This window comes from Mucilaginibacter sp. UYCu711 (assembly GCF_050433825.1).
GTDB lineage: Bacteria > Bacteroidota > Bacteroidia > Sphingobacteriales > Sphingobacteriaceae > Mucilaginibacter.
The window spans coordinates 519042-576712 of record NZ_JBNPWM010000002.1; the positions used below are offsets into that span (position 1 = coordinate 519042).

The 57671-nt window shown below is 42.8% G+C and carries 52 protein-coding genes and 2 tRNA genes (2 of these 54 cut by a window edge); 28 read left to right on the forward strand and 26 right to left on the reverse strand.

Annotated elements, in window-relative coordinates:
• Positions 1 to 379, forward strand: the 3' portion of a protein-coding gene (locus tag ABIB50_RS06330) for a shikimate kinase (RefSeq protein ID WP_429378206.1). It extends 137 nt beyond the left edge of the window; 379 of the gene's 516 nt are visible here — the last part of the coding sequence; the start codon falls outside the window, past its left edge; it ends in the stop codon at positions 377 to 379.
• 15 nt (positions 380 to 394) lie between these two features.
• Here the strand turns inward: ABIB50_RS06330 and ABIB50_RS06335 are convergent, their stop codons facing one another.
• On the reverse strand, positions 395 to 763 hold the full coding sequence (locus ABIB50_RS06335) for a response regulator (protein ID WP_429378208.1): 369 nt from the start codon (positions 761 to 763) through the stop codon (positions 395 to 397).
• Between the two features lie 240 nt (positions 764 to 1003).
• Positions 1004 to 2626 (reverse strand): hypothetical protein, encoded by a 1623-nt coding sequence (locus ABIB50_RS06340; protein WP_429378210.1) that lies wholly within the window; start codon positions 2624 to 2626, stop codon positions 1004 to 1006.
• A 210-nt stretch (positions 2627 to 2836) separates the two neighbouring features.
• Between ABIB50_RS06340 and ABIB50_RS06345 the strand changes: the two genes are divergently transcribed.
• From ABIB50_RS06345 to ABIB50_RS06370, 6 genes are all read left to right on the forward strand, one after another.
• A complete protein-coding gene (locus ABIB50_RS06345) occupies positions 2837 to 3421 on the forward strand; it encodes a hypothetical protein (protein WP_429378211.1) in 585 nt (194 codons plus the stop codon).
• Between the two features lie 62 nt (positions 3422 to 3483).
• On the forward strand, positions 3484 to 6297 hold the full coding sequence (locus tag ABIB50_RS06350) for a family 43 glycosylhydrolase (RefSeq protein WP_429378213.1): 2814 nt from the start codon (positions 3484 to 3486) through the stop codon (positions 6295 to 6297).
• A gap of 255 nt (positions 6298 to 6552) precedes the next feature.
• Complete coding sequence (locus tag ABIB50_RS06355) at positions 6553 to 7245, forward strand: Crp/Fnr family transcriptional regulator (RefSeq protein WP_429378215.1); 693 nt, start codon at positions 6553 to 6555, stop codon at positions 7243 to 7245.
• A 115-nt stretch (positions 7246 to 7360) separates the two neighbouring features.
• Positions 7361 to 8089 carry a uroporphyrinogen-III C-methyltransferase gene (cobA, locus tag ABIB50_RS06360; protein ID WP_429378216.1) on the forward strand — a complete coding sequence of 243 codons (729 nt, stop codon included), beginning with the start codon at positions 7361 to 7363 and terminating at the stop codon, positions 8087 to 8089.
• A gap of 54 nt (positions 8090 to 8143) precedes the next feature.
• On the forward strand, positions 8144 to 8287 hold the full coding sequence (locus ABIB50_RS06365; protein WP_429378218.1) for a hypothetical protein: 144 nt from the start codon (positions 8144 to 8146) through the stop codon (positions 8285 to 8287).
• Between the two features lie 254 nt (positions 8288 to 8541).
• On the forward strand, positions 8542 to 9267 hold the full coding sequence (locus ABIB50_RS06370) for a hypothetical protein (RefSeq protein ID WP_429378219.1): 726 nt from the start codon (positions 8542 to 8544) through the stop codon (positions 9265 to 9267).
• Positions 9268 to 9269: 2 nt separating this feature from the next.
• Here ABIB50_RS06370 and ABIB50_RS06375 read toward each other — a convergent pair whose 3' ends face one another.
• Positions 9270 to 10445: a cupin domain-containing protein gene (locus ABIB50_RS06375; RefSeq protein ID WP_429378220.1), complete on the reverse strand. Its 1176-nt coding sequence runs from the start codon at positions 10443 to 10445 to the stop codon at positions 9270 to 9272.
• A gap of 95 nt (positions 10446 to 10540) precedes the next feature.
• Between ABIB50_RS06375 and ABIB50_RS06380 the strand changes: the two genes are divergently transcribed.
• From ABIB50_RS06380 to ABIB50_RS06390, 3 genes are all read left to right on the forward strand, one after another.
• Positions 10541 to 10849 (forward strand): PqqD family protein, encoded by a 309-nt coding sequence (locus ABIB50_RS06380; RefSeq protein WP_429378222.1) that lies wholly within the window; start codon positions 10541 to 10543, stop codon positions 10847 to 10849.
• Positions 10850 to 10974: 125 nt separating this feature from the next.
• Positions 10975 to 12363, forward strand: coding sequence for a glycoside hydrolase family 30 protein (locus ABIB50_RS06385; RefSeq protein WP_429378223.1), 1389 nt, complete (start codon positions 10975 to 10977; stop codon positions 12361 to 12363).
• 40 nt (positions 12364 to 12403) lie between these two features.
• Complete coding sequence (locus tag ABIB50_RS06390) at positions 12404 to 13927, forward strand: carboxylesterase/lipase family protein (RefSeq protein ID WP_429378224.1); 1524 nt, start codon at positions 12404 to 12406, stop codon at positions 13925 to 13927.
• Positions 13928 to 14041: 114 nt separating this feature from the next.
• On the opposite strand, the gene ABIB50_RS06395 is transcribed toward ABIB50_RS06390, so the two are convergent.
• Positions 14042 to 15478 carry an alpha-L-fucosidase gene (locus ABIB50_RS06395; protein ID WP_429378225.1) on the reverse strand — a complete coding sequence of 479 codons (1437 nt, stop codon included), beginning with the start codon at positions 15476 to 15478 and terminating at the stop codon, positions 14042 to 14044.
• Positions 15479 to 16218: 740 nt separating this feature from the next.
• On the opposite strand from ABIB50_RS06395, the gene ABIB50_RS06400 reads away from it, so the two are divergent.
• Positions 16219 to 16290: transfer RNA gene (locus ABIB50_RS06400), tRNA-Cys, on the forward strand.
• Positions 16291 to 16636: 346 nt separating this feature from the next.
• On the opposite strand, the gene ABIB50_RS06405 is transcribed toward ABIB50_RS06400, so the two are convergent.
• The 4 genes from ABIB50_RS06405 to ABIB50_RS06420 form a co-directional block, all read right to left on the reverse strand.
• Positions 16637 to 17692, reverse strand: coding sequence for a glycoside hydrolase family 43 protein (locus tag ABIB50_RS06405; RefSeq protein WP_429378227.1), 1056 nt, complete (start codon positions 17690 to 17692; stop codon positions 16637 to 16639).
• Between the two features lie 10 nt (positions 17693 to 17702).
• Positions 17703 to 19817 carry an alpha-galactosidase gene (locus ABIB50_RS06410; RefSeq protein ID WP_429378229.1) on the reverse strand — a complete coding sequence of 705 codons (2115 nt, stop codon included), beginning with the start codon at positions 19815 to 19817 and terminating at the stop codon, positions 17703 to 17705.
• On the reverse strand, positions 19817 to 20827 hold the full coding sequence (locus tag ABIB50_RS06415; protein ID WP_429378231.1) for a glycoside hydrolase family 43 protein: 1011 nt from the start codon (positions 20825 to 20827) through the stop codon (positions 19817 to 19819). Before ABIB50_RS06415 ends, ABIB50_RS06410 begins: the two co-directional genes overlap by 1 nt.
• An 86-nt stretch (positions 20828 to 20913) precedes the next feature.
• Positions 20914 to 21741, reverse strand: coding sequence for an SGNH/GDSL hydrolase family protein (locus ABIB50_RS06420; RefSeq protein WP_429378233.1), 828 nt, complete (start codon positions 21739 to 21741; stop codon positions 20914 to 20916).
• A gap of 67 nt (positions 21742 to 21808) precedes the next feature.
• Between ABIB50_RS06420 and ABIB50_RS06425 the strand changes: the two genes are divergently transcribed.
• The 4 genes from ABIB50_RS06425 (at position 21809) to ABIB50_RS06440 (ending at position 25760) form a co-directional block, all read left to right on the forward strand.
• Positions 21809 to 22567, forward strand: coding sequence for a polysaccharide deacetylase family protein (locus tag ABIB50_RS06425; protein WP_429378235.1), 759 nt, complete (start codon positions 21809 to 21811; stop codon positions 22565 to 22567).
• A gap of 255 nt (positions 22568 to 22822) precedes the next feature.
• Complete coding sequence (locus ABIB50_RS06430; protein ID WP_429378236.1) at positions 22823 to 23539, forward strand: class I SAM-dependent methyltransferase; 717 nt, start codon at positions 22823 to 22825, stop codon at positions 23537 to 23539.
• Positions 23540 to 23560: 21 nt separating this feature from the next.
• Positions 23561 to 24337 carry a zinc-dependent peptidase gene (locus ABIB50_RS06435; RefSeq protein ID WP_429378237.1) on the forward strand — a complete coding sequence of 259 codons (777 nt, stop codon included), beginning with the start codon at positions 23561 to 23563 and terminating at the stop codon, positions 24335 to 24337.
• Positions 24338 to 24401: 64 nt separating this feature from the next.
• Positions 24402 to 25760: a sulfatase-like hydrolase/transferase gene (locus tag ABIB50_RS06440; protein WP_429378239.1), complete on the forward strand. Its 1359-nt coding sequence runs from the start codon at positions 24402 to 24404 to the stop codon at positions 25758 to 25760.
• A 97-nt stretch (positions 25761 to 25857) separates the two neighbouring features.
• Here ABIB50_RS06440 and ABIB50_RS06445 read toward each other — a convergent pair whose 3' ends face one another.
• Together ABIB50_RS06445 and ABIB50_RS06450 are read right to left on the reverse strand one after the other, a co-directional pair.
• Positions 25858 to 26949, reverse strand: coding sequence for a serine hydrolase domain-containing protein (locus ABIB50_RS06445; RefSeq protein WP_429378241.1), 1092 nt, complete (start codon positions 26947 to 26949; stop codon positions 25858 to 25860).
• A 96-nt stretch (positions 26950 to 27045) separates the two neighbouring features.
• Positions 27046 to 27819, reverse strand: a complete 774-nt coding sequence (locus ABIB50_RS06450) for a DUF3050 domain-containing protein (RefSeq protein ID WP_429378242.1) — start codon at positions 27817 to 27819, stop codon at positions 27046 to 27048.
• 221 nt (positions 27820 to 28040) lie between these two features.
• Between ABIB50_RS06450 and ABIB50_RS06455 the strand changes: the two genes are divergently transcribed.
• The 4 genes from ABIB50_RS06455 to ABIB50_RS06470 all read left to right on the forward strand — a co-directional run bounded on the left by ABIB50_RS06455 (position 28041) and on the right by ABIB50_RS06470 (position 33777).
• Entirely contained in the window at positions 28041 to 30269 is a 2229-nt protein-coding gene (locus tag ABIB50_RS06455; protein ID WP_429378244.1) for a putative Ig domain-containing protein, read from the forward strand.
• 127 nt (positions 30270 to 30396) lie between these two features.
• Positions 30397 to 31752, forward strand: a complete 1356-nt coding sequence (locus ABIB50_RS06460; RefSeq protein ID WP_429378246.1) for a Gfo/Idh/MocA family protein — start codon at positions 30397 to 30399, stop codon at positions 31750 to 31752.
• 230 nt (positions 31753 to 31982) lie between these two features.
• Positions 31983 to 33023 carry a PmoA family protein gene (locus ABIB50_RS06465; protein WP_429378247.1) on the forward strand — a complete coding sequence of 347 codons (1041 nt, stop codon included), beginning with the start codon at positions 31983 to 31985 and terminating at the stop codon, positions 33021 to 33023.
• 1 nt (position 33024) lies between these two features.
• Entirely contained in the window at positions 33025 to 33777 is a 753-nt protein-coding gene (locus ABIB50_RS06470; RefSeq protein ID WP_429378249.1) for a DUF2334 domain-containing protein, read from the forward strand.
• Between the two features lie 3 nt (positions 33778 to 33780).
• Here ABIB50_RS06470 and ABIB50_RS06475 read toward each other — a convergent pair whose 3' ends face one another.
• The 3 genes from ABIB50_RS06475 to ABIB50_RS06485 form a co-directional block, all read right to left on the reverse strand.
• On the reverse strand, positions 33781 to 34443 hold the full coding sequence (locus ABIB50_RS06475) for an NAD-dependent epimerase/dehydratase family protein (RefSeq protein ID WP_429378251.1): 663 nt from the start codon (positions 34441 to 34443) through the stop codon (positions 33781 to 33783).
• Positions 34444 to 34522: 79 nt separating this feature from the next.
• Positions 34523 to 34975 (reverse strand): DUF1569 domain-containing protein, encoded by a 453-nt coding sequence (locus ABIB50_RS06480; RefSeq protein ID WP_429378252.1) that lies wholly within the window; start codon positions 34973 to 34975, stop codon positions 34523 to 34525.
• 124 nt (positions 34976 to 35099) lie between these two features.
• A complete protein-coding gene (locus tag ABIB50_RS06485; protein ID WP_429378253.1) occupies positions 35100 to 35288 on the reverse strand; it encodes a hypothetical protein in 189 nt (62 codons plus the stop codon).
• Between the two features lie 152 nt (positions 35289 to 35440).
• On the opposite strand from ABIB50_RS06485, the gene ABIB50_RS06490 reads away from it, so the two are divergent.
• From ABIB50_RS06490 to ABIB50_RS06510, 5 genes are all read left to right on the forward strand, one after another.
• Positions 35441 to 36664 (forward strand): glycosyl hydrolase family 8, encoded by a 1224-nt coding sequence (locus ABIB50_RS06490; protein WP_429378254.1) that lies wholly within the window; start codon positions 35441 to 35443, stop codon positions 36662 to 36664.
• 65 nt (positions 36665 to 36729) lie between these two features.
• A complete protein-coding gene (locus ABIB50_RS06495; RefSeq protein WP_429378255.1) occupies positions 36730 to 37605 on the forward strand; it encodes a PfkB family carbohydrate kinase in 876 nt (291 codons plus the stop codon).
• A gap of 395 nt (positions 37606 to 38000) precedes the next feature.
• Positions 38001 to 39449 carry a circularly permuted type 2 ATP-grasp protein gene (locus ABIB50_RS06500; protein WP_429378256.1) on the forward strand — a complete coding sequence of 483 codons (1449 nt, stop codon included), beginning with the start codon at positions 38001 to 38003 and terminating at the stop codon, positions 39447 to 39449.
• A gap of 108 nt (positions 39450 to 39557) precedes the next feature.
• Entirely contained in the window at positions 39558 to 40493 is a 936-nt protein-coding gene (locus ABIB50_RS06505) for an alpha-E domain-containing protein (RefSeq protein ID WP_429378257.1), read from the forward strand.
• Between the two features lie 85 nt (positions 40494 to 40578).
• Complete coding sequence (locus tag ABIB50_RS06510) at positions 40579 to 41550, forward strand: transglutaminase family protein (RefSeq protein ID WP_429378258.1); 972 nt, start codon at positions 40579 to 40581, stop codon at positions 41548 to 41550.
• An 87-nt stretch (positions 41551 to 41637) separates the two neighbouring features.
• Here the strand turns inward: ABIB50_RS06510 and ABIB50_RS06515 are convergent, their stop codons facing one another.
• From ABIB50_RS06515 to ABIB50_RS06525, 3 genes are all read right to left on the reverse strand, one after another.
• Positions 41638 to 42147, reverse strand: coding sequence for a TlpA family protein disulfide reductase (locus ABIB50_RS06515; protein WP_429378259.1), 510 nt, complete (start codon positions 42145 to 42147; stop codon positions 41638 to 41640).
• An 11-nt stretch (positions 42148 to 42158) separates the two neighbouring features.
• On the reverse strand, positions 42159 to 43175 hold the full coding sequence (locus ABIB50_RS06520) for a Gfo/Idh/MocA family oxidoreductase (protein WP_429378260.1): 1017 nt from the start codon (positions 43173 to 43175) through the stop codon (positions 42159 to 42161).
• A 65-nt stretch (positions 43176 to 43240) separates the two neighbouring features.
• A complete protein-coding gene (locus tag ABIB50_RS06525; RefSeq protein ID WP_429378261.1) occupies positions 43241 to 43831 on the reverse strand; it encodes a DUF4142 domain-containing protein in 591 nt (196 codons plus the stop codon).
• 141 nt (positions 43832 to 43972) lie between these two features.
• On the opposite strand from ABIB50_RS06525, the gene gcvH reads away from it, so the two are divergent.
• The 3 genes from gcvH to ABIB50_RS06540 all read left to right on the forward strand — a co-directional run bounded on the left by gcvH (position 43973) and on the right by ABIB50_RS06540 (position 45047).
• Positions 43973 to 44353 carry a glycine cleavage system protein GcvH gene (gene gcvH / locus ABIB50_RS06530; protein ID WP_429378263.1) on the forward strand — a complete coding sequence of 127 codons (381 nt, stop codon included), beginning with the start codon at positions 43973 to 43975 and terminating at the stop codon, positions 44351 to 44353.
• Between the two features lie 6 nt (positions 44354 to 44359).
• Positions 44360 to 44755 carry a VanZ family protein gene (locus ABIB50_RS06535; protein WP_429378265.1) on the forward strand — a complete coding sequence of 132 codons (396 nt, stop codon included), beginning with the start codon at positions 44360 to 44362 and terminating at the stop codon, positions 44753 to 44755.
• Between the two features lie 154 nt (positions 44756 to 44909).
• Positions 44910 to 45047 (forward strand): hypothetical protein, encoded by a 138-nt coding sequence (locus ABIB50_RS06540; RefSeq protein ID WP_429378267.1) that lies wholly within the window; start codon positions 44910 to 44912, stop codon positions 45045 to 45047.
• 192 nt (positions 45048 to 45239) lie between these two features.
• On the opposite strand, the gene ABIB50_RS06545 is transcribed toward ABIB50_RS06540, so the two are convergent.
• From ABIB50_RS06545 to ABIB50_RS06565, 5 genes are read right to left on the reverse strand one after another with little or no spacing between them, the layout of a single operon-like run.
• Positions 45240 to 46229: an L-histidine N(alpha)-methyltransferase gene (locus ABIB50_RS06545; RefSeq protein WP_429378269.1), complete on the reverse strand. Its 990-nt coding sequence runs from the start codon at positions 46227 to 46229 to the stop codon at positions 45240 to 45242.
• 19 nt (positions 46230 to 46248) lie between these two features.
• Positions 46249 to 47397: an ergothioneine biosynthesis protein EgtB gene (gene egtB, locus ABIB50_RS06550; RefSeq protein ID WP_429378271.1), complete on the reverse strand. Its 1149-nt coding sequence runs from the start codon at positions 47395 to 47397 to the stop codon at positions 46249 to 46251.
• Positions 47398 to 47403: 6 nt separating this feature from the next.
• On the reverse strand, positions 47404 to 48975 hold the full coding sequence (locus tag ABIB50_RS06555; protein WP_429378273.1) for an ABC transporter permease/substrate-binding protein: 1572 nt from the start codon (positions 48973 to 48975) through the stop codon (positions 47404 to 47406).
• Positions 48968 to 49933 carry an ABC transporter ATP-binding protein gene (locus ABIB50_RS06560; RefSeq protein ID WP_429378275.1) on the reverse strand — a complete coding sequence of 322 codons (966 nt, stop codon included), beginning with the start codon at positions 49931 to 49933 and terminating at the stop codon, positions 48968 to 48970. Before ABIB50_RS06560 ends, ABIB50_RS06555 begins: the two co-directional genes overlap by 8 nt.
• A gap of 6 nt (positions 49934 to 49939) precedes the next feature.
• Positions 49940 to 51331, reverse strand: a complete 1392-nt coding sequence (locus ABIB50_RS06565; protein ID WP_429378277.1) for a mercuric reductase — start codon at positions 51329 to 51331, stop codon at positions 49940 to 49942.
• Between the two features lie 202 nt (positions 51332 to 51533).
• Here ABIB50_RS06565 and ABIB50_RS06570 point away from each other — a divergent pair.
• A tRNA-Glu gene (locus ABIB50_RS06570) sits at positions 51534 to 51605 on the forward strand.
• On the opposite strand, the gene ABIB50_RS06575 is transcribed toward ABIB50_RS06570, so the two are convergent.
• The 5 genes from ABIB50_RS06575 to ABIB50_RS06595 form a co-directional block, all read right to left on the reverse strand.
• Positions 51568 to 53133 (reverse strand): recombinase family protein, encoded by a 1566-nt coding sequence (locus ABIB50_RS06575; RefSeq protein WP_429378468.1) that lies wholly within the window; start codon positions 53131 to 53133, stop codon positions 51568 to 51570. The genes ABIB50_RS06570 and ABIB50_RS06575 overlap by 38 nt on opposite strands.
• Before the next feature lie 43 nt (positions 53134 to 53176).
• Positions 53177 to 53341, reverse strand: a complete 165-nt coding sequence (locus tag ABIB50_RS06580) for a hypothetical protein (protein WP_429378279.1) — start codon at positions 53339 to 53341, stop codon at positions 53177 to 53179.
• A gap of 128 nt (positions 53342 to 53469) precedes the next feature.
• On the reverse strand, positions 53470 to 56814 hold the full coding sequence (locus tag ABIB50_RS06585; protein WP_429378280.1) for an ATP-binding protein: 3345 nt from the start codon (positions 56812 to 56814) through the stop codon (positions 53470 to 53472).
• A gap of 429 nt (positions 56815 to 57243) precedes the next feature.
• Positions 57244 to 57474: a hypothetical protein gene (locus ABIB50_RS06590; RefSeq protein WP_429378282.1), complete on the reverse strand. Its 231-nt coding sequence runs from the start codon at positions 57472 to 57474 to the stop codon at positions 57244 to 57246.
• A gap of 52 nt (positions 57475 to 57526) precedes the next feature.
• Positions 57527 to 57671, reverse strand: the final stretch of a protein-coding gene (locus ABIB50_RS06595; RefSeq protein ID WP_429378284.1) for a PH domain-containing protein. It continues 311 nt past the right edge of the window; 145 of the gene's 456 nt are visible here — the last part of the coding sequence; its start codon lies off the right edge, out of view — the gene reads right to left on this strand; it ends in the stop codon at positions 57527 to 57529.

The following is a 57671-nucleotide window of genomic DNA, read 5'->3' on the forward strand; positions in this document are numbered from 1 at the left end:
TTTTTTACAGCATGGACAGGACGCGTTCCGGCTATTAGAATCATCTATATTAAAAGATACGGTATATCCCGAAAACGTCGTAGTATCAACAGGTGGTGGGCTGCCCTGTTTTTTCGATAATATGGAATGGATGGGTGCAAATGGGCAAACGTTATATATCAAACTATCGCCTAAAGCATTGGCCGTCCGGTTAGATAAAGGTAAAGCTACCCGCCCCTTAATTGCCGGTTTACACGGTGATGAACTGGTGGCTTTTATTGCCGAAAAGTTAGCCGAGCGCGAAAGGTTTTATGAACAGGCTACCCATATTGTTAATGGCATAGATATGAGCGTTGAAATGTTAACGGCAACTATTAAAGCAGGCCGGGGTATTAAGTAATAAGCAATTTTGGAGTTAAGCGGCCTCTACGCTTAATAAGGCTGTTGATAATTCAACACGGCCAACGGGTTTTACTAAATAAGCAATTGGCTCTGTACGCATTGCGTCGCATACGATGGTAGTATCGGTAATTGATGATTGGTATATAACCGGGATATTTAAGTGCTTTTTAATATAAGCGCCCAGGTCAATGCCGTTCTTTTGCCCACTAAGCATAATATCAGTAATAACCATATCAACATTACTAAGCTCTAACTGAACTATTGCATCTTCATATGATTCAGATACGCCAACCACATTATGGCCAAGCCTAACCACAAGGTGTTTAAGCGCGGCCGCCATTATTGGCGAATCTTCAACGATAAAAATGTTCAGTTTTAACATTAGTTGTATCAGGTTAAGAGTGACGGACTTTAGAAGGACACGAAAGGCTACGGCTAATACCAAAGAGTTACTTTAACTATTATGTAAAACTAACGTATAAAGTAAAGTTTGCACTATTTTAACTGTGGACAAATAATGGACAAATAAATAAATTTATAGAAAGGCTTGGCCGGACAGTGAATAAATTTTTAGTGTATTTGAAGCGGTTTTAGGGTGGACATGGCCGGGTTAAACCCGTTGCTATATAGCAGCAACAATGGTTTCAATACTTTCGTCTTTATTAAGGTCTATTTTTTTACGGAGGCGTTGTTTTGATTTTTTTACCCCTTCAACTGTAATGCCCAGCATATTTGCCATTTCATTATTACTAAGCTGCAGTTTAATTAACGACAGTATCCGTGTATCAGTAGTTGTAATATTTGGGAACTTTTGTTTTATCGCATCAAAAAATCCGGTATGTACTTTTGCAAATAGTTTTTTAAAGCTATCCCAGTTTTCATCAGTCATGATGTGTGCTTTTATCAAATTGTCCAGGTTTTCCCTGTCTGCCGCGCTAATGTGCTGCAGTTGAAGATGTTCTATTTCGGCCTTAAATTCTTCAATTACTTCATTTTTTTGTTTAAGGTTTTCGGTGAAGTAAAGTAATTCAAGCCCTGCATTTTTCAGCTCCTCATCAAGTAACAGCTTTTCTGATATTAAAAGGTCCTTGCGTTTTTTCTCTTTGATATAAAACAACACGGCTATGGTCACCAGTAAAATCAGCATCAAAATAATAGCGTTCCGTTGCAGCGTCTCTATTTCGGCTTTATCATTAAGCAGGCTTATTTCTTTATCCTTTTTTGCGGTTTCATATTTTACCTGCAGCTCGCTTATCTGTTTTACATTATCCAATACTTTAAGCGAGTCGCGCATACTCCGCATCCGGGTGTAGTGGGCTAATGCATCTTTATAGTTATTGGTAGAGATATAACAATCATAAATATGCCCATGGATCTCCATTACGCGATAAGGTTCTTTTAACCGGGTAGCGATCTTCAGCGCCGAATCCAGCAGCGCAATGCCTTGGGCTTGTTTCCCCTCAAAATAATTAGCCTGGCCCAGCCAGGAGTAAGCATATGTTAATGATCGTTGCTGGTTGTATTTGGTAGCCAGTTTAACACCCTTATTGCCATAATAGTAAGCTTTGGCAAAATCGCGCTGGTCTTTATAATACTGGCAAATGTTGTCATAAAAACGGATCCGCAGGCGCTCATACTTTGGGCTTGATTCGGCAATTTTCAATGCCGCCAGGTTTAGATCAATGCTTTTATCCGGGCCCGGCTGCCCTCCACCCAGGCTTACTGCACGGGTAAACATCGCTTTTAAGCCCAGCAGTGCAATGATCTCTGATGAGTCCTTATTAGCAACTGCAGCACTTAAGCCACTTTCGGCGGCCTTAAAAGCCATGGCGTAGTTTGTAGTTTCTTTATGCAGGTTGGCAATGGTGCCATAGATGTGCGAGAGAGCGGGCCTTATATTATATTTTTCAGCATCGGCCAGGCATTTAATAGCCAGGGTCATTGCCTTTTTATGATCGGCACCCTGCCAGTAATATTTGGTTTCAAACAGCTCGGCATAAACCAGGGCCCGTTTATCGCCCGATGCCTTATTTATCTCATAAAGCCTTGCGGCAATTATTTGTGAAGAGTCGTTACTGGCGCTTTCTACGCGCTTGCCGGCAGCTATCAGCTTGTTGATCTCGGCTGTATTGCTGCCGCCTGATTGCTTCTTGATTAATTGATTGCCGGAGTTATTGCATGCCGATAAACTTATTAAGAGCCATACGGCAATAAAAAAACTATTTACAGCGGCTTGTTTAAACATTCAGGGACAGTGAATTAATATGAGTTGCGTAACAAATATACTAATGGTTAACAATGTTTTTTAACTTTCAATAAATAGTGCCTTTATTGTCAGATAGGCCGGTGATGAAAAGTGGTTTTTCTGTTTCAAAAGGGTAATAAAAATGCCTATTATTGAAACTGCAAAACCGCAACAGCTAAAGTAGTACCCAATATGATAAAGCATATTTTAATGAGGATGATAGGAACGTTGGATATTAAGTTCAATTTTAATGTTCTTAAAAAAAGGAAACTTACCATTGGCTCATCAAAAATTAAACTGGGGAAAGAGTGGATCTTATCTGAATATGACGCGTTGGATGCAAGCAAAGCATCAGACTGGCAACGCCTTTTTGGTGATGAACGCTTAACCAATATTTTAGCCGAGCACGTTTGGGAGCATATCCCGGACGAGGAAACCCGCCTGTCAAACCAAAACTGTTATGACTGGCTGGCAAAAGGCGGCCGCCTGCGTATAGCAGTACCCGACGGCAATAACCCCGACAAAGAATATATTGAATGGGTGCGTATTGGCGGTACCGGTATTGGTGCCGACGATCATAAAATATTATACACCTACGACGTGATGAAATCCCGCCTGGAGAAAGCAGGCTTTAGGGTGGAGCTATTGGAATATTGGGATGGGGACGGCAAATTTAATTATACTGACTGGACACTCGACGGAGGCCTGATCCACCGCTCGCGCAGGTATGACCCAAGAAACCAGGGCGGAAAATTAGGCTACACCTCTTTAATAGTTGATGCGGTAAAAGATTAGTACGAGCCAAACCCTACAGGGCTTCAACGCATTTTTTGCCATTTATTTATATAAATTAAAAAATGAAAGCTTTAAAAAACGCGTTTCTAATCACTCTTATTTTATTTTCAGGGCTATTAAATGGCGGCGCGTATGCGCAGAGCAACCCTGTGCTGGAAGGCATTGCCGATGCCGGCGCCATAAATTTTAACGGAAAGTATTACCTGGCCGGCGTAGCTACCAACGGTGGTTTTTATGTGTCAGACGACCTGGTAAAATGGACCGGGCCGGTGCATGTTTTCTCGATGGATAACGACTGGACAAAGGGCAAGCCGTTCGGCGACAACCAGATCCATGCTGCCGATATCCACTATTGGAACGGGAAGTTCCATTTTTATTGGTCGGTAAATTTTTGGGGGGCAAAAAACATGACAGTGCATGTGGGCCACGCCGTTGCCGAAAATATACTCGGCCCGTATGTAGAGCCGGTTAAAAAAACCTGGTTTGATAGCCGGATAGACGCCAATCTGTTTATAAATACTGATAGCACATTTTATTTCTACACCGCGAAATTTACCGACGGCAATACCATATGGGGGCAACCAATGGCTGATCCGTGGACGTTTAAAGGACAACCTAAATATTTGTTTAACTCGTTACCCGAAACCTGGGAACGGTATGACAATAATGTTAACGAAGGCCCCTGGGTGATGAAATACCGGTCGAGGTATTACATGATGTATAATGCTAATCACTCCGCTAATCAATATGGCAACTATGCCTTGGGGGTAGCCGAAGCCGATGATCCGCTTGGTTTTAACAGTGGGGCTAAATACGGGCAGCCCGTTGTGCAGCAAAACTTAACGGATAACCCGGATGAGCTAAGATATTTCTTTACCTCGTCGCTTGAAAATTTTACTAACTGGAAATACACCTTCGATAAACCAGCCGATAAATGGATGGAACCCGGCTTTGCAGATACCGGCTGGCAAAGCGGCGAAAAAGGATTTGCCAACGAGATAACAAAAGGAAGTACCGTCCTTAGAAGACAAACCATTTGGAACAGCGACGATATTTGGGTACGGAAACAATTTACTATGAAGACACCGCCATCAGACTACCTGCAACTGTTGGTTAACCACGGCGGCCCAACCGAAGTATATATTGATGGCCAGCAAGTGTATAGCAACACCGCGACTAACTACGCTACCATTAATTTGACTAAAGAGGTAATACAAAAGTTAAAAGCCGGCAATAATGTAATTGCCCTGCATAGCAAAAGAGGACGGCGATCTGTCAATTTAGATATTGACCTGGTAGATCCGTTGACCAAACCGGGCGATGATATTTTGTTTAATCCCGGTCAGCCTAATATCTTGAAAGGGCCTAACGGTTTTGAGTGGTGGCTGATATATTTCGGAATTAAAAACGGCGGAAGGCGTGGCCAGTTTGTGAACCGGGTTGTTTTTAACGACCATGAATTAACTGTAGATGGCCCGACAGGAAGCAATACACCGGGCTATCACCCAAACCCATCGGCCCCTATATTTGGCGACATTTTTGAATCGGCTGATAAGGCAGATCTTAAAGCTAAATGGGACATCAGGGCCGGTAACTGGCAGATTAAAAACGGCGAGCTAAAACAATCAGATGAGGTAAATAAAACCAGTGCCCTGATAAAAAGCCATAAAACAGGTAATTACTTGTTTAAGATCGGTGTAAAAAACGACTCACATAAAAAAGGCAACTCTGGCATTATAGCCTATTATGCCAGCGCTGCAAACTTTCTGGAAATTGGGTTTAACCCAAAAGAGGGAAACTGGTATTCAAGATTAATGAAGGACGGGAAGGAATCTGTTAAGAAAAACAAGCTGTCTAAAGAGTTTAATTTTGATGTTTATCATAGCCTGTCGGTATATAAAAATGATAAACGGTTTGATGTGGAGATTGATGACAACCCGGCGCCGGGCAACAATAAAATAAACTCAGCTTTCGTGGCGCAAGGTATCCCGGGACTGTTTACTGAAAAAAGCAGTGCTTCATTTGATGGCGCTATTTATACCCCGGGATGGGATGAATACAATTCTATAATCACCGGCTGGAAACCGGGCAATAGTGAGGCCGGCAAGTGGATCGTTTCTGATAAAGGGATCTCTTTGGCTGAAAGTAAAAGTAGCTTTTCAGTCTTTAAGGGTGACTTGTTAAACCAATATGAATTTGGCACCCAGATCTATAAAAGCTTAAATACCTCGCCCGATAAAGGAACGGCAGGCATTTACCCGGTTTTTACAGACAAGGATAATTACTTGCAGGCAGGATTGGATTTTGAGAAGGGCAGCCTTATTGTCTCCGGAAAAATAAACGGTAAAGAGGCTGTAAATACAACGTTCCCGCTTAAACGAAAGATGGTTAAATACCCGGACCCTAAATATGGCGATGGATTAAACAAGTATTATCCGTTAAAGAAAAATACCGTATTGTCGTCATTAGAGGTAGTAAAATCTGTTTATGATAAAAATGAGTTCGCCACTAATACGTTTGATAATTTAAACGTGTTTTACCTGCACAACAGCGAGTGGTTAAAGCTTGATTTCAAAGTAGTGTCGCGCGAAGACGAGGCTGTAAATAAAATTGAATTTGCTAAAATAACTGCGGATGCAATAAGGTTGGTAAGCTCGACAGCCGATAATTCTGTACATGTTTATAAGCTGTATGTTACTGAGGAAAAAACGTCTGACTATAATTTGCGTGTAGTTAAGTTAAACGATAAAGTCATCATGTTTCTTGACGGTAAACAAGTAGCTGAGATAAAAGGGGCATGGCCCGCATCGCAGGTAGGTTTATTTGGTAAGGATACGCCGATTACGTACAATGGCATAACTTTGTTTGAAAAATAAGGCCAGTTATGGAAATAATGATTGGGATAGCTGCTTGCTGACTATTTTATTGATCGAAAAAAGAATAAATGACGAATTTGGGCTATTTTACAGAAATGGAATATTCTTTTTTTACACTAAATGTAATTTTAGTTATAAATTTATTGAATTATTGTAATATTTTTCATTCAAGTTGTAAAAAGTATTAATAATTATGATGCATACCCGGTTTAAATTGCTTACAATTGTATTGTTAACTGATCTTATTAATATAAAATGAAAAAAATAACCCTACCTGATAGCGAAAAAGGTTGTTTTTTGTGTTCGGGGTGCCTTAAAGAGTGGATTCCGGCAATTTTAGCGCACAAAAAAAACTATAAAGTAAAAAAAGGTGAGGTTATTTTTAAAGAGGGTGACCCTGTAAACGGTATTTTCTTTGTAAATACCGGCATTATAAAGGTCCATAAACGTTGGGGGGCCGATAAAGAGCTTATATTAAGGTTTGCCAAAGAGGGCGAAATATTCGGACATAGAGCGTTAGGAGGTAATGGTACCTATGCCATATCGGCAACCGCGGTGCAGGCCGGCATTGTTAGCTATGTTGATATGGAATTTTTTGAGGCGACGTTAAAAGTAAACGCCGAATTCACCTTTAATCTTTTAATGTTTTTTGCCCATGATCTGCGTGTATCTGAACGGAAAATGCGCAACCTGGCCCATATGCCGGTAAAAGGGCGCGTTGCCGAGGCTTTAATTATGTTAAAAGACCAGTTTGGGTTAACCAGGGATGGTTTTATAAATATTGAACTGAGCCGCCAGGACCTGGCATCATACTCCGGCGCCACTTACGAAACTGTTTTCAGGGTAATAAATGAATTGATACACGAAGGACTTTTGGTGCTATCGGGTAAAAGTATTTCTATTGCAAACCTTGGGCGACTTGAAAAACTAACCCAAGATATAGCGTAGGCTATATTTTTTACCCTTGCCTTATAATTTTATTGGACGTATTTGGTTTATTAAGCCTTGATTGTTGTTACTTTGGTCATATAAATCATTGATTTTTTAGTAAGTCGATATAATTATGACAGATATCCTTCAGCAGCCCGAATTATATGTTTTAGGCGCCGGCCCGGGCGACCCGGAACTGATTACGGTTAAGGGATATAAAATTTTGCAGCAGGCCAAAGTTGTATTGTATGATAACCTGGCCAATAGTGAATTGCTGAACCTTACCCCGCCGGATTGCGAGAAGATCTACGTCGGCAAACAACCCTACGGAAAATATACTTCACAAGAAGAGATCCACAGTTTAATTAAGCACTTTGCTTTTAGTAAAGGCAGCGTGGTGCGCCTAAAGGGCGGCGATCCGTTTATATTTGGCCGTGGTTTTGAAGAAATACTATTCGCCCGCGAGCAGGGTATTAAAACGTATTATATCCCGGGTATTACCAGTATGCAGGCATCGGGGTTGGAGGATATCCCACTTACCCATCGCGCAGTGAGCGAAGGTATCTGGGTGGTTACGGGTACAAAAAAAGACGGCACCCTATCTGCCGATCTGCGCCTGGCCATGCAAAGCAACGCTACAGTAGTAATATATATGGGGATGAAACAACTGGCATCAATAGCCGCTACTTATATTGATGCCGGATTTGGCGATATACCTGCTGCTATTATACAACATGCTTCAACAATTAAACAAAAATCTGTAAAAGGACCGGTGAAAGACCTGGTTGCATTAGCCGAAAGTCAGCAATTAACCCATCCGGCTATTATTATAATAGGTGGGGTAACCAACCTGGCTATATAAAATACGCTATCACATAGAATTGATTTAAAAAAATTAACTTTAGGAAATTTTTTTATGGAAAAAGACCAGCCTGAAGTAGAAAAGAAGATATGGGTAGACCCCGTGCTTACTTTAATGCCAATGAAAAAAATTGAATCTCATAATGCGATAGGGCCTCATGAACTTGCCGGAGATGATGATATAGCTTCAGGCTCTTAGTTGTTTTGAATAAATTATGCTGCACAATCCCTTTTCAAATATCACCATACGGTGAAGTATACTGGCTAAAAGCTAAATCTATTAAGTTTGATCGGCCCATGTTTCGTGATGCTATTGCTGCCGCGCGTAAATCAGATCCGCTTCATTCAACTATAAAAACAAAATTAGCCGACCTGGCAGAAACAGCCGGGGGGTTAAAACAAATAGTACCTGCCGGCTTAATATTTCATGTGGGCAGATGCGGTTCTACCTTATTGTCAAACGCAATTAATGCGGTTGATGGCACATTAGTATTGGCCGAACCAACTTTTATAAGTTCGCTTTTTAAAAATTATATCAGTTTTGGCGAGCAATTTTATCAGCAGAAAAACCAACAAGAGATTGAATATGCTATAAAATCATTTGTTGATATTTTAGGGAATACAGGTGATCATCATAACGGTGTTTATCTGAAATTTACCAGTTGGAATACATTGTTTTTGCAACAATTAAGTAAAATGTGGCCCAATACACCAATTGTATTTGCTTTTCGTGATCCATTAGATGTATTAGATTCTGTTCTTGGAAAAAGGATAGGGTGGATGAGGTTTTATAATGACCCTGTTATTGTTTCTGCGCTTTTAAAAGAAAAGGAAAATACAGGCGATATCTCCTTTATTGATTTTTCTATCAAAATACTGGCCCAATTATATAAGTGTGGATTACAACTTAGCCCAAATAATCTGTTAATTAATTATGGAAATAACGGGGCTGAAAATTTTGAAAAGATGTTAGCCCATTTTAATTTGGTGCAAACCCCACAAGATAAAATTAACATAGAAAATAGTACCCTTTACTATTCAAAAAATAAGTACCGAGGTGTATTTTTTGCTGATATTAATAATGGCCGTAAGGCTATATTAAATCAACAGATATTAAAGTTAGTTGAAGATAGCGGCATTATTGAAACATATAAAACATTGGCAAACCGCGCGCGTTGATGTCAGGCTTTCTTTATACCCAGTACCCCATGTTTAACCAGGGTTTTTATATTTTTTAAAACCTTTAAATGCGGGTATTTATTTTGGAGCTCTGCTACGCTGAATTCATCAGTTTGCAGCATTTCGCTAATCAATTCTTTTTCTGATAAGCGAAACTTTACATCTTTATTGCGTATAGTTAAATTAATGCTATGGGTATCTGCAGTTAAGTTTGTGTTTACCTGCTTACGCAAATAAACCACCGAATTATCGTCCAGATCTTTATTGTTTAACAAGTCATTAAAACGACCACGGTGAACCTCATACTGCCTGCCGTTGTGTTTTTGTTTAATGTCGGCAAGTAATTTATTGTAATCAATTTTTTCAAGCAGTTCAATTGATAACTCATAGATGGTATTCTTCAATTCGGTTGCGGTTACCTGGTGCCAGTTAAAAGTTTTTCTAAAACCTTCAACAGATGCGGCTTGATCGGTAATTGATTTAAACACATCAACCCAGGTTTCAACATTTAAGCCCACGGTAATATGTAACGATGTGTTGTTGGCGGTTGTGGCATCATGAATAAGACCTCTTGGAATGTATAAAGTATCGCCTTGCATTAATTGCACCTCAAGGCTGGGCTCGGGAATAAAACCTGTTTTTTTATCGAAATTATTTACAGGGAACGGCAAGGGCATGTCATATAGCCGCCAGATTTTTGAACCATATACCTGTAAAATAAATACGTCATGATTGTCATAATGCGGATCAAAAGCCTGGGCCGAAGCAGGCGTTAAATAGGTATTTAATCCAATAGTTGATTTGAAATAGTTTGATAGCTGTTGTGTAAACTCATACAATATGGGGAAAGTGATATTTAATTGCTGGCAAACTATTGATGCGCCGTCTTCAAATAAACTAAAAAGCTTTTCGTTATCAATAATTTCAGTTACATGATGTTTTATTGATGTGTTTTTTACATACAGATCATTTGGGAGTTGTATGCCATCTTTTACCATCCTTATACGTGGATATACGGTATCCTTACGTTCCAGGTAATTGGCCATAGCATCAATAGTTAATAATGATGAAAAATATCCGGGATCATTACGTTGTATCAGTAATGACTTTTTTTCAAAGTAGTTGTTATTAAAATCTTGTTCAGCTACGGGAGAAATTATTGAATAAAAATCATGCATTATTGATGGTATGACAAGCCTATTAGTTTGCCCGTAAGATATGATTTTTTGAGTTATGGAATAAATTATTACATTGCCTTATAATTGAAGATGCGGTGAAAGAATTTGACGGAACGATTATAGTTGAACGCAATGATAGTGAACTAATATCTGTCCGCCTGGGCGATGATATCGTATTAATGAACACCAATAATGGCAATTATATTGGCATGAACGCCATTGGCTGTGATATTTGGCAACTACTTACAGCACCACTTAGCCTTGATGAAATAGTATGCCAGATAGTTAACATGTATGAAGTTGATGAGCAGTATGGAAAAGACAAGGTGCAGCATTTTCTTCAACGTATGCTTGAGTGCAAAGTAATACTTGAAAGCAATAATAATTATTTATCTGCTCAATAATTGCCGTATTAATGAATACTTCTGTTCGAACCGTTGCTTTCGCAATTAATTACACTGAACCTAACTAAGATCTAATTAATATTAACGACCTGAGATTTTGCACTTTAGACCTAAGAAACTAAATTATGAAATCCCTAAGACTAATATTGCTATCAAGTGGTTTGCTGCTGAATTCAATATGTTATGCACAAAACACCGTGAATTGGTGGTTGACCAACAATGAAAAATCAGCTTTGCTGACCAAACAGTCGCCATTGACTTTTACTGCGGGTAGTAGTGATAACGTACCGGTTATTACGATTGACCCTGCGAAAAAATACCAGTCGGTTGATGGGTTTGGTTTCGCACTTACCGGCGGCAGCGCACAAAACATGATCCGCATGTCGGCAGGCGAGCGTAAAAAAATTATCCAGGAACTATTTGGTGCCGGTGCCAATGATGTGGGCATAAGTTACCTGCGTTTAAGCATTGGGTCTTCTGATCTGAATGATCATACGTTTTCCTATGATGATATCCCCGCAGGGCAAACCGATATGACGCTTGAAAAATTCACTTTAAAGGAAGATGAGCAGGATGTGATACCGGTATTAAAAGAGATTTTAGCGGTTAACCCTAATATCAAGATCCTGGGGTCGCCATGGTCGGCACCGTTGTGGATGAAATCAAACCATAATATCCAGGGCGGCAGGTTGATGGATCAATATTATGATGTTTATGCACGTTACTTTGTAAAATATATCCAGGGGATGAAAAAGCATGGTATTACTATTGACGCGGTTACCGTGCAAAATGAACCCTTTAATGATGGTAATACACCAAGTAACCAGTTCCTGGCAAAAGAGGAATTAAATTTCATCAAAAACAATTTAGGCCCTGCATTTAAAGCAGCGGGTATTAAAACCAAGATCATATTATATGATCATAATTGTGACGCGCCCGAGTACCCGATCTCTATTTTGACCGACCCTGGCGCTAATCAATATGTAGACGGCTCAGGTTTCCACTTATATGCAGGGCCAATTACTGCGATGAGCAAGGTACATGACGCGTTCCCTAACAAAAACCTATACTTTACTGAAATGATGGCCGTAAGCCGTAACGATTTTAATGTGGGCAACCCAACCGAACGGATAGTTATTGGCGCTACCCGCAACTGGAGCCGTAATGTGCTCCTATGGAACATAGCTGCCGATCCGCAAAATAAACCCCATACAGATAATGGTGGCTGCCCAAGCTGCCAGGGCGCTATTACTATTGATGGCGATAAGGTAAGCCGTAATTTGGCTTATTATACCATTGGGCATGTGTCAAAATTTGTTCCGCCTAATTCGGTGAGGATAGATAGTTCGCTACCCGATGGCCTGTCAGACGTAGCTTTTACTACGCCGGATGGTAAGACCGTTTTAATAGTTGCCAATAAGGGCAGATCGGCACAGACTTTTAAAATTGCCTGCAAGGATAAAACGGTGACGGCGCAATTAAGTGCCGCATCAGTTGCTACCTATGTTTGGTAATAGTAGATTTGTTTAACCAGTATATTTCAGTACCTGAATTATGAAAAAAATATTTGTTTTAATGTTGACGCTTTTAGGCGTGCAAACTTATGCGCAACAAGCTAAAACGGCCAATGGCATGCTACAAGGCGTTACCGAAGCAAGCGGTGTAATATCTTATAAAGGTATCCCTTTTGCCAAGCCACCTGTAGGCGATTTACGGTGGAAAGAGCCACAAGCCCCGCAAAACTGGAAAGGCGTGCGCAAGGCAGATCATTTTGGACCACAGGCAATGCAGCGCGCAATTTATAGCGACATGATGTTTAGGAGCGATGGCAAAAGCGAAGACTGCCTGTACCTGAATGTTTGGACCCCGGCAAAATCGGTAACAGAAAAATTAGCTGTACTGGTTTATTTTTATGGCGGCGGGCTAAACGCGGGCGACGGATCAGAGTACCGCTATGATGGCGAAGCGCTGGCTAAAAAAGGAATTATCACCGTTACGGTAAACTATCGTTTAGGCATATTTGGATTTCTGGCTCACCCGGAGCTAACTGCGGAATCGCCTCATCACGCGTCAGGAAATTATGGTTTGATGGATCAGCATGCGGCGCTGGTATGGGTTAAGAAAAATATCGCGGCCTTTGGCGGCGACCCTAATAAAGTAACTATAGCGGGCGAATCGGCAGGGTCCATGTCTGTATGCGGACAAATCGCGTCGCCATTGTCAAAAGGACTATTTGTTGGGGGCATAGGCGAAAGCGGCTCGTTCCTGGGTAACCTGTCGCCGGTACCTTTGGCGGATGCCGAGCAAAGGGGCGTTACGTTTGCAAGAGGCATTACTCTGGCTGATCTGCGTAAGATCCCTGCCGATACTTTACTGAAAATATCAGCACGCGGATATTTCCCAACCACTATCGATGGTTATTTCCTGCCCGAATCGCCACAGGCTATATTTTCTACCGGCAGGCAAATGGATGTACCATTATTGGCCGGCTGGAACACTGCCGAAGTTGGTGCCGGCAATGTATTGGGCAGGGCCGAGCCAACAGTTGAAAACTATAAAGCTGCGGTACAAAAGCTATATGGCGACCGCGCCGAAGATATCCTGAAAGTATACCAGGCTAATACGGATGCCGACGTGCTGCAGGTAGCAACAGACTTGTCATCGGACCGGTTTATAGCTTACGCAACCTGGAAATTTATCGACCTGCATAGCAAAACCAACGGGCACCCGGTTTACCGCTACCTGTTTGCTAAAAAGCGCCCGGTGATGGCAAATGCGCCGGCAGGTACGGTTGATCATTCAATAGGTGCGGCACATGCGTCGGATATTGAATACGCTTTGGGCAACCTGTCAACCAATAAAGTGTATGCCTGGACGGCTGACGATTACAAAGCATCTGAAACTATGCAAAACTTTTTTGTAAACTTTGTTAAAACAGGCAATCCAAACGGACCGGGTTTACCAATCTGGTATGGCCTGCAAAGCAGTATCCCTAAGGTTATGGTTATTGATACAGAAAGCAAATCGCAACCGGAAAAGAATGCGAAACGGTATGTGATGATGGATACGTTTTTATAATAAATAGTATTGTCATCGAACGACAGGGAGAGATCTATACATCTATAAGTCGCAAACCTGTCTTGTATAGATTTCTCCCGTTGGTCGAAATGACATCGTTATTAATGGACCTTTTTAATACTGTATCTTAAAAGTAGCCGTCTGTGTTAGTTTATTATTCTCCTGCAAGTCAGCGGGTATAGTTATGTTCAATGCATCAGCCGTTTCACTGAATTTTATCTTCTTATCAACACCCAACAAGCTAATCTTTTTGATTTTTTTGATGTCCTTTAAATGAAGCGTAACCGTGCGCGGCATTTTTACTTTTTCATTGTCAGACAGGTTGAAGGCATAGATGGTATTGCTATTTTTTGATTTTGTATAAAACACATTCCCTTCCGAATAGGGGGCGATAGACGTGCTGCCATAGATTCCTTCACCATTAATCTTTATCCAGTCGCCTATCTGGCTCAGGCGCTGGTAAGCTATAGGGTCCCAATCGCCGTCAGGGCCGGGGCCGATGTTCATTAACAGGTTACCGCCTCTTGATACGATCTTTACCAGCAACGACACGATCTGGTTAACTGATTTATATTTATCGCCCGGTACATAGCTCCAGGAGTTGCCCATGGTGATGCAGCTTTCCCATGGATGGTCAAGCGGCTCGTTTGGTACTTTCTGTTCAGGAGTTGTATAGTTCTCAAACTCGCCGGGAACGGTACGGTCAACTACAATCAGACCCGGCTGTTTTTTACGGGCCATCATAGCTATTTTAGCCATGTCTATATCCTGGTCATAGATCTTTTTATAGTCAGGCGATTTAGGGTCGAACGTCGACTTTGGCCTTACCCAGCCACCATCTAACCATAATATATCCACCTTGCCATAATCGGTCATCAGCTCGCTAATTTGGTTATAGGTAAAGTCTTTAAACTTTTGCCAGCGCTCGGGGTGTTTGGCGGGATCATAATTTACATTCCGGCCCATAGGCGGGAAGTATGGCCACCAATAATTTTCATTATGCCAGTCGGGTTTTGAAAAGTAGGCGCCTATCATAAAGTTCTCTTTACTAAAAGCGTTAAAGATCTCCTTAGTAACGTTACTCCTCGGATTTGACGAGAAAGGATCGCGTGGGCTGGTTATTTTATAATCTGTTTGTTTAGTATCAAACATCGAAAAACCGTCGTGGTGCTTAGTGGTAAATACCACGTATTTCATCCCGGCATTTTTAGCCGCTTTTACCCATTTTTCAGGGTTAAAGTTTGTGGGATTGAAGGTCGTCAACAGGTTTTCATAATTCTTTTTATATTCAAAGTAGGTTGCTCCATGTTTCGGGTCGCGCTGTTCCCAGGGTTCGTCTTCGGGGCAAAGGCTCCAACTTTCTACCACACCCCACTCGCTGTATGGCCCCCAATGCATAAATAACCCAAATTTCAAATCCTGCCATTGGCGCAGCTTTTTTTGAACCAAAGTATCCGCAGGCACTACATAGGCTTTAGACATTTGATGTTCCTGCGCTTTTAACAAGGTACAGACAAGCAATAACAGTATAAAGGAAGCGATCTTTCTCATTTTGGGATAAAATTGGTTCACGAATATAATTAAAATGAACTATATAAAATATTGACTATGTTAGACTTATAAAATAGTTACTATTAAATCAGGGGCTTTGCTTTTTTATCGGCGGTTACAAAGGAGGTATAATATTCTCAGTGATGGTTGTTATTATTTCTAATTTAGTGGCACAAAACTTACTGAATGAAAAAGGAGTATAAAATACTTTTATGCGGGATAGGTAGCATTTGCCTAATAGATTTTTTAGGGGCAGTAGCATCACGGCAATGGGTGTTTAACTATACAATTTTATTACCGATCTCAATTATTTTATATGGCACTTTTGGCTTTATTGCAACAAAGGAACGGAATTTAAAAACAGGAGTTTTAATAGCAGCGACCATAGGCTTAATAGACTCAACTATTGGGTGGAAAATCTGCATGTTGCTTAGCGCGAATACCGGCAACCTGAAAAATAGCCCATCTGTTTTGACTTGGATTATCACGATAATATTTGTGACAGGTCTCGCGGCCCTATGCGGGCTTATCGGTGGAAGTTTAACCAGGATAAATAGAAAAAAGAATTAAGCCTGTGGTCGGTGTTATCACCGCACAACCATTGGTATGTCTAAATCCGTTCCATGTAAATGGTATTCACCTGTATGATGTGGCAAATGCCAGCTTTAAAAAGGCGGGCGAACAATTTTATAAGCAAGCATTATTGAAAACTAACAGATCGTAAAAGCTATGAAAAACAAGGCGGAGTGGCCGAGTGGTTAGGTGGGAGTCTGCAAAACTCTGTACAGCGGTTCGAATCCGTTCTCACGCCTCAATAAAAATTCTCTCTCTCATAATTTGGTTTATAATTGGTTAAGTAAATGCCCCTGCCCATCAGGGGCTTTACTTGTTTGTGTGAGAGTAGTAGGCTAAATTGCCAGAAGTTAATAAACCCAAAAAGAGGCGTAGCCTCGGCCAATATTGTAGCTACGGGTTTCAACCCGTAGAAAAATAAAAGAAAAGTATTAAGAGCCGTAGGCTCGGCCCATATAATATGTGTCGTGCCGACGGCACTCTCTTTTGGATTTGGGCTATAACGACGGGTTGAAACCCGTCGCTACAAAATATTGTCGAGCCTACGGCTCATTCGATAAGTGATACAAGCGTTAAACAACACACTTACTTACTACTTGGATACGCCTCCCTCAAAGCCTTCGCTTCTGCCGCCGTTATCCTTGATAAGCTGCCATGCCTTGCATCGGGTGGTATGCTGATATCCTGCTCAATGGTCCAGTTAAACAGGTCGGGCGATGACGAGATGCCATAATGGTCGGCCATCGGGAAATCGTAATACAATAACCAGCCCTTTGGTTTTATCGGGTCGGCCATAACGCTTGGTCCCTCGGTAATGGTTGGGGCTATCTGACCCTTGTTTAGTGGTCCGTCATAAACGGTATAAGGGCCTTCTAAATTTTTCGAGGTCGCTACGCGGATGCCGCGGCGCTCGCCGGTGGCGGGGCTAAACTCTTCTTCTTTATGTACCAGGTAGTAGGTGCCATTGTGTTTGGTCATGGTGCCGTCTATTACCGAGTAGCCCGGTGCAAACAGTACTTTGGCCGGGGTAAAAGTTTTCCAGTCGGTAGTTTTGCAATACCAAAGGCGGCTCTTTTTCCAGCCGGCATCCTCAAATGTCGACGACCAAAACAGTGTGTATTCCTTTGTCGCTTCATCATAAAAAAACTCAGGCGCCCATATATTTCGTACCATCGCACCGTTCTCGTCTTTTACATCCTTCATTAACGGCAGATAACTATCAAGCTGCCAATGGATCAGATCTTTTGATGTAGCATATAAACAGCTCGGTCCAAATTGCCTGCGGTCGGGTGCTGCGCGGCCGCCGCCCGTTGCTACCAATCGCCATAAACCGTCGGCGCCACGATGTATAAACGGATCGCGGATGTTTTGATCCCAAATCGGGTTATTATCGTTTATCGGTGTCCAATGCCGGCCGTCGGTTGATATCGCGATATGCAATTTCGCTATCAGCATGGGGTTTGGTAAGGGCACTTCAATGGTTTTGCCGGTTGCTGCATCAATCTCAATGCGTGTTGGGTAACGCTGGCGGAAATAGGTAAGCAGGTAAACATCTGTAGGTTTCTTAGCCTGTGCGTTAGCTAACTGGACCGATGTCGCCAACAAAATAAGTATATACAGTTTGAGTAGATTCTTCTTCATATCATTTAGTTTAAAGCACTTTATATTTATAAAGCACATACGAGTTTGGTTTTAACAGGCTAAAGCTAACCTCGCCATTGGGTTTAACTATTACCGTTTTATCCTGCCCCTCGCCTAATACTTTTTTAAAGCTAACCTCTTTACCCGCCGGCAAATAAGTGCGGATGATAGTGCTGTTTTCCTTATTCAATTCGCGGATGATCAATAGGTAGCCCTCTTTGTTTTTGATTGATTGAAACCCCGTCCATGAAGTGCCGGATGGTTGATTACCCAGCGGGAAGATCTGCCCGGCATGAATGTCCGGCTGGATCTGCCGGTATTTCTTAATAACCGGGGCAATGGTAAATGCTTTTTCAGGTAAGCCGGTAGCCTCCATCCAGGCCAGCGGTTGCGCCATCATGGTTAGGGCAAATTCATACTCCATGGATACTTTTGACGGGGCGAATTTGTCGTCCTTATCATACTTATCCGCGTTGCGGTAATTATTTAAAAACTCTAGCTGCAGGTTTTGCGGCGGCACGTAGGCCGATAGCATCCAGAGGTTACGCAACGTCCAGTGCGGGTAGTAATTGCTCCAGTCGGTATAACGGTTTTCTAAAAAAATATTGCCGTAGGTATTAAAATAATGGTAGCCATAACGGCGGCCCGCTGTAACATCCAAATTAAAAACAGCCCGGTTGTTGGTAACCAACATCACCGTATCAAACATTTTGCGCAGGTTCACTTCGCCTTTTTTATCGGTTACCTGTACGCCATCTATTTTAAAAGTGTTAATGCCGTAGGTTTTGTAAAGGCTGATCAAAGCCTCGGCGTCATTTTGCCAGTGGGCGTAGCTGTCATCCTTACTTGGATTGAACCATAAGCACACGTTAATACCCAATACCTTGCCGCGTTGCACAACTACGCTCAGGCCATGCGGAAATTTTACCGGGTCGGGTTTCCAGTAGTTTGGATTATCCCAGATCTTGGTAAGCGTACCACCCGCGAATGCCGAGTTTGCCGACCGCCCCGACTGCCAGCCATCATCAATCTGGAAATGCGTTATACCCAAACGGTGCGCGGCTTCCAGCTCATTTATGGTAAATGTTTCGCCAATATGCTTGTCCTGGCTGCGGTCGCCCCAGGTGTTCATCATCACCATATCATCGCGGCCCGGCTGGTGCAGGCGTACCTGCTGCTGATAGGTGCGTAATGCACTTAACTGACCTAACCTGCCACCTGTGGTTACACCGGTAACAAAACCATAGCAGCGTGTCCATTTATCGGGCGATAAGTCGGCGGGATTTACGCCAACACCTAACGCCTGTACTTTACCTATCTGCACTGAAAAATCTGCGCCGGGATAAGCCAGTTGCACATCAGACGACGGCGCTTCCTTTAAAATAAAAATACCATGTGTTCCGCCGGTTTCTTCGGCAAATAAAACATTTCCGGCAATGCGGCTTTCCGACCGGTACAACAGTTGCTCATGCTCCTGTACCAGCGTATTGTTTTGGTCGGTGATGTCAAAAAATTGGGTGGTTTTTATATTCCAATGTTTACCCGGGAGGGCCAGCGTTTCCATAACACTAACGCCCTGTGGAATGGCGGCGTTTTTATCGGTTTCTACATTCCGCAAATCGCCTTTGCTGGCTATTGTGCCAGCCCATTGCGCTTTCAAGCTGCCTTTTAAATAATAATCGCAGGCTATGGCGGGGCAGTCGGGGTAAATTCTGAAGATCTTTTTAACCCCCAGTGCGCCTAACTTAACTTCAACCTCAGCTTGTAAAAAAGCGGTGCTTATCGGCGTAGCGCTCACCTGGGTAACGGTTAGTTTTCCGTTAGCGGCATTGCCCGCGCCGGGGAACAATTGGTCGGGTGCTTTACCGGCCAGTTGCCATGTATATCCTGAACGTTTATCAGTTAACGAATAGCTTTTTAAATTGCCGTTGTTCCAGTTGTAGGTTCGTTTAACCAAGTTGTTTTCCAATACCAGGGTGTCGCCGGTTAGCGTAGCCTTGCATTTGGTTAGCGTGGTTTGGGCAAACAGGGAGGTGCTAAATGTGAGATATAGTGCAAACAACCTCAGGGTCCCCGCCGGGAGACCCTGAGGGAACGTGGAAAATATAGCTAACCGCGGTTTCATTATTTAGTTCCTGAAGGCTTTTTAAGCTCGATACCATCCTTCAACGGTACACCAAAGTTGGGGGTTCCGTCTTTATTCCAGGTAAATTGCTGCGCACGCGGCGCACGTTTATTACCACAGCCATCGCCCGGGTTGGTATTGGCGTGGTACAGGATCCAGTCCTCTTTGCCATCGGGCGATTTAAAAAATGAATTGTGGCCTGGCGCATAGATCTTGTTATCGGGGTTTTGCGAAAATACCGGCTCGGGCGATTTCTTCCAGGATAAGCTATCCAGCAGATCGGCATTTGCCGGGGCGGTTAACATCCCCAAGGCGTAAAAATCTGTCCAGCAACCACTGGCCGAATAGATCAGGAACAATTTGTTGCCATGTTTTAGGATCTCCGGGCCCTCGTTTACCAGCACGCCGATGCCGCTGTTGGTTTCCCATTTATAGGTTGGGCTTGATAGTTTTACACGCTTGCTGCTGATGGTCCACGGGTTGCTCATTTGTGCTATGTAGATATTCTGCATATTATTTTTATCGCCTTCCCAACCCGACCAAAGCATATACATCTTACCCTTATTCTCAAATATGGTAGCGTCAATGGCCCATTTATTGGTTTCGTCGCCAACCTGGCCCTTAAAGGTCCACTCGCCTTGTAATGGGTCGGCCGAAGGATTTTCTACCACATACATGCGGTGATGGTCATTCTTGCCATCATCGGCAGCAAAATACATGTACCATTTGCCGTTAAGAAAATGCAGCTCGGGCGCCCATAGCTCTTTTGAATGCATAGTGCCTGCAGGCGGTACCCAGATAACTTTCTTCTCTGCCGATCTTAGTTCAGTCAAATCCTTTGTTTTCCAGATAGTAAGGTTTTGCCCGGTGGAGTTGGTATAATAGTAATAACCATCCTTGTAAATATTCCAGGGATCGGGTCCCGAAGGTAAAACGGGGTTGGTAAAAGTTTGGGCGAAAGCGCTGCCCAGGCTTATGTTAAGCAGGATAACAACAAGTAATTTTTTCATGCGGGATATAATGGTTAGCGTAAATATAGAATTTTTATGTTGAGCCATGGCGAGCCTTCCGCACTTAACAAGTAACAATTTCCATACTAATATTGCTTCATTATTTTAACCAGCATTTTAGCTATTATAGCATGGCCTTTGTCAGTTGGATGGAGGCCATCGTAGGTCATGTTCATGGCTTCAATTGGGTACGGATACTCATCGGTTGTTGGGTTGAAGGGGATGCCTATATAATCAGGATACTTATAATTCTTGTACGCGCCGGTGGCCGGGTCTTTTAAGCGTTTATAGTTAACGGCGTTTTTTATGGTGATGCCGCTTTTGTAATAAAGGTCGGCCAGCTTAAGGTTTTGAAGTTTGGCTATGTTTTTAATAGCGTCGGCATAGTCTGACAGCTTAACACCATTGTGGTCTTTATAAGCGCCGTGTATAATACTTGCCTGGTTATTGATATCAACATAATCTGTACGCTGCATAGGTGTTAACAGTATGATAAGAGCATCGCTGTTTTGAGCACGGATCTTATCTATAATGATGCGGTACGCGCCATAAACGGTGCCAGCACCGGTGTTGTTATCGTAGTCGGCCACGGTTCCAATCGGGAAGCCTACCCACCAATCATTCGTCCCTAAAAACACCGAATAGATATCTGCCTTTTCAATCCCGAGGTGATCAAAGTTTTCGGCAATACCTTTAGCGGTCCAGCCCGGGTAGCCATGATTGGCAAAATGCACGTAGGGTAATTGTTCCACCACATCATCCATATAACCTTTGGTAAGCCGGCCCTTTGTATACTCCGTTCGACCGTTATGGAAAGTAATAGAGTCGCCAATGGCCATCCACTTTAACTCTTTATGCGGCGCGAACGAAGTAAATAATGCTAACGCGATGATCAATAATATGGTCTTTCTCATAATTGGTTCGGAGTGATTTTTAAAGATATTTATTTATCGCGACAAACATACTTGCTATATTCACCTAATGAAAAAGTTGTTGAGCAGGGGTTTTGTAATATTAATGGCGATGATAGGTTTGGCTATACCCGCCCGTGCACAGTATGGCGGTGTAGTAATATCGTTGGATGACCATTTTGTGAATGAATGGGTTAAAGCCGACTCGATATTTTACCCGCAATATAAATGGAAGGTTACCTTTTTTGTATCGGCCTTTGGTAAGATAAAGCCAAACCTGCAACAAAAATTATTGAACCTGCAGGCCGAAGGCCACGAAATAGGCTACCACGGTACTACACATATCAATGCTGCCGAATATTTAAAGACCCATACGCTTGACCAATACCTGACAGACGATTTTACCCAGCTGCAGCCCATGCGCGATATGGGGTTTAAAGTAACCTCATTTGCTTACCCTAACGGCACACGCACCGGGCAAACGGACAGCGCCCTGCTTAAAACATTTACCATGTTACGTGGGGTAAGCAGCAAGGAAAAAGCCGACAAAGACAACGGTTGTTTTTACCAGGGCAAACCGCTTATTGACGGCATGGGTATGGAAATACATTATCCATATTTCTCGCCCGAATATATGACCAGCCTGCTTACGTACGCCCGCGATCATAATACGGTATTGTGCGTGTACTCGCACAAGCCCGTACCCGTTGCCGACCCAAAACAACACGAGGTAGACTATGCCACCCTGCGCCTGATCTGTGAATTTGTAAAAAAGAATAAGATGAAATTTATGACAATGAACGAGTTGGCGGGGAGGAAAGCAAGGTAGTTTTTTTATATTTTTTGTTTCACCCGGCTTGTTTCAAAGGGCAAAAACCCGGTTTTTGTATTAATTTGATAATCAAATTAATAAATTATAATTATGCGTAAAAATACTGACTTAAAAGTTGTTTCATTTTGTTTCACCTTATTTTTGTAATTTGCTTATATTTAAATAGTTAAGTCAAAATTTTGTTTCATCTGTTTCATTTGTTCCACTATTTTGTGAAACAAAAGAAATCGTCAAAAATAACCTTTTAATACTATGCGTTATTTAAAACTAATGTTGCTTTTGGGGATAGGGCTTACCTGCCCCGGCCTGCATGCGCAGCAACGCCTGGCAGATTCCAACTACACCTACAAACCCGCCACGCCCGATGGCACCGGCAAATACTACAAAGGCCGCGAAATTGCCCACGTAATGGGTTTTGAAGGCGCCGCCTGGTTGGAACGCAACACGCGCGAACAGGAAGAGAACACCAAAAAGGCGATAGCCAAACTACCCATAACTGCAGCCAGCGTGGTTGCCGATATTGGTGCTGGAACGGGTTATTATACCTTCCCGATAGCGGCCAAAGTACCGCAGGGCAAAGTATACGCCGTAGAGATACAGCAGCCCGCTCTAACCTTTTTAAAGCAACGCAGCACACAGCTAAATTTAAACAATGTGATTGTAGTGAGGGGGGGCGAAAAGTCGCCTAACCTGCCTGATAACGTTATCGACCTGGCCATAATGGTTGATGTGTATCATGAGCTATCCTACCCGCACGAAATGCTGCAGGCCATACGGCGTTCGTTAAAGAAGGATGGCAAGTTACTGCTATTGGAATATCGCGCCGAGGATCCAACTATCGAGATCAAACCCTTACACAAAACCAGCATCTACCAGTTAAATAAAGAACTTAATGCCAACGGCTTTCATTTAAAGCAGGACGGCGAATTTATGCCGATACAGCACTTTTTAGTGTACCAGAAGGATTAACCAAAATACTAAATTGCGCCTATGTATTTCGCCATTATCATACCCATTCTCGCCTTATTGGCTTTTATCATCTTCCGTAAAAAAGGAAGCACTACATCAGCCAGTTTCCAACAGCTGGACAAACCGCTGCGCCAACTTTTAGACAGCCGGGTAGACTATTATCACCGGTTAAGTAATGCTGAAAAGCGCCGGTTCGAATCGCAGGTAGCCCTATTCCTGCAAACGGTGAACATTGAGGGTGTAGGGACGGAAATTACGGATGTTGACCGGGTGCTTATCGCGTCGAGCGCGGTAATACCTGTATTTGGCCTGGGCGATTGGGAATACCGCGACCTGCTAACCAGCGTGATATTATACCCGGATACGTTCGATCATGAATACCAGTTTGAAGGCGGCAGCCGCAATATTCAGGGGATGGTAGGTACAGGTTATATGAACGGGCAGATGATCCTGTCGCGGCCTGCCTTGCTTAAGGGGTTCTCGCCGACGTCGGGTAAAGAAAATACCGCCATCCATGAGTTTGTGCACCTGGTTGATAAATCAGACGGCGCTACTGACGGCGTACCCGAGCAATTATTGGAACATGATTATGCCACACCCTGGCTAAGCCTGATGCATAAAGAAATGCACCGCATTAACGAGGGGCACTCAGACATCAACCCTTACGCCACCACTAATGAAGCCGAGTTCCTGGCCGTCGCATCCGAATATTTTTTTGAGAAACCCGCCCAGTTTAAAGAAAAGCACCCCGAGCTTTATGAGCAGCTAAGTAAGATCTTCAGGCAAAAACCTGCGTAATATTCCGGGTATATTAGTAGATTAGCCGCAAGTTTATATATCCCCATATATAATAAAACCTGTTATGAAGAAAAATTTACTACCCGTTGTCGTTATAGCCGCTATCGGTATTTGCTGTTTAGGCTACACCAAAGAGCAAGTCGCCAAACGCCCTAATGTTATTATTATTTATACGGATGATCAGGGCTACGCCGATATGAATATCTATGGATCTAAAGACCTGGTAACCCCCAATATGGATGGATTGGCAAGGAGCGGGGTTAGGTTTACAAATTTCTATTCGGCTTCGCCGATATGCTCGCCGTCAAGGGCCGCATTGTTAACGGGCAGATATCCGCAGCGTGCAGGCTTGCCGCTCATGGGGCCATCAAAAGAAGGTGTAGCAGGTATGTCCGGCTCGCAATATACTTTGGGCGAATTGTTTAAAGACGCGGGCTATAAAACCGCGCATATTGGTAAATGGCATATCGGTTATAATAAAGAAACCGAACCAAACGCGCAGGGGTTTGAATATTCGTTTGGGTTTATGGGTGGATGTATTGATAACTACTCGCACTTTTTTTATTGGGAAGGACCTAACCGCCATGACCTATGGAGAAATGGCACCGAGATAAACGAAGCAGGCAAGTTCTTTCCTGATATGATGGTGGACGAGGCCGGCAAATTCATGGCTGAGAATAAGGATAAACCCTTCTTTATGTATTGGGCCATCAACAATCCGCATTACCCGTTACAGGGCAAAAAGAAATGGCTGGGCTATTATAAGAACCTGCCATCGCCCCGCGATAAGTATGCAGCCAGTATCTCAACTATGGATGAGAACATTGGCGACCTGTTAAAGAAACTGGATCAATTGGGATTAAGGGAAAATACGATCATCGTTTTCCAGTCAGACCAGGGCTTTTCGCGCGAGGACCGCACCTTTGGCGGCGGTGGTTCGGCAGGAGAGTATCGCGGGTCTAAATTTAGCTTGTTTGAAGGTGGTGTGCGCGTGCCTGCCATCATCAGCTGGCAAAAACATATCCCTGCAAACCAGGTGCGTACCCAGGTAGCAACCAATGTAGACTGGTTCCCTACGCTTGCGGCTTATTGCAATATAAAAATGCCGGCTCGTAAAGTTGACGGTCAGAGCCTGGTGCCGATCATCAATTCGGCCGATGTAAAAACAAATCATCCGGTGTTTAACTGGCAAAGCGGCGGCGGCAATGCCAACCCGCAATGGTCGGTGCTGGATGGTGAGTGGAAGCTATTGCATAGCCCACTTGAAGCAACAAAAGCAGAGCTAACGCCTGAGGGCTATTTCCTGACTAACCTGAAAGATGACCCTTCAGAAAAAACCAATGTTGCGGATAAGCACCCGGATATTGTACAGCGTTTATTAGCTACGCATAAGGCTTGGTTGGAAGAAGTATTTACGCAATAACACACCTAAACTGTCATTCTGAGCATAGCGAAGAATCTGCAAATTAGGCGCGCGCCGCTCGGTAGATTCTTCGCTATGCTCAGAATGACAAAAGGTTTCACTTCACCATTTCATTAACCAAACCTTTCAATTCTTTATACCGCTCATTGCGGCCTTTGTTATTAATGTAAAAGGTCATTAAAATAGCGGCATAACCATTTTTATAATCAACCCATGGGAAACTACCAAACAAACCGGGGCTGCTAATTGGCAGGCCCGTATCAGCTGCGGATGCACTTTTGCTCACCCATTCGCCATAGCCGTAGCCCATGTTACCCGCTTCGCCCGGCGAGTAGGCGACTTTAACATCGGCTGTAATTCGGTTTATCTGCATTTGGGCTATGCTGCTTTCACTCAGAATCCGTTTGCCGTTAAACTCGCCTTTGTTTAATATCATCACTAAAAAATTCAGATAGTCCTGCGGGGTGCTGATGCCGCCACCTGCAGGCAAGGCAACTTTGCCGGTGCCCCAATCAGTATTTGTCATATTAAGTGGTTTGGCAATACGCTCGGCAAATAAGGTTTGAAATGTTTTGCCGCCAATCTTCTCCACAACTGCCCCGGCAATCTGCAAACCCACATTGCTGTAATGAAACACCCTGCCCGGCTGGCCTTCCATATCAAGTTTTGCTATGTTTTGCATGGCTTCATCCATATTGGCAGTATTCTTTAATTCCTGCAGGTCGTCCTTTAACGATAGCGGCTTAATACCTGTTTGGTGCGACAGGCATTGGCCGATAGTGATATTGCCCTTGCCGCCTGCAGATAGTACCGGCAAAAATTTACCAACGGTATCCGTAAGCTTTAGCTTTCCCTCATCAACAAAAGTCATTACCAGGGCGGCGCTTAGCCACTTGCTGCAACTGGCAATCGCTTCGCGCGATGTTGGGGTGTAATCGTCCTGGTCGGCGATTTTGCCCTGGCGTTTGGTTATGAACTTATTTACCATCTTCTGGCGCATATTCATTTTGTTGACAGAATGGTTATAAATCACTTTGCCATCTTTATAAACCATTAGTATGGCACGGCCACCCATTTCGCCGGCCTCATCATCCAGCCAGGTATCCAGTTTCTTAGTATCGCGTTGGGCAAAGGTTGCGCTAACACTGCCGCAAACTAATAGCACGGCGAAAAGTATGTTTAATTTCATATCAAAAACCGGGTAAGGTGGTGTACTAAATATAGTAAGTAACTATGTTAATTGCTGTTAGATAAAATAACACCCCCAAGGTTTAACCTATTGGTTTTAATTAGATCTGATAACTGTTAGGATGCCATCCCAAAAATCTACCCGGGCTTGTAAAGCATCCTGCACCGCACGTGTGGCTTCAGCCCATTTAGCCTCATCTTCGCCGCAAAGCGATGCCGTCATTTCATAAGCCAGGTGTGAATGGTGATCGCCATCTACTTCGATATGGCGCTCTAAGTAATAAAGCAAGGTTGCGGCCTTGCCCGGTAAACTGGTATTTAACTCGCGCACCATGCTGATAAATAAACCTGGGATCAAATCCTCGCGGCCAAATGTAAACACGGCGGCCTGTATATGGGTGCCATCGGCTTGAACAACGTTAAAGGTATGGTTTACAAAATTGCGGGTAGCCACCGGAATCTCCGGGTTTAACAATGCCGCTTCAATCGTTTTACCGGTACTTAACTCTTTAAACAATGCGGTTATGGCTTTAGCTTCGCTGCCGGCCTGCTGCATGGCTTTTACATATAGCTCAAAATGGCTGGTGCGGTTACCGTTCTCATCTACATCACTTTCCTCGCCGGTTACAATCTCGTTTATCAGGTAGCGGGTATTGGCATCGCCAACCGGCATCCACGGCAAATCAACACAAGTTAAGTTGCGTTGTAATGATTTGAGCAACGACATAAAATCCCAAACAGCAAATACATGGTATTCCATAAATACCCGCAGGTTACCCAGCGTTTTTATTTTGCTGTAAAGCGGGTGGCTTATTAACTGCTCTTTTAAAGGAGTTATGGTTTGTTTTAATTTGGCAATATGTTCGTTCATCACAAGTGCGTTGGCGGGCAAAGATAGAATATCAGTAAGCAAGCGACAATCAAAAGCGTGTCAGTTTATACCCCTTCCGGCTGTATATTTTCGCAATGATGTCACTTTTCGCAATCGAAAATAACCTTACTTATGTATACTTGTCGTATTTTTTCTTTTATTTGTATACACCGTTAGTCAAACGGATTATAACCAACTATATATATTCTTAAATAATAAAGATGATGAAGAAAAACCTGATCTTTTTGGTATTGCTTGCCTTATGCTTTAAGGCGGACGCACAAAACATTTCATTGGTAAAAGGCTGGAAGATGTCGATAGGCGATGATGCCGGCTGGTCTGCACCTAACTTTGATGATAAAGGCTGGCAAAACGCAAACATTACCCGCCCGTGGGAGCGCCAGGGCCATGCTAATTATGATGGTTTTGGGTGGTACCGCCTGCACGTGGTTATACCATCATCTATAAAAGAAAAAGCATATTTAAAAGACAGTATTATTATAAGCCTGGGCAGCATTGATGATAACGATGAAGTATATCTTAATGGTAAACTGATAGGTAAATACGGTGGCCGTGGCGGCGATATTAAAGAAAGCAAATATGGGCACCGCAGCTATGTGGTTGCGGCAAATAATCCGGCCGTACAATGGGATAAGGATAATGTACTGGCCATACGCGTTTATGATACCGGCGGCGACGGCGGTGTCTACGGTTTAGCGTCCGAGTATAATATCCGGATGAGCGATATTATGGAAGGGACACAGTTTGATACCGGTAAAGATTTTAGCTATGGCGACAAGAACTCATTAGGCAAATCCATACAACTGGTTTCAAAGAACCATTATCAATATCGTGGTAAATTATCTGTTATTGTTACCGATCCGGAAACAAACAAAATTATTAATACTCAAAAAACAGATACGGCACATTTCACTAACGGAAAGCCATTTACATGGTGGTTTGCTTTTGCACCATCGCAAAAGAAATCATACCTGGTAACCTATACGTTTAAAGATACCAAAACAGGTGTTGAATTATCTCAAACAGAAACTACGCCATACATATTAACCCCGGCAGTATCAAGGGTGCCACGGATAAACGGGGCAGACATATTTGGCGTACGCCCCGGCCACCCGGTGTTGTATTTAATACCCGCTACAGGCAGAACGCCGTTAACTTACAAAGCAACCGGTTTACCGGCCGGATTAAAATTGGATACTAAAACAGGTATCATAACCGGCTTTGTTGCTAAGGCGGCCAACTACCCGCTTATATTTACAGTAAGTAATAAATTTGGTACCGATACCAAAAAATTCACCTTAGCTATTGGCGATAACATTGGCCTTACACCCGCTTTAGGCTGGAACAGCTGGAACGCCTGGGGCCTTAGCGTAAACGATGAAAAAGTACGCATCTCTGCCCGCGAAATGGCCGAGCGTTTGGCTGCCCATGGTTGGGGCTATATTAATATTGATGACGGCTGGGAAGCGGCCGCTCGTAATGCTGATGGCAAGATCACCCCAAACAGTAAGTTCCCGGATATGCGCGGACTAACTGATTATGTGCATAGCTTAGGCCTGCGCATGGGTATCTACTCATCTCCCGGCCCAAAAACTTGTGGGGGCTATTTAGGCAGTTATCAGCATGAGGATGATGATGCCTTAACCTATGCCGAATGGGGTATTGATTATTTAAAATATGATTGGTGCTCGTACGGCCAGATAGCGCCAAGAAGCCCTAATCTGGACGAGATGAAAAAGCCTTACCAGGAAATGCGTGCATCGTTAAACAAAGCTAACCGCGATATCCTTTACAGCTTTTGCCAGTATGGTATGGGCAGCGTATGGAACTGGGGTGCCGAAGCCGGTGGTAACAGCTGGCGCACAACGGGTGATATAACTGATACCTGGGCCAGCATGTCGGGCATTGGGTTTAACCAGGATAAAGCAGCGCCGCTTGCAGGTCCGGGCCATTTTAACGATCCGGACATGTTGGTTGTAGGTAAAGTAGGCTGGGGCCCAAGCCTGCATCCAAGTCGCCTTACTTTTGATGAGCAATACTCGCACATTAGCTTGTGGAGCTTGCTGGCATCGCCGCTGTTAATTGGTTGTGATATGGGTAATCTGGACAGGTTTACGCTAAGCCTGCTTACCAATGATGAAGTAATAGCCGTTAACCAGGATGCATTAGGCAAAAGCGCCCGCCAGTATATAAAGAATGATAATTACCAGGTATGGGTTAAAGAGTTAAAAGATGGCAGCAAAGCTATCGGCTTGTTTAACTTGACTGATAAATATCAAACGCTGTCGCTTGCTAAAAACGATCCTGCTTTAGCCGGGTACCATAAGTTCCGTAATATATGGAGCCAGCAGCCAATTGTTGCAGCCGGCTCTACAGTAGGCGGCAAAGTAGCGCCGCATGGGGTGTTGTTAATAAGGGTATCCAAATAACAGAAAGGTTACGCAATCGTATGCGTAACTTTTAAGTATAACTATACCTTTTTAAGTTATTTTAATTGATATTTGAAAACCACCGGTTCATGCCGGCATAACCAATTTACTAAATTATTTGATCCGTATGGAAAAATCACGTCGTACCTTCATCAGGCAGGCATCAATTGCCGGTGCCGGAGTAATGCTTGCCAAAACCGGCTTAAGCGCCAAAAGCTATAAACGTATTATTGGTGCCAATGATCGTGTGCGTGTAGGTGTTGTTGGCTTCTCTGATCGTCATAAAAGCTCGCACATGCCTTGCTTCATGAACCATTACAAAGAGCTAAATTTTGAAGTAGTGGCAGTATCAGATATCTGGAACAGGCGCCGTGAAGAAGGTGCTGCTGCGTGGAGTAAAAAGATGGATAACACGGTTAAAGCATACCGCAATAACGAAGAAATGTATGGTGCCAAATCGGTCGACGCTGTATTTATGAGTACTGCCGATTTCCAGCACGCGCGCCATTGCGCCGAAGCAGTACGCGCCGGTTGCGATGTTTACTGCGAAAAGCCGTTTGCTGAAACTATGGAAGATGCCCGTTTTGCACTTAAAGCAGTAAAAGAAACCGGTAAGATAGTACAAATAGGCTCGCAGCGCCGTAGCGGTGCCAATTACCATGCTGCCGACGAATTTATAAAATCGGGCCAGTTTGGGCCGATAACAATGGTTGAGCTAACCTGGAACGTAAACCAACCCGGACGCTGGCGCAGACCAGATGTGGTACCGCTGCTAAAAGAATCGGATACCGATTGGAAACGCTGGTTAATGAATCGGCCTTACGAAGCGTTCGATCCGCGTAAATATTTAGAGTTCCGCCTGTTCTGGCCTTATTCATCAGGGTTACCTGGTCAGTGGATGAGCCACCAGATAGATACAGTGCACTGGTTTAGCGGGTTAAAACATCCGCGCAGCGTAACTGCTAACGGTGGTATTTATATGTGGAAAGATGGCCGCCGTAATTGGGATACCATATCGGCTGCTTTTGACTACGGGCCGGCAAATGACCCTGCTTCAGGCTTCCAGGTAACATTTGCCTCGCGCATGCACAATGGCGACGATGATCCTTCTGAACTATATTACTCAAATGGCGGTGAACTAAACCTGGTAACCAATAAAGTGACAGCCAAAGGTGGCCTTACCGAAAAGATGGCTAAAGCCATGGGGATGAAAGCCAACTTGTTGCCGGAGATCAGCCTGAAGAATACGGAAAAAGTAGTTACATCAGCCAATACCGGTGGCGACGCGTTAACGTCAAACCACGTGCGTAACTGGATGGAATGTGTGCGCAGCCGTAAACAGCCTAACGCCCCGGTTGAAGCAGGATACAGCCATGCTATAGCGCTTATAATGACCAATGCGGCCGCACATACAGGCTTAAAAGCCACTTTTGATGAGGCTACGCAGGAAGTGATGGTTGGTGGTAAAGTATTTAAATATTAAAGAAATTAATGCTAAAGTGTTTCACAAAAAAGTGAAACACTTGAAACACTCTTTTGAGTTAAGGTGCTGATAATAAGCAAACTAAAAAATTGAGTGAAACACTTTGAAACAGTACAAAAGCTTTAAATAATTACATTTAACAGCTTGTGCAAAAGCTATTTATGCTGTTTTGTGTGTTTTTGAAAAAACAGAGTGAAACACCCCGGGTGAAACAGTGAAATACTATTAAAATGAACCAGATCAGGAAAGCGGCATTAGCTATTACTATGACAGCGCTATCAACCATTGCTCTTGCACAACAACAGCAAGTAACGCTGGTTAAATCGGCAAAAGATAAAAAGGTTGATGTGCTGATAGGCGGGAAGCCATTCACCAGTTTTTTGTATCCGGATACCCTTGAAAAACCTGTTTTATATCCGCTGCATGCGGCTAACGGCACGGTAGTAACCCGTAGTTTCCCGCTGGACAAACGCGCCGGCGACGCGACGGATCACCCGCATCATATTGGTTTATGGTTCAACTATGAAAATTTGAACGGCCTTGATTTCTGGAATAATAGCTACGCCATACCTGCGGCCAAAAAAAGCCAGTATGGCTGGATCCGTACGGATAAAGTTTTAGAAACTAAGAACGGTACTACCGGCAGCCTGACCTATCATGCTAACTGGACCAACCAGGCCAAAGAAGTTATACTGGAGGAAACAACCCGTTTTGAATTTAGCGGGACCGGCAGCCAACGTGTTATCGACCGGATAACTACGCTTAAAGCGGTTATGGATGCCAAATTTAACGATGCTAAGGATGGTATGCTGGGCCTGCGCCTGGCGCACGAACTGCAAATGCCAACAAAAGAGGATCAAAAATTTACGGATGATAAAGGTATTGTAACCATTGTAAAAGGTGGCACCGACCCTTTAGCCAATGGCAACTACTTAACCAGCGCAGGTAAAACAGGCGATGCGGCCTGGAGTACCCGCGGTGTATGGTGCCTGGTATATGGCAAAATGGGTAATGATATGATAAGCATCGCTATTATCGATCACCCGCAAAACCCCAATTATCCTACCTTTTGGCATGCCAGGGGCTACGGCCTGTTTGCGGCAAACCCATTGGGCGAAAAGATATTTACCAATGGTAAATCCGAAAAGAACCTGACGCTAAAAAAGGGCGAATCCGTTACTTTTAAATATCGTATCGTGATAGCTAATGCAGGCGAAAAGCTATCGGCAGATCAGCTTAATACAGCCGCGGCAAGTTTTGCTAAAAAGTAAGATGAGATATACCCTCGCGCTGGTTTTATTATTGGTATTGAGCAACGCTATGGCGCAGCCCCGGATCATGATAAAATTGGACGATCTGGGCAGCCGTAACGGCCGCAGTAGCGCCGCGCCGGTAATAGACATATTGATGCAGCGTAAAATTAAAGCCGGATTAGGTGTTATTGCCGCACAATTAGATTCGACCGCTGGGATAGCATACAGCAAATACCTGGCAGCGAGAAATGATAAAGGCGAAAAACTGTTTGAGATCTGGAACCATGGCTTTAACCATTCTAACAACAACCCACCCGCTAACAACATGGAGTTTAAGGGCACGGGTTACGACTTTCAGAAAGGCCATTTAGCGAAAGCGCAGGCAAGGGTAAAACAATTGCTTGGCATAACCATGCGTACGTTTGGATCGCCTTATAATGCCAGCGACTCGGTTACAAACACAGTAATTAAAGAACAGGGCGATATTAAGGTATTCCTGTTCGGCAGTTTTAAAACGGACGAGATTCCCAGGGTGAAAAACTACAATAACCGGGTAGAAATGGAGATAACCACCGGGCAGGTTAACTATGATCATTTTGTAGCCGACTATCAGAAATATAAAGGCAGGTACAAAGATAATATGGTGCTACAGGGACACCCAAACATGTGGGATGCCGCACGTATTGCCGAGTTTAATAAGATCCTGGATTTTCTGATCGCACAAAAATGCGAGTTTGTTTTGCCGTATGATTATTACCTGTCGACTAAATAGTCGCTAAGCTTTTGCCGCTGCCCTTATATCCTCAATCTCCAACACGGGCTTAGGATACCCTTTAATAACACAATTTATCATGGCCTGCCCAACTTCGTGCAGTGTAAGCGTAGCTTTTGGTGCCAGGAAATTAACAACAGGGTACAACCACATAAACCATCTATACACCCCGTTTAAGCTTTGTTGCCCATCTACCGGTTTCATAATCCCGGGGCGGAAAGCGTAGGCACTTTTATAGGGGAGTTTAAACAGCGCATTCTCGGTGCGGCCCTTAACGCGCGCCCACATTACCGATCCTTGTTCGCTGCTGTTTGTACTGGCGCCGGAAACATAGGTGAAAACCAAATTAGGGTTAAGCTTAGCCACCGTTTCGGCAAAGTTTAGGGTGATGTCATAAGTAAGATGCGTATACTCTGGTTCCTTCTTACCAACAGATGTTACACCGGCGCAAAAGAAACAGGCATCATAACCGGTTAGCTGGTCGGCAACTTTGGTAAGGTCCATAAAATCGGGAACCAATAATTCTTTTAGCTTTGGATGCTGCCTGTCGTAATGTTTACGGTTAACAATTAGTACCTCGGCTACGTCGGCGTTAGCCAAACAGTGTAATAACACCCCTTCGCCTACCATGCCGGTAGCTCCGGTAATAATAACTTTGATTTTCATGCCTGTAATTGTTGCTTGTTAATGTAGACGATCAACAATATAAAACATTTTAAATTATTTTGTTTGAGCAGATTTTAACCTACACCCCAAACTGCGTTAAATGGTGGTCGAGATGTTTATAAAACATGGTGTTCCACTCACCACCAGGTAGTTTACCAAACGAGTGTGATTCCTTACCATCAAAATGTTTCTCGCCTAATTCAAGCGTTTGCTTAAGGTGGTCAATTAATCGGCCTTTTTCCAGTTCAAAATCGCGTTCATCTTTAATAATAAAAGCAGGAGCGGTTGGATTACCATGTTTATAAGGTACGGGGCCCACCACTTTGCTCTTTACTAATGTTTTCAATATAAATTTTAAAAAAGGATTAGGCTTTGGGTGCTTATCCGTATAAACCATTTCATAACTTACATTGCAATGGGCAAGCATTTGCGCTACCGCCATTTTACCCCACAAGGGTTGGGTTTGCGTGGTTAATTTGTTTATACGATCTGTTAGCTCGGCAACATCGGCGGGGTTAAATACACTTTTCATGATTAATTATCATCTGGTTGTCTAAAGATGATGATTTTTAGCCCGTTGGCAAAACTAATATCGATAAAAAAGGGCCCGCAAAAACTTTCGCGGACCCGGTAACAGGGGTATTAAATCTGGTCAGTTATCCTATTCTGTTAGTAAGGCTGCGTAACAGCATGTTACCAACAAACATTACGCCGCATACCGCCAACACTATACCTGCAAACTGGTTACGCGCACCTTCTTCGTCCATAAAGTTTAAGGTGATCAGCGTTGATACAACCAAAAACAGGATAACCCACGCGAGATCAAATCTGAACATCTTTTTCATCGGCTTACTACTTAATGAATAAAATAAAAGCAAATACAGCACCAATTTAGATGGGTAGCTTCCAGGTTAAAGCCGCGGCTGGTTGCTCGGCCTAAACCGCAAAATATGGGAAATTATACCCCGCAATGCACTAAATAAAGTATTTTTAAAAAATGGGGGCTAAGGGTATAGCTATATTGCTTACGTTATCAATCTGCAACAGTAGTTGGGGGAATGCCCTGCAGATTGCAAAACCGTTTCCTCAACATCCGCGCTATTTTACGGGGACCATCAAGCCAAATCATATCAGCCAGTTACAGCGGGATAACGCGGTACGTAGTTTCTACACGCAATGGAAAACCCGGTTTGTAAAAAACGTACCCGGCAAACCCCAAAGCTATATTTGGTTTGAGGGCAGGGGAGGTAAGCAATGCGTGTCTGAAGGGCAGGGCTATGGTATGATCATCACCGTACTAATGGCCGGCTATGACGCAGCAGCCAGGTCGACCTATGATAATTTATTCAGCTATACCCGGGCACACCCAAGTCGCCGAAATAAATACCTGATGGCTTGGGCACAAAAAACAAACGGAACGGACCTCGACAAAACCTCGGCAACGGATGGTGATATGGATATTGCTTTTTCGCTGTTATTAGCGTCAAAACAATGGGGAGATAAGGGAACGATCAATTATCTCCAGGAAGCCAAAGCGATGATCAGCGCAATTATGCGATATGAGATCAACCCGACAAGCTGGTCGGTTTTGCTGAGTGATGGCGTGGAAGCAGAAAGCAAGGATTATTTCGCCATGCGGTCATCTGATTTTATGCCCGCCCATTTTAAAGCTTTTAAGCAGGCAACACATGATGAGCGCTGGGGCAAAGTAATTGATGCGGGGTATAAACTGTTTAATGATATGCAGGTTAATTATAGCCCGGATGCCGGTTTATTACCCGATTTTATCATCAACCTAAATAAAAAACCAAAACCAGCCGGACCGCATTTTTTGGAGGATAAGTATGACGGGCAATATAATTACAACGCCTGCCGTGTACCCTGGCGCATAGCTACCGATTATTTGCTGACCGGCGATAAGCGATCAAAAAATATCGCCGGCAAAATAAACCGCTGGATAAGGGAGACAACTAATAATGATACGTACAATCTTTCTGCCGGGTATACATTGGCCGGTAATGATATAAAGGGGCGATACTTTGAAGCGTTAAGTTTTGTAGCGCCCTTTGGTGTAGCTGCAATGGTTGATAGTAAGAACCAGGTTTGGCTAAACCATGTATGGGATTACCTGGTTGGCTTTAAATTGAAGGATTACGACTATTACGACAACAGCATTAAGCTGTTAAATATGATCATCATGTCGGGCAATTATTGGCAATAAAATTTATTCAGCAGATATGTTACAATTGGGTTTTACGCATAAGGCAAATTTATTAACTTGCCCCCATGTATGATATCTGTTGCGTAGGGCATATTACTTCTGATAAAATTGTTAATACCAAGGGCATTATGCACATGCCGGGGGGCACGGCCCTCTATTTTTCGTGTGCGGTAAATAAGCTTGATGTAAATTATGTTTTGGTAACGGCCCTTGGCGCTGCCGAAATGGAGTATGTAGACCACCTGCGCAATAAAGATATCGAAGTAAGGGTACAACCCAGCGCCCATACGGTGATATTCGAGAATATATACGGAGAGAACCAGGACGATCGCACTCAAAATGTATTGCAGATAGCCGACGCGTTCACCATGGAGCAGCTGTTAAATGTTGAGGCGAAAGCATTTCACCTGGGGCCGCTTTTAGCCGGCGATTTTACTACAGACTTTATAAAAACACTATCCGCCAAAGGTTTAATATCATTAGATGTGCAGGGCTACCTGCGTAAAGTGGTTAACAAAAAAGTATTCCTGACCGATTGGCCCGATAAGCTGAACGCCTTGCAATATATTGATATTGTAAAAGCTGATGTTGCCGAACTGGCGGCGCTGTCGCGCTACCAAACAGTAGAAGAAGGCGTAAAGTTTTTGGCTGACCTGGGCGTTAAAGAGGCCGTTATAACCAATGGCAGCCAGGGTTCTGTAATTTACAGCGAAGGTGTTTTTTATAATATCCCCGCTTATCTTCCGGAACTGGTGGTAGATGCCACCGGTTGCGGCGATACCTATATGGCCGGTTACTTATACCAACGTATTAAAAAAGGCGCAGGCATCCAACAAGCCGGCGAGTTTGCCGCTGCTATGGCCGGGCTTAAAACCATGTCGCCGGGGCCATTTGTGGGTAACGAGGATGAGGTTACCCGCTTTTTAATACAGCGCGTGTAGTGCAATTAATTGTATCAGTGTTTCAGATATTGCTGACACACCTGATACAGCTGAAACACCTGACACAGTTAATACGATTATTGTGGGTATTAAGTCATCTAAACATTGTTAGCCCGTTTATTGTTACATTATTATCATTTTTAATTGAGCCAATTAATCTTGCTTGCAGGCATTTTTCTTTTAATAAGCACCGGGTGCTTTATTAAAATCAGCATGGCTTGATAAAGTATATTAAAAATTGATTAGTTTTTAACTATTTTATGGCGAATTTCACAAAATAGTTCGATAAAAATTGTAATATTTTCAAAAAAACTTGCATTTATTTAAAAACTGTTTATATATTACATCTTTATAACACAACCGGTTAACAAAAAACTATTTAACCTAACATTTTCATGCAGGAATCAGCTTATTTTGATAAATACAGCCCGATAAGCGGGGTTTGGGACGAGATGTATGGAGCAGATGCCAACGTGCGTGAACATTACCGCAAGGTAATTGAATACATTTCCAGAGAATCGGCTGATGATCTGAATAAAAAAGAAGAGCTTGCTAAAAGGCTTTTTATGAGCCAGGGCATCACCTTTACCGTATATAACAGCGGCGAGGGTATCGAAAAGATCTTCCCGTTTGATATCATCCCCCGTATTATCACCGCTGCCGAATGGGCCTTTGTAGAGAAAGGGATCAAACAACGCCTTAACGCGCTTAACTTGTTTTTAAAAGATATCTATCATAATCAATTCATCATAAAAGATGGTATAGTACCTATTGATATTATCTACTCGTGCCCGCATTTCCTGCGCGAAATGTATATGCTAAATGTACCGTATGATATTTATGTGCATATCTCGGGTATCGACCTGATCCGCGATTTTGACGGAACGTTTTATGTGTTGGAGGATAACCTGCGTACCCCATCGGGCGTAAGTTATATGCTGGAGAACCGCGAGATAACCAAACGTTTGTTCCCCGACCTGTTACCGCAATGCGGCGTACGCAGTGTAACCGAATATCCGTCCATTTTATATAAAAACCTGCTGGCCCTGTCGCCACGCCAGATAGCTAATCCTAACATTGTATTGCTTAGCCCGGGTATTTATAACTCGGCATATTTTGAGCATACCACGCTGGCCCGCTTAATGGGTGTTGAGCTGGTTGAGGGGCGCGATTTGGTGGTGAACAATCATAAGGTATACATGAAAACTACTATCGGCCTGCAACAGGTTGATGTGATCTATCGCCGGGTTGATGATGAGTATTTAGATCCGCTGGTATTTAACCCGAGCAGTATGCTGGGCGTAGCCGGTATAATGGGGGCCTACCGCAAAGGCAACGTAGCCATTGTAAACGCCATCGGTAACGGCGTAGCCGATGATAAAGCGGTTTACACTTATGTGCCCGATATGATCCGTTACTACCTGAACGAAGAGCCGATATTAAAGAACGTACCTACCTACCAGTTAGGCAATAAAGAAGAGCGTGAGCACGTGTTTAAAAATCTGAATAACATGGTAGTTAAACGCACCAATGGCAGCGGCGGCTATGGCATGCTGATGGGCCACGCGGCAACCGAAGAAGAGATTGACGATTATAAAAAAGAGATCATCAAAGAGCCGCGCAACTTTATCGCGCAGCCAACCATAAGCCTTTCCGCAGCGCCATGTTATATGCAGGGCGAGCTTAAACCAAGGCGTATCGACCTAAGGCCATACGCTCTGTGCGGCCCGGATGGTATTGAGATAGTGCCGGGCGGCTTAACCCGCGTGGCCCTTAAAGAAGGTTCGCTGGTAGTAAATAGTTCGCAGGGCGGTGGTAGTAAAGATACGTGGGTGCTGGCTTAAGCCTCGCCTCCAGGCCCCCTAAAGGGGGGAACAATAGCGCAGATATAATATGAAGAAATTAATAAGTGATAAATCAAAAAACTCCCCCTTTAGGGGGCTGGGGGGCATATGTTAAGTAGAGTAGCAGCAAGTTTATATTGGCAAAGCCGGTACATTGAGCGTAGCGATGGTATGCTGCGGATGCTTAAAATAAACTATGCTTCATCGCAGGATGCTATACAGGAATTTACCTGGGAGCCGGTTATCCGCATTTTTGCGGGATTGGAAGACGAGGAAGGCGAGAACCTGGGTAATGATAGCCGCGCCGTGTTAAAATATATGGTGATGGGTAAAAGTAACTCTAACTCGGTATTAAACATCATTACCCTTGCGCGCGAAAACGCGCGCAGCGTGCAAGAGCATATCACCAAAGATTTATGGCAATGCCTTAATGAATATTACCATACCGTAAAAGACACCAAACTGGAGCGTGCCTTACAGCGCGAGGACCCGATAAGTGTGCTGGACGTTTTAATAAAACAGGTGATGCTTTACTATGGTACTGTTGAGATAACCATGGAGCGCGGCGAGGGCCGCAGCTTTATGAATATCGGCAAGTACCTGGAGCGCGCTATCCAGTCGGTGGATATTTTAGATACCAAATTTGGCTCTATAAGCGATAATCCCGACCTGCTGACCGATACGACCTATTGGAAGCATTTATTGCTTTCGCTGGGCGGATATGAGCTTTATTTGAAAACTTACCGCGAGGGGTTTGAAGCCGAGAACGTATTGGAGCAGGTTGTTTTAAATAACGATTTCCCGCGCTCGGTTATTTATTCGGTAAACAACATACAACGTTATTTTGAGCGGCTGCAAAACGATAGCAATATGGACGATTTCAGGGATATGACCTTTAAAATAGGCCGCCTGCAAAGCCGTATTAAATACAGTTCGGTAAAAACCATAAGGCAGGAAGGCTTACATGCCTTTTTAACCCAGATCCGTGGCGAGCTTTATGGCATAGCCAACGCGTTGAGTGAGCATTATTTTGCAAACAGTTAAAATTTGAAAATGAGATAATTTGAAAATTTGAAGATGGATAGGTCATTTTCAAATCTTCAAATTCTCAAATTAAACAATTAATAAGATGCCCGAATTCGAGATACAACATATTACCAGGTACATTTACGATAGCCCGGTGCGCGATAGTGCCAACCAGATCATTCTGTACCCGCTAAAAGACGAGTACCAGGACGTTTTGAAGCAGGAGGTCACTATCACCGGCAACCCTATTGTTGATACCCATATAGATTATTACGGTAATGAGGTTGGCAGCTTTACGTATAGCGATCCGCATTCTGTATTGGTTATCAGCTCAAAAATATTGGTGAGTACCAAACACCGTCCGTTCCCGGTAAATGATATTTTCCCGGCACAACAATGGGAGGACCTGAAGCCGCTGCAATACATGGTGCCTTTTATTGATTTTTTAAGGCAGGAGTACTTTGAAGGGTTTGAAGAACTGAAGAAACTGGTTGACGAGCTTAAAGGTACCGATGATATCCCCTACCAGGTTGCCGTGCGTTTTTGCGAATACGTATATAAAAACTTTAACTACATAAAAGGCGTTACCACGGTTGAAACAACGCTTGACGAGATCTGGAAATTAAAGGCCGGCGTTTGCCAGGATTTTGCGCATATTTTAACAGAAATGCTGCGGATGATAAAAATACCGGCAAGGTATGTAAGCGGTTACATTTGCACCGATAAGAACGGTATGCGCGGCGAAGGTGCCACCCACGCCTGGGCCGAAGCTTATATCCCCGATTATGGCTGGCTGGGCCTCGATCCAACTAACAACATCATAGCGAATGAGAACCATGTGCGCCTGGCAGTGGGCCGTAATTTTATGGATTGCTCGCCGGTAAAAGGCGTTTATAAAGGATCATCAGGCCATAGCCTTGAAGTTGCAGTAACCGTTGATGATGACGGACTGGTTAATTACGAACTGACAGACGAAAAAACACCTGCCGCCAAACCAGCGGCAAATAATGCAGCTAAAAACAGCTACCAGCGCTACATGGAAATGATGCAGCAGCAACAACAGCAACAGCAGTAATAAGTCGGTTCAGTATGTTTCGATTTGGCGTATAATTATCGTTGGTGACGCCCAGTAGCAGCCAAGCGACATAACAAGCAATAAAAATTACCCCTTCCTCTTATCGGCATTTTTAACGGCTTTTAATACGTCAGCAACCTCAGGTTGTTTACGGAAGGCTTTGGTTAATTTACCGTTACTGTTATATACCGCTACGTACGGCGTAGTTTCTATCTTAAAATATTTTTGTATCATGTAAGTGTAGCCTTCTGTAGCTACAGTTATGGTAGGATGTTTTTTCAAATCGAAATCGCGCACAAAGTTTTTAATTGCCCTGATATCATAGTTGTTAGACCAGGTTATCATCATTATCTGGGCATCGCCAAATTGGGCTATCTTTTGCCTTATGTCCATTGTTAAGTGCTGGCAATGTGGGCAATCGGGTGCGAAATAGATCAGCACCGTTTTTTTATGTTTTAAATTAGCCGGCGTTATCCAGTTGCTATCTGTTGTTAAAACTTTATACTGCGGTATTGCAGCGCCTGGGGTATCATTGTTTTGGGCACGTGTACAGCCGGCAGCTATAATTAAACTAAATAGTAGGATCAGTTTTTTCATGATAAGTATAATTAAGCCTCAAGCAGTTCCATCTGCCAGGCCATGTGTTCTTCAGTTATGGGATATAACGCGTTTTCGCGGATAGTGTGATAAATCGCGTAAAATAAATTAGTATAATCGCCTTTTATAGCCGGCACAAACTCGATGGCTTTCTCGCCATCGGCACCAACAGTAACCAATTTGCCTTCCATGCCTACCGGTTCAACGCCGTAGGCATCATCAGTAGGCAGCATGCCTTTATCTAACTGGGCCTCCTGCACATCGCAGCGGTATTTGCTGTAGCTGCCAATGGTGCCATGTGCCACAAAAGCAGGAAGCTGATCGGCAATTAAAAGCCCCGACGTTAAATATACAACCAACCCGGCAGGGTAGGTTAAGCGGTAATTTACATAATCAGGTACTTCTGATAATTCGCGCTGGATGGTAATAAACTTATCAAACGTTAAAGGCTTGCCAAATAAATGGATGGCTTGGTCTATAAGGTGTGGCCCCAACTCGTAAACTATCCCGTTTATAGGTGTTTCTTTGGTTTCTTTAAATGGCTTGACATTAAGGGTCGGTTTGTATCTATCGTAACGTAAAGAAACTTCGGTTAAGCGCCCCAGCCGGCCGCTTTCAATAACTTCTTTTAGCGACAGGAAATCGCTGTCCCAGCGGCGGTTTTGGTAGCCAAAAACGTGGCGGTTATTGGTATGCGCAACATCAAACAATTCTTTTATCTCGGCAACATTGCCGGCGGCGGGTTTTTCAATCAAAACGTGCTTGCCGGCTTTCAGCGCCTGTTTGGCAAAATCAAAGTGCGTAAAGTTGGGCGTATTTACAATGATCAGTTCGATCTCAGCATCAGCCAGGATATCTTCAACCGAACCATAGCTAACAATGTCAGGATAATGCGCGGCCATTTTTTTCTGGGTACGCTCAACCACGGCTTTTAATTTAAACTGCGGGTTGGTGCTTAAAAATGGCGCGTGGAAGACTCTTCCGGACATGCCGTAAGCCAATAAACCGGTTACAATAGGTGCTGACATTTGCTATAGCTGTAATATTGCGCCAAATTATTGTTTTAATAAGGCTTATGCAAAAATAGGTGGAATTAATGTTGAAGGGGAGAGATCGACTTCATACTGCCGTGCACCGCGTCTATCAGGTCAAGGTGACGTTGGATGGTTAAAATATTGCGGCTGGCAAATTGCTTTATCTGTGGGTCGAAAGCGTTTTTGGCAGTAGCCTGGAACAATACCATCGCCTTTTTATAATCGTCGCGGGTTTTATCAAGGTAGGCATGGTCAAAGTCCTTCCCGCTTTTTTTGGCCAGTTCGGCTATGGATTTTTCGTCAACCGAATCAATAGCAGTAGGCAGGGTAATATTTTTGGAATGGGCCAGCATCTCTAACCGGGCCTTGCCTTTTGTTAGGTCCTTAACCATAATAGCGCCCATGTTTTTTACGCGTTTATCGGTGCCTTTTTGTTTGGCCAGTAAGCCTATTTTAATTTCGGCCAGGCAGCCTTCGGCAACTTGCGTAATAAATAATGCATCGTCTTTGCCAATAACTATGTTTGTGCTTTTGGTTGTGTCAATAACCGACGCGGTGGTATCGTCATCCCCATCACTGTTATTGCCGTGGCACGCCTGCAGCAAAAAAGCAGCAAAAAATGCGGCAAATAACAGTGTTATTTTTTTCATTATAGTTGGTATAACTGGTTAAAGCAAATCCTGTCCTGTTATTTGAAAAACGGGATTTTTTACTAAAAATACGGTTTAATGTGGTTAATTTATCGTGATGAATAAAGTTTTCTTATTTTTGGCTAAATAAAATTAAACAACATGAACTTTCCTGCTGAATTAAAATACACCAAAGACCACGAATGGGTTAAATTAGAAGGTAACGTAGCTACCATAGGTATCACAGAATTTGCCCAGGGCGAGTTAGGCGATATCGTTTATGTAGATATTAATTCGGTAGGTAAAGAGGTAGCTAAAGAAGGTGTTTTTGGCACTGTTGAGGCTGTTAAAACAGTATCAGATTTGTTTATGCCTGTTACCGGTACAGTAACCGAGGTTAACAAAGCGTTAGACAGCGAGCCTGAACTGGTAAACTCTGATCCGTACGGACAGGGTTGGATGGTGAAAATAACAGTAGCAAACGCTGCTGACGTAGCTGGTTTATTATCTGCTGATGATTACAAAAGTCTGGTAGGCGCGTAAGCTTAAATGAAATCATTTTTTAAATATAACAGGCTCACAATTTTGTGGGCCTTGTTTATTTTGATGATCTGCAATGCCGATCTGGGTGGCGTTGGCAAATCTCATTTATTTTTTGAAGGATTTGATAAACTTACCCACTGCGGATTGTTTTTTGTGCTTGTTGTGTTTGGAGGCAACTGGTATTTGTATAAGAACGGGGCGAATACTTTAACATCAATCCCGGCGTTTGTTATCACATTGTTAGCTATAGTTTATGGTGGCATTATAGAGTTATTGCAGCTCTATGTATTTACCTGGCGCAGTGGCGAGTGGCCCGATCTTTTTTGCGACATGGTAGGCGCATGTATGGCAATGTTTTGTATATTAGTAACTACAACAACGGTTAAAAATGTTAAAGCGTAAATTTTTTATTTTAGGGCTGATTGCCGTGTTAGGCACAACATCATGCGGCATCTTTAAAAAAGATTGTAACTGCCCGCATTTTGGTAAAATAAAAACCCCGCCAAAGGCAGGGAAAGCTCCGGTAGTTTACGCGTCGCGATAGTTGCAATAACTCATGAACGGAAGATACTTTATTGGGCTTGCGCTAATATTTGTTGGCGGTTTGCTGACTTGGGGCAATATAGTTAACTCGCATGTAAAGAAATTTGAGTTCAGCGGCATTGTACAAGCAGTAAAATACGATGACGATTAAAGTACGCCAACTATTAAGGTAAACAATATTGAATATTATTTATCAGCCAATATCAATTTTGACCGTCAAATAGAAAAAGGAGATTCAATATCTAAAAAAAAGGGCGTTATGGTTTTCTATTTATTTAAAAAAGGTAGTGGTAAAAAACTGATTTTTTCAAATTAGATTTTTCTTTCTCACAACGTAAAGTTATTATTCTGCCATCCAAACAGCGTCCACAAACCATTTCTTAATATCAAAGAAACGGTCAACCGGCCTGAAACCTGTGTTGGCTGCCATTTGGTCGGTTTGCATAATGGTAAACTTTTGCGAGATCTCCATATAGATATATTCATCTCTTACAAACCGGATAGTTTCTTTACCAATAGTTACTATCTGGTCCTTCAAGCTTATTAAGTAACTTTTACAGGCGCCGGTTTCTGGGTCGTAAGTAGCGTAGTGGTCAAACTGGCCTACATCAAAATTGGCATCAAGCTCGCGGTTTATCCGCAGCAACAGGTTAAGGTTAAACCGTTTAGTGATCCCTTCCGAATCATTATAAGCTGCCAATATGGTTTTGGGCGATTTTTTAAGATCGAAACCAATAAGCACCATATCGCCGGGGTTTAGATGGTCGCGAAGTGTTTTGCAAAATTGGTTGGCTTCGGGTACCGGCATATTGCCGATGTTCGATCCCATAAACAACACCACTTTGCGCCTGTTTGATAACGACGCTGCTTTTTTAAGCATGTCAAAATACTCGCCGTTTAGGCCTGTTATTTTTAAGCCGGGTATGTTAAGCGGCAGTTTTACATTAAGGTAGTTAATAACATTGGCTGATATATCAATAGGCAGGTATGTAAAATCTGCCTGCTGGTTTACTAAATACTTAAGCAGGTAGGATGATTTTGTCGCATCGCCGGCACCTAATTCAATCAGGTCGAAGCCATCGCCATCAGCCATTATGGATTGTCCCAAAGCAGCGGTCTTGGTCGAAAATATCTCCATTTCGCAATTTGTTGGATAATATTCAGGACATCCCATCAGCTCCTGGAAGATCTTATCGCCCACGGCATCATAAAAATACATCGAGTTAAGCCGCTTTGTCGGTCCCGATAATCCTTTAATAACATCGTTATAAAACGTTGCTACGCTGTTTTTCGATGTTTCTATAGTGTCGGGTTGTGTGGCAATCTGGTTCATAGGTTAATGATTAGTGCAATTATTTAGCAAGCCTTATGCCAGTAAATTGCCAGCGTAAATGTGTCTGGAAAAAATTACGGTAAGTAATACGGCCATGCCCTGGCGATGTAGCCTCAGACGCGCCGCGTAATACTTTTTGATTCACCATAAATTTGCCGTTATATTCGCCAATAGCACCCGGCGCTTTAGTAAAGCCCGGGTAGGGCAGGTATGAACTTTCGGTCCACTCCCAGGCTTTGCCCCAGGCAAACTGCGGTGCGGCGGCTTCCCATTCAAACTCGGTAGGTAAACGCATGCCTTTCCAGCTGGCGTAGGCGTATGCCTCAAAATAGCTGATATGGCAAACCGGCTCATGTAACTTTAGCGGTTCCAATCCGTGGAAAGTATAAGCGTGCCATTCGCCGTCAATTAAATGCCAGTAAAGCGGCGATTCAATTTTATTAGTTTTTACCCAATCCCAGCCCTCGGCATGCCAGTGGCGGAAATCGTGGTAACCATCAGCATTAATAAACTCCAGGTATTCGGCGTTAGTTACCAAATTAGGGCTGATCTCAAAACTATTCAGATAAACTTTATGGCGGTTTAATTCATTATCAAAACAAAAGCCATCGCCGGCAAAGCCTATTTCGTAAACCCCTTCATCCAGGCTGATAAACCCGCCATCGTTAACCGTAACTTTTGGCGATACATAGTTTTTATTATAAGCCGGGAACAATGGGTTATGCCCCAAAATATATTTAATGTCTGTTAATAAAAGTTCCTGGTGCTGCTCTTCGTGGTTAAGGCCCAGGATCAGTAGTTCTTTTACGTCTGTAGATGGCTCGGCGCATAAAAATTTAGTCATAGCATCGTCCACATACTCGCGATAGCGGTAAATTTCTATAACGGTTGGCCGGCTTAAATTACCCCGGTCGGTACGGATAACCCGGTTACCTACGGTTTCGTAATAGCTGTTAAAAACGTAGTTATATTCAGGGTTATATTCTTGGTAGCCCATAAAATAAGGCTTCAGTATAAAAGTCTCAAAAAACCAGGTGGTATGGCCAATATGCCACTTGGGCGGGCTAACATCCACCACGGGCTGCACCACGTAATCCTCGGTTTGCAGGTAGCTGCAAATGGCTTCGGTATGCTTTCTAACTTTAAAATAACGGTCAAGTAATTCCATCAAGAGTTATTTGCGCTCTAAATATCGTTTTAGATTGGTTATAGTTTTAACACCTAAATCGCCGGCTTGTTTTTTACGCATCATTAAAGCATAAGCATTGTTAAAGCCAATGGGTTGCAGCCATTTAATGTGATAGCGTTTTTCAAATTCGTTTTTAACGTAGGTATAAGTCTTTTCTTTATCGCCGGTTACGGCATCAATATCTTTTTGCGACGGCTGTAAAATTGCCAATAGGCCCGTGCCGGTATATTCCGGGTAAAGGTCTATCTGGTTATTGGTCATCGCGTCAAAACAAATTTTTGTTCCACCTAAGCCTGTTTTTGTAGCAACGTCATAATCGGTATAACCTTTTATCAGCATAGTGTACATGCTGGCTAAAATATACTGCTCGCCAAATATTTTTGAGCCAATGCGTACTGTTCCCTTACTGCCGCCACGCTCTGGCTGGTATAAATTATGGGCCACCAAAAAATCCTTTGCCACGCGCTCTGGCGTTTGGTGAAGATAGTCGATACGGTAATTTAAATCTGTCATCACGCTATCATTTATTTGTCCCGATAGCAGATTTAATGTTTTTTCCAGTTCAGGAAATTTCTGCAAAGCATCGTCCCGCACAATAGGCGCGGCATAATATGGCGGAAAGATTTTTTTGTCATCATCCAAAACCACCAGGCCATAAGCTTTTAACCGGCCATCGGTTGAGTACCCGCTGATGACGTCCAGCTCTTTTTCAAAGCATGCCTTATACATCACCGCGTCGCTGATAACGATGGTATGAATTTTTAAACCGTACTTGCTTCGCAGCCCCAGGTTGCCATCCTGCCGGCCCATAAACTCGGGCGTAAAACCGGCGGTAAGCTTGCCGCCATAGGCTGATGGAATAAAGTAAAAACAGGCGAAAATAAGGAGTAGCACGGGCAGCACGGCAGCGGCAGTTTTTAGTTTTTTTAAGTTTAAATGTTGTAATCGCGATAGCAAAAAGTCAAACAATATTGCCAGCAATGCCGCCGGGATAGCGCCGGCCAATATCATATTGGTATTATTAAGCGATATGCCGCCGAATATAAACTCGCCTAAGCCACCCGCGGCTATGTATGACGCCAGTGTTGCCACACCCACATTAATGACCGTAGCGGTACGGATACCGGCCAGTATTACCGGCATAGCCAGCGGCAGCTCAACCTTGAACAAAATTTGCCATTTACTCATGCCCATGGCTACTGCGGCTTCTTTTACCGAAGCATCCACACCGGTAATTCCAGTGTAGGTATTGCGGATGATAGGAAGCAATGCGTATAACAACAAAGCCACAATAGCGGGCTTGGCACCGATACCCAACAACGGGATCATAAAACCCAATAAAGCAATGCTGGGTATAGTTTGCAATACTCCGGCAACACCTAATACCGGACCGGACAGTTTTTGTTTACGGGCGATGAAAATCCCTAACGGAAAGCCGATCAGCACCGCAATGATCAGCGATATAAAAGTAAGCCCGATATGCTGCAGCGTTTGGGTGAGCAGCTTATCGCTTTGCTGGGCCATAAATTGCCACAAGGTTTGCTGTTGCTCATTCATGCGGCTGATGCTTTTTATATTGATAAAATGCGGCCATCAACTCCTCAAACCCCGCCGACCGGTACTCGTCTTTTTTATAATGTTTGATATGCAGATGCTCGGTTTGGGTAAATTTAAAACCTTCAATAGCCGACCAAAAACTGATATCGCCATGTATATCAACCGATCCTTGTTTTGGCGTTTGCGACGGAAGGTACTTCCAGATATTATTCAATCGCAAAGCCTTGAACTCTAATTGTAAGCGTTGCTCTTTTAAAAAATCTTTTACAAAGGCATTGGCTGGTTTAAACAGCAGTTCGGCAGGTGTGCCGTTTTGTATTATCCTGCCTTTATCCATAAGGCAAATGCGGTCGCCCAGTTCAAAGGCTTCCTGTACATCATGCGTTACCATTACAATGGTTTTGCGTTTTAGCTCGTCTAATGCCTTAAACTCGGCCTGGATCTTTGAGCGGGTTACATTGTCCAGCGCGCCAAATGGTTCGTCCATTAACAAAACCGGCGGGTCTGCAACCAGCGCCCTTGCCAACCCAACCCGTTGCTGCTGCCCGCCGCTTAACTGGTTAGGGTAAACGTTTAAATATTTTTTATCCAGGTGCAGCTTCTCTAATAATTCGCTAACGCGATGTTCTGTCTGTTTTTTATCCCACTTTAACAATTGCGGAACGATAGCGATATTTTCGGCAACGGTATAATGAGGGAACAACCCATTATTTTGCAATACATAACCGATGCCCCGGCGCAAAAGCTCAGGCGGCTGGTCCATAATGTTCTCGCCGTTAATAAATACCTTGCCGCCGGTTGGCTCAATGAGCCGGTTTATCATTTTAAGCGTGGTGGTTTTACCGCAGCCGCTGGTACCCAAAAGTATAAGGTTCTCCCCTTCGGCTACCTCGAACGAGATCCCGTCAACCGCCTTTACCTTGCCGAATGATTTACTTAAATGGTCGATCTTTATCATCGGCAATTAATCATCAATCCCCATAAATAAATTGTTTAACGACTCTGAATACAGCGGATGAGCAAACACACAATACCGGATCCGGTCATACGTAATGCCACCCTCCATCGCCATTTGCAGTACCGACATGATCTCGCCGCCTTCCTGCCCCAAAATTGCCGCGCCTAATATCTTTTTGGTTTTACGGTCTACAACCGCTTTCATAAAACCGCGGGTATCGCCGGTTTCAACCGCACGGGCAACGCGTGCCATAGGCAGCTTGGCAATTATGACATCAAGGCCCTGCTCTTTGGCTTCGTGCTCGCTTATACCTACACGGCCCAATTGCGGATCGGTAAACATACAATAGGGTACGGGGCGATCCTTGGTATTATAGTTTGTTTTTTCTATTAGGTTGCGGTACACAATGGTATAATCGTTATAGGATATATGCGTAAATGCCGGCCCGCCTTTTACATCACCTAAAGCGTAAATGCCTTTAACGTTGGTTTCCAGCTTGTCATTTACTTTGATGTACCCTTTATCATCAACCTCAACGCCTGTTTTATCTAAACCCAAAGCATCTGTATTTGGCCTGCGGCCAACAGCAATCAGTACATGGCTAAATTTAGCGCTTTTTTGTTGACTGGCATTTTTTATAGTAGCCGTAATTTTGCCTTTTTTGCCCTGCTTAAATTTAATGGCCTGCGAGCCTGTTTGCACATCAATGTTCTCCAGCTCCAGGATCTTTTGCACTTCCTTTGAAATATCCTCATCCTCGCGCGATACCAGCCCTGCCGATTTCTCCAATATCGTAACCTTGCTGCCAAACCTGCGGAACATCTGACCAAACTCCAGGCCTATATAATTGCCGCCCAGCACCAATAAGCTATCCGGCACTTTATCCAATTCTAAAATTGACGTGGATGTAAGGTAGCTTATATCAGCCAACCCCTTAATATCAGGGATAAAGGTTTTTGTACCGACGTTTAAGAAGATCCAGTCGGCTTTTAAAAGTTGGGTGCCTCCCTCATTTAGGGTAATAGTGATGGTTTTAAGGTCAGTAAAAACGGCTTCGCCAAATATCAAATCAAGGTTTGGGGTTTCTTGCGCGTTTTTGGTACTGCCATTGCGGGCGCGGATCACAATATCATCCTTGCGCTTTTTTATCAGCGCCATATCCACCTTATAGCTTTTAACTTTAATACCAAGCGGGCCGCTATTGGCAGCCATATACGCAGCTTTTGCCGATGCCACCCAGGTTTTTGTAGGTGTGCAGCCATCGTTTACACAAGTGCCGCCTACCCAGCGCTTCTCTATCAACGCTACCTTTTTACCGGCTTTAGCCAATTTTTTAGCTAAGGGTAAGCCAGCCTGCCCGGCCCCTATTACTATTGCATCATATTGTTTTGGCTTCATGATAATGGCGTGTGGATGTGTTAATAAAGATAAGCTTATACTTAATAGGTTTATAATGATAAAATGCAGTTTTTGTTTGAATATCAACCATCAAAATGCCCCGTTAAAACATCTGAAAATATTTTTTTAAAAGAATATTTTTAATTTATCATTAAACGTATATCTTTGCAATCCCAAAATAAGGGAAAGCATTCCCTAAAATGGCCCGTTCGTCTAGGGGTTAGGACGTTAGATTTTCATTCTAGAAACAGGGGTTCGATTCCCCTACGGGCTACTTGAGGGGAAAGGTTGTAAAAAGACAACTTTTCCCCTCTTTTTTTTCCTTGTAAATTGCTGTTTATCAGCAAGATAAGAGAAAGAGGTTCACTCAAATAAGCGGTTCGATGTTGGGTTCCGTCAAAACAGAGATTTTTGGGGTACATCGAACCAATTATTTTTCTTTTTTCTTCAACTGCCTGATTTTTATAGTGTTGTAGAATATTTGAATATCTTTCTATTACTACGTCTAATAGTAACTCAATTGATTTTAGTTCGTTTGATTTAGCTGGAAGATCCGCCAGCCTGCTTTCCAGCATCCTTAACTCATCATTACATTCGGCTTTTATAGCTTTAAAATCATCAGCATCAATCTCTTCTTTTAATAGCCTTTTTCTGGCCTTAGATAAATTCAATTCCTGCTCTTCAATTTTAGTTGAAATAACTTTTCGCTCATCCAAATCATCCCTGCTGGTTGACCTGCATTCATCCATAACCACCATTTTAAACAGTTCACCAACACCAGAGGCCAAATTAAACTTGATCAATTCATCCTCAAAATATTGATTTACCGTTTCTGCCTTGAACCTGCATTTACAAGTAGTGCCGGTACAGTGATAATAATAGTAGCGTTCATGTCGGCCTTTAGATGCGCTGCCTGTCAGCATTCGATTACAATCCGGGCATTCTAAAAAGCCCCGGAGGGGCAGCATATCCTTTGATACGATCTTGGTCGCTATCGGGCGTTTATTGCCGTTTAGCATATTCTGGACTTCATAAAAAAGCGTCTGCGATATCAGGGCTTCATGTTGAGCCTTGACAAATTGCATTTCTTCATTCTCAAAGGGGGGCACTACGATGATACCGGCATACATCGGGTTACGAATGAGTTTCCAAAAATTATTGCGTTCACATTTAAGGCCTCTCTGACAGGCAATTTTGCGGACCTGTTCTGCAACGAGAATACCCTTAGACAATTCCTCAAATACCCATTTCATTAAGGCTGCTTCAGGATGTTTTGGGGCGATATACTTCCTGCCATCAGGATATACCAGATTTTGATACCCTTTAGGTGCAGCACCCATCCAGCGGCCTTCTTTCCTCGCTCTCCGCATTCCTCCGGAGGTATTTAACGCGCGTCGCCCATTTTCAGCTTCAGGGATTGAGAGATAAACCGCGAGCATTACCGTGCTCTCAGGTATGCCGAAGTCAATCGGCTGATCAATGGCCATCGCCTGAACATTGATCGTTCTTAAAATGCCGATCATCTGGTAGGCAAATTCAATGTTCCTGCTGAACCTGTCCCATTTGATGAAAAGGATGTTTTCTCTGTCTTTCTTTTTCCGGTTTTTAACTACGGTCAACAGTTTATTCCATTCCGGCCTTTTGAAGTTTTTGGCGGAGTAATCTTCCCGGAATATGCCCTTTACCTCAATGTTGTTAAATTCACAGTGTCGTAGTAAACGGTCTTCCTGTTCAGGCAGGGAGTAGCCTTTTCGTTTTTGCTCATCCGTACTTACACGGACGTATAAATAAGCAGAAGTCATAATAGTAAGAATTTGATAAAGAGAGCATTACAATACGACCGCGTTATGTGTCATTAAAGTATTGATTAACAGTCAATTTAGCCAAAATATACAAGAAATCCAAAATAATCTTCGCTTCTTTTTCATCTGCAACTATTCCATTTTTGACAAGCACTTTTACTGCTTGTTCGGGAGTAATATTTCTTTTATTGGGTAGGATCGTCTTCATTATCAAGCCTGTAAGGCTGCAATAATGCCGTGTTTTTTAAGGTTAAATTGACAAGTGTTTCGGTACTACAGATAAAAAAATATTAGCGTTACACATGGAGATTTTTAAAGATAATGTATAATCATTTACTAAGGCAATAGTAACCAATCTAAAAAGTCGCTGAAGTGGCAATCTGTATCCCAGATATCTTTATTGACTAAGAACCGTACTTTTTCATATCTGCAAAAAATAGCCACTTCTTTCCTTGTAAGTCCAGACGATACCATATTGTCCAGTTGTATCTTAGACTTCAGCGGATCTGCAAGATTTTTAGCAATGTCCGTCACAAATTTTGTATTTGATAATAGGTTTTCTTCGGTAATGTCGGCAATGGAATTGTAAGGAAAAACCACCAGGCAGTACTTACTGCCCTCTTCCTGCTGTTTAATTGCAGCCTCAACCTGTTTTGGAGTCATGCCGACATCCGCACCTTTAGTGGCTTTTAATTCAAGATAGATCTTTTTTCTGCCCGTATTAATCTCAAATAAGAGGGCTTCACGTTTTTCATCTAATACGTCATGCTCAACAATAATATCGAAGTCTCTGCCGACATGCACTCTTTCGATGTAAATACCCTGGTCTTTATATTCTTTATCCAACAGCAACTTATGGAATAGCGCTTCAAAGAGCTTTCCAATATTTTGGTTGTTATTGATAAACTCTTGTTCTGCCAGCCTGTTTTTGTAAAATTCCCTTACTTCAGGGCTTTTAATCAATTCGACAGCAAGCTTAGGTTCAATGTCCGAATGTAGTATGGATATAATGGCTGTTTCCCATTCATTCTGTTTCTCTTCGCTGTCATACTTGATTTTTTTAATAATATCTGTAACTGAAATCTTAAGCACACCCAAAAAACGGATTACATTGGGATTCAATAGATTATCAAGCATGTTCAACTCTTTGATGTAAGGACTTAAATTCTGCACATCGGGACGTTCAGTAACGCGTCCGGTACCCATAGCAATCCAGGCATTAGAAAACAACCTACACAACCATAAGCTTGGGTGAATAGCGATTTTAATTTCAGAATCCGATTCCAGTTGGATCGCTTCCTTCCATGACTGGTCAAAGTGTATAAGATGCTTCAGTAAAAACTCTATAAGGAATCTTGTCTTTTTTTTAGAATCTTTTACCCGTTTTAAAACAGAATTGTCATCCCCTGATTCAAACCATACTAATTTTGAAACGCGATAATGAGTTTGGGTTATTTCATAAGGCTCATCACTATTAAGTTTGGTTTGACTCTCCTGAGTCATGATCATATTTATTTCTTCCCTCTTAAATGCTTGATCTTCGACTATCAAAGGAGATTTATAAACGAGATCTTTACTATGCAAAAAATCAATTCTTTCCTCTCCCAGCAATTGATCGTAAATGTTAGAAAGCAGAAACTTGCCGGATATAAGATTTACATAACTAAATAACTCCTGTGGCCAATATTTCGGTGGAACCAATGCTTTTTCACTTTCAGAAAGAAGTTTTACCTCTATTTTGGGTTGGTCATCATTTGAATTAGAAAATATAAAAGGAATCGAAAGCAAACTAACTTTGTCGTTTACAAAACACCATTCAGTCATTTGTATTAAGGGGTTTTTCGAGGCATCGGGTAACATCCCAAATTCCACCTTTTTTTCAGTAACGCGTGTAATGACCTTTTGCGTAAACTCCATTAGATCAACAGCGGTAAGTTGATTAGCAATGCTTGTTATTTGCTCATGGACTAACTGTTTTTTGATTTGAAGATCAATCAATTCTCCGATTAATTTTAAATCTTCATTTTTTATTTTGTCAATAAAAAGATTGTTAGGGTCAAGTTTTACCAGGTCCAATTTTTGGTTTGGAACGCAATTATATTCTTTCAGCAACTGAACTTCATCATTTTTGATAAGCCCAGCGTAAAACCGGTCTAACCAATTATACATAACATCGCTATCACTATTAAAATAAAGGGTACCTAACGAAGCTGCTGACGAAAGTCCTGCTATATGAGAGAGTAGTTTGCTGGTAGTGAAGTCAAATTTCAATACTTCTTTAAAATCAGGGCTAATGGTGCCCCACGTTTTTCTATATTTTTTCCAGTATGGCCATGTGCTTTTGCCTGGAAGCAGATCCGGGATTATTTCACTTAGTAAATCATAATATACGTTACTGATATTTGATTCATCCTCTTTGCCGGTCGATGGAAGATAGAGTTCGTTTAACGATTTGTTAAGTGTTATTTTTGTTTCTATTGATACAGGTTCAACTTTAACATCAAAAAGATCTTTAAGCGTTTTAGCATAAAGCTTTGCCAAAAACTCTTCATCTATCCAATCAGCTGGAACCGGTTTTCTAAAATTGAATAAATGGTGGAGATTTTTAACACCATTCTCAGCTAAAACCGAAACCAATTTTTTTATGGCCTCAACGGCTTTAGTAAGTTGTAACCGATTGGAATGCGCTTCCACGCCTTCGTTTTCCTCCTCATTATTATCTTCTTCATCTACAGCGTTTAGATAAATTCCCGTGCGTTCCCTTAGGGGGTGAAAGTTTTTACTATTAATGATCAATGGAATGCCGATATTTTCAGATCCAAATAAGGGGAAGTCCAAAAAAATCCTTGGTACGGTTTTATCAAGGCGGTTGATCTCTTTGGTTTCAGGATTGTATTCGACTCCAAGATGTAAATCTGCATCCAACTTATATATTAAACTGGTGTTTTGTACCGGAGTTTCATTGATTAAGAAACTTACTTGGCTGATATTTCCGTCAAATAGAACGGTACGCTCCGATGCCGCGATCTTCCATGATTTCTCGTTTTCAAGCACCTCGATACTATCAATGTTATCATTGAATGCCAGCACTTTTGCGGCTATGATTTTTAACTCGGCAATCCCGTCCTCGGCAATTTTTTTCGTCTTTTCATTTAAGTGGTAAGTGAAAAATGTCTGATACTGACCCAAATCTTTGATAACATTTCTCTTAAGATCGTCTTTAAAAGCAGTATAAGAATCATCAAGTGCTATTTTCAGAATTTTAACATCTTTTGATGACCTGTCGAGCCTGAAATTGATATATCTGCCATCTTCTATTTTGCCTTCTATATCAATGACTTTTGAAAGCAAATGCGTGGTCATGAAGCCGGTGCCAAACTTTCCTGTTTTCCCCTCTAACTGATCCTTCGTAGAACCGTGAAATATGATATGAATAAGCTCTTGTATTTTGAATGGCCGCCCGTCATGACTGAATTTTAAAATACTACCCTTGAGTTCAAGTCTGATCTTTATGCTTTGATTTTCTAAGGCGGAGTCTTTAGCATTTTGTAGCAGCTCCCAAAACCATCGCCTTTGATGATTTTTGGGGTTGTTGTCTAATTCCTTAAGGTGGTCTCTTATTGTTTTGGCATTGTTCTCGACAAGCGTAATATCTTTTAGAAGGTCCGTTTCTTCGATCATGGTTTAAGTTTTCACCTGCAAGATATTGTTTTCTGTTCGATAATGTTTTTACCCCGTTAGAATTTTAAACAAAAAGAATGAATTTTTGATAACGCTACCCAGTATCACTGAATGAGTAAATAAATGAATAGAAAGTATAAATTATGTTGTGTTTCTGTGGTGAATATGAAAAGGATTTGTGCTGTAGATTATTTTGGTTGCCTATCGAAGCTTAAAATGAGGAAATGGAGATAGCAGTTTAGACCTGCTGAAAATAAGAGAGAATTGTGTATTGATCACAAGAGGGTCCTGTATTGCCTGACTTATAATAAAAATTCCCAGAGCGCTCGCCGCCTGGGAATTTTAACCTAAACCTTATCACAAAAGTGGGCGGGTTGCCCACGATTTTAATGGGCGTAACATACAAAAAAAATATGATATCATTAATAATTACCAGCGATGCGTATTACGATCTTTAGATCGCATGAAGTCCCGGAACATTCGTTCCTGGAAGCGTTTGTCCGCTTCTTTTTTTGATCGCTGATTATAACCCCATATAAAGAGCGCCCAAATGCCGAAACCCACCCCATAAAGCGGAAAGGGGTTTGTCGCGACCAATGCACCCCAAAATGCAAAGGTTGAAATGAAGCAGGAAATGATAAAATATAATATTGTTTTCATGATGTTTGTTACTTAAATATACTAATAATTTTAGTATAATCAAAGTTTTTATTCAGTTAATTTCATAGATCCGATTGTGTTTACGTGCCTCCTGTACGTACTCCCGGATTCTGTCAATAATGTCTGACTCGGGTATGCCAACCATCCAAATTATAGGATTTTCGGCATCTGTGCTTTTCAATGTAATATTCATCAAG

What these genes read in the sequence shown, in the direction of transcription:
- ABIB50_RS06335 (WP_429378208.1), bottom strand. Translation starts at nt 763, where the DNA reads ATGTTAAAACTGAACATTTTTATCGTTGAAGATTCGCCAATAATGGCG.
- ABIB50_RS06340 (WP_429378210.1), bottom strand. Translation starts at nt 2,626, where the DNA reads ATGTTTAAACAAGCCGCTGTAAATAGTTTTTTTATTGCCGTATGGCTC.
- ABIB50_RS06345 (WP_429378211.1), top strand. Translation starts at nt 2,837, where the DNA reads ATGAGGATGATAGGAACGTTGGATATTAAGTTCAATTTTAATGTTCTT.
- ABIB50_RS06350 (WP_429378213.1), top strand. Translation starts at nt 3,484, where the DNA reads ATGAAAGCTTTAAAAAACGCGTTTCTAATCACTCTTATTTTATTTTCA.
- ABIB50_RS06355 (WP_429378215.1), top strand. Translation starts at nt 6,553, where the DNA reads ATGAAAAAAATAACCCTACCTGATAGCGAAAAAGGTTGTTTTTTGTGT.
- cobA (WP_429378216.1), top strand. Translation starts at nt 7,361, where the DNA reads ATGACAGATATCCTTCAGCAGCCCGAATTATATGTTTTAGGCGCCGGC.
- ABIB50_RS06365 (WP_429378218.1), top strand. Translation starts at nt 8,144, where the DNA reads ATGGAAAAAGACCAGCCTGAAGTAGAAAAGAAGATATGGGTAGACCCC.
- ABIB50_RS06375 (WP_429378220.1), bottom strand. Translation starts at nt 10,445, where the DNA reads ATGCATGATTTTTATTCAATAATTTCTCCCGTAGCTGAACAAGATTTT.
- ABIB50_RS06385 (WP_429378223.1), top strand. Translation starts at nt 10,975, where the DNA reads ATGAAATCCCTAAGACTAATATTGCTATCAAGTGGTTTGCTGCTGAAT.
- ABIB50_RS06390 (WP_429378224.1), top strand. Translation starts at nt 12,404, where the DNA reads ATGAAAAAAATATTTGTTTTAATGTTGACGCTTTTAGGCGTGCAAACT.
- ABIB50_RS06395 (WP_429378225.1), bottom strand. Translation starts at nt 15,478, where the DNA reads ATGAGAAAGATCGCTTCCTTTATACTGTTATTGCTTGTCTGTACCTTG.
- ABIB50_RS06405 (WP_429378227.1), bottom strand. Translation starts at nt 17,692, where the DNA reads ATGAAGAAGAATCTACTCAAACTGTATATACTTATTTTGTTGGCGACA.
- ABIB50_RS06410 (WP_429378229.1), bottom strand. Translation starts at nt 19,817, where the DNA reads ATGAAACCGCGGTTAGCTATATTTTCCACGTTCCCTCAGGGTCTCCCG.
- ABIB50_RS06415 (WP_429378231.1), bottom strand. Translation starts at nt 20,827, where the DNA reads ATGAAAAAATTACTTGTTGTTATCCTGCTTAACATAAGCCTGGGCAGC.
- ABIB50_RS06420 (WP_429378233.1), bottom strand. Translation starts at nt 21,741, where the DNA reads ATGAGAAAGACCATATTATTGATCATCGCGTTAGCATTATTTACTTCG.
- ABIB50_RS06425 (WP_429378235.1), top strand. Translation starts at nt 21,809, where the DNA reads ATGAAAAAGTTGTTGAGCAGGGGTTTTGTAATATTAATGGCGATGATA.
- ABIB50_RS06430 (WP_429378236.1), top strand. Translation starts at nt 22,823, where the DNA reads ATGCGTTATTTAAAACTAATGTTGCTTTTGGGGATAGGGCTTACCTGC.
- ABIB50_RS06435 (WP_429378237.1), top strand. Translation starts at nt 23,561, where the DNA reads ATGTATTTCGCCATTATCATACCCATTCTCGCCTTATTGGCTTTTATC.
- ABIB50_RS06440 (WP_429378239.1), top strand. Translation starts at nt 24,402, where the DNA reads ATGAAGAAAAATTTACTACCCGTTGTCGTTATAGCCGCTATCGGTATT.
- ABIB50_RS06445 (WP_429378241.1), bottom strand. Translation starts at nt 26,949, where the DNA reads ATGAAATTAAACATACTTTTCGCCGTGCTATTAGTTTGCGGCAGTGTT.
- ABIB50_RS06450 (WP_429378242.1), bottom strand. Translation starts at nt 27,819, where the DNA reads ATGAACGAACATATTGCCAAATTAAAACAAACCATAACTCCTTTAAAA.
- ABIB50_RS06455 (WP_429378244.1), top strand. Translation starts at nt 28,041, where the DNA reads ATGATGAAGAAAAACCTGATCTTTTTGGTATTGCTTGCCTTATGCTTT.
- ABIB50_RS06460 (WP_429378246.1), top strand. Translation starts at nt 30,397, where the DNA reads ATGGAAAAATCACGTCGTACCTTCATCAGGCAGGCATCAATTGCCGGT.
- ABIB50_RS06465 (WP_429378247.1), top strand. Translation starts at nt 31,983, where the DNA reads ATGAACCAGATCAGGAAAGCGGCATTAGCTATTACTATGACAGCGCTA.
- ABIB50_RS06470 (WP_429378249.1), top strand. Translation starts at nt 33,025, where the DNA reads ATGAGATATACCCTCGCGCTGGTTTTATTATTGGTATTGAGCAACGCT.
- ABIB50_RS06475 (WP_429378251.1), bottom strand. Translation starts at nt 34,443, where the DNA reads ATGAAAATCAAAGTTATTATTACCGGAGCTACCGGCATGGTAGGCGAA.
- ABIB50_RS06480 (WP_429378252.1), bottom strand. Translation starts at nt 34,975, where the DNA reads ATGAAAAGTGTATTTAACCCCGCCGATGTTGCCGAGCTAACAGATCGT.
- ABIB50_RS06485 (WP_429378253.1), bottom strand. Translation starts at nt 35,288, where the DNA reads ATGAAAAAGATGTTCAGATTTGATCTCGCGTGGGTTATCCTGTTTTTG.
- ABIB50_RS06490 (WP_429378254.1), top strand. Translation starts at nt 35,441, where the DNA reads ATGGGGGCTAAGGGTATAGCTATATTGCTTACGTTATCAATCTGCAAC.
- ABIB50_RS06495 (WP_429378255.1), top strand. Translation starts at nt 36,730, where the DNA reads ATGTATGATATCTGTTGCGTAGGGCATATTACTTCTGATAAAATTGTT.
- ABIB50_RS06500 (WP_429378256.1), top strand. Translation starts at nt 38,001, where the DNA reads ATGCAGGAATCAGCTTATTTTGATAAATACAGCCCGATAAGCGGGGTT.
- ABIB50_RS06505 (WP_429378257.1), top strand. Translation starts at nt 39,558, where the DNA reads ATGTTAAGTAGAGTAGCAGCAAGTTTATATTGGCAAAGCCGGTACATT.
- ABIB50_RS06510 (WP_429378258.1), top strand. Translation starts at nt 40,579, where the DNA reads ATGCCCGAATTCGAGATACAACATATTACCAGGTACATTTACGATAGC.
- ABIB50_RS06515 (WP_429378259.1), bottom strand. Translation starts at nt 42,147, where the DNA reads ATGAAAAAACTGATCCTACTATTTAGTTTAATTATAGCTGCCGGCTGT.
- ABIB50_RS06520 (WP_429378260.1), bottom strand. Translation starts at nt 43,175, where the DNA reads ATGTCAGCACCTATTGTAACCGGTTTATTGGCTTACGGCATGTCCGGA.
- ABIB50_RS06525 (WP_429378261.1), bottom strand. Translation starts at nt 43,831, where the DNA reads ATGAAAAAAATAACACTGTTATTTGCCGCATTTTTTGCTGCTTTTTTG.
- gcvH (WP_429378263.1), top strand. Translation starts at nt 43,973, where the DNA reads ATGAACTTTCCTGCTGAATTAAAATACACCAAAGACCACGAATGGGTT.
- ABIB50_RS06535 (WP_429378265.1), top strand. Translation starts at nt 44,360, where the DNA reads ATGAAATCATTTTTTAAATATAACAGGCTCACAATTTTGTGGGCCTTG.
- ABIB50_RS06540 (WP_429378267.1), top strand. Translation starts at nt 44,910, where the DNA reads ATGAACGGAAGATACTTTATTGGGCTTGCGCTAATATTTGTTGGCGGT.
- ABIB50_RS06545 (WP_429378269.1), bottom strand. Translation starts at nt 46,229, where the DNA reads ATGAACCAGATTGCCACACAACCCGACACTATAGAAACATCGAAAAAC.
- egtB (WP_429378271.1), bottom strand. Translation starts at nt 47,397, where the DNA reads ATGGAATTACTTGACCGTTATTTTAAAGTTAGAAAGCATACCGAAGCC.
- ABIB50_RS06555 (WP_429378273.1), bottom strand. Translation starts at nt 48,975, where the DNA reads ATGAATGAGCAACAGCAAACCTTGTGGCAATTTATGGCCCAGCAAAGC.
- ABIB50_RS06560 (WP_429378275.1), bottom strand. Translation starts at nt 49,933, where the DNA reads ATGATAAAGATCGACCATTTAAGTAAATCATTCGGCAAGGTAAAGGCG.
- ABIB50_RS06565 (WP_429378277.1), bottom strand. Translation starts at nt 51,331, where the DNA reads ATGAAGCCAAAACAATATGATGCAATAGTAATAGGGGCCGGGCAGGCT.
- ABIB50_RS06575 (WP_429378468.1), bottom strand. Translation starts at nt 53,133, where the DNA reads ATGACTTCTGCTTATTTATACGTCCGTGTAAGTACGGATGAGCAAAAA.
- ABIB50_RS06580 (WP_429378279.1), bottom strand. Translation starts at nt 53,341, where the DNA reads ATGAAGACGATCCTACCCAATAAAAGAAATATTACTCCCGAACAAGCA.
- ABIB50_RS06585 (WP_429378280.1), bottom strand. Translation starts at nt 56,814, where the DNA reads ATGATCGAAGAAACGGACCTTCTAAAAGATATTACGCTTGTCGAGAAC.
- ABIB50_RS06590 (WP_429378282.1), bottom strand. Translation starts at nt 57,474, where the DNA reads ATGAAAACAATATTATATTTTATCATTTCCTGCTTCATTTCAACCTTT.